Origin of the sequence: Acetobacter ghanensis (assembly GCF_001499675.1) — a bacterium.
In the GTDB taxonomy this organism is placed as follows: Bacteria; Pseudomonadota; Alphaproteobacteria; order Acetobacterales; family Acetobacteraceae; genus Acetobacter; species Acetobacter ghanensis.
Window position 1 is genome coordinate 1,427,121 of the sequence record NZ_LN609302.1, and the last position, 56,066, is coordinate 1,483,186.

The 56,066-nt window shown below is 58.3% G+C and carries 53 protein-coding genes and 2 pseudogenes (2 of these 55 cut by a window edge); 27 read left to right on the top strand and 28 right to left on the bottom strand.

Features of this window, described 5'->3' with window-relative positions; genetic code table 11:
* Positions 1 to 378, top strand: the final stretch of a protein-coding gene (fghA, locus tag AGA_RS06840; RefSeq protein WP_059023598.1) for an S-formylglutathione hydrolase. 486 nt of this gene lie to the left of the window's left edge; only the last 378 of its 864 coding nucleotides appear in the window; its start codon lies off the left edge, out of view; it ends in the stop codon at positions 376 to 378.
* 8 nt (positions 379 to 386) lie between these two features.
* On the opposite strand, the gene AGA_RS06845 is transcribed toward fghA, so the two are convergent.
* Genes AGA_RS06845 through AGA_RS06855 form a run of 3 tightly spaced genes read right to left on the bottom strand, consistent with a single transcriptional unit; the run spans position 387 to position 2,622 of the window.
* Positions 387 to 986 (bottom strand): YdcF family protein, encoded by a 600-nt coding sequence (locus tag AGA_RS06845; RefSeq protein WP_059024711.1) that lies wholly within the window; start codon positions 984 to 986, stop codon positions 387 to 389.
* A gap of 11 nt (positions 987 to 997) precedes the next feature.
* Positions 998 to 1,945, bottom strand: a complete 948-nt coding sequence (locus tag AGA_RS06850; protein ID WP_059023599.1) for a cell division protein FtsX — start codon at positions 1,943 to 1,945, stop codon at positions 998 to 1,000.
* The gene (locus tag AGA_RS06855; protein ID WP_059023600.1) at positions 1,942 to 2,622 is read right to left on the bottom strand and encodes a cell division ATP-binding protein FtsE; all 681 of its coding nucleotides are present in this window, start codon (positions 2,620 to 2,622) and stop codon (positions 1,942 to 1,944) included. Before AGA_RS06855 ends, AGA_RS06850 begins: the two co-directional genes overlap by 4 nt.
* A gap of 269 nt (positions 2,623 to 2,891) precedes the next feature.
* Here AGA_RS06855 and AGA_RS14455 point away from each other — a divergent pair.
* Positions 2,892 to 2,948: pseudogene (locus AGA_RS14455) on the top strand (MJ0042-type zinc finger domain-containing protein); the annotation flags it as partial.
* Positions 2,949 to 3,373: 425 nt separating this feature from the next.
* Here AGA_RS14455 and AGA_RS14080 read toward each other — a convergent pair.
* On the bottom strand, positions 3,374 to 3,577 hold the full coding sequence (locus AGA_RS14080; protein WP_231945732.1) for a hypothetical protein: 204 nt from the start codon (positions 3,575 to 3,577) through the stop codon (positions 3,374 to 3,376).
* Between the two features lie 2 nt (positions 3,578 to 3,579).
* Here AGA_RS14080 and AGA_RS06865 point away from each other — a divergent pair, with 2 nt between their 5' ends.
* Entirely contained in the window at positions 3,580 to 4,023 is a 444-nt protein-coding gene (locus tag AGA_RS06865) for a hypothetical protein (protein WP_172793704.1), read from the top strand.
* Positions 4,024 to 4,070: 47 nt separating this feature from the next.
* On the opposite strand, the gene AGA_RS06870 is transcribed toward AGA_RS06865, so the two are convergent.
* Positions 4,071 to 4,484, bottom strand: coding sequence for a hypothetical protein (locus tag AGA_RS06870; protein ID WP_059024715.1), 414 nt, complete (start codon positions 4,482 to 4,484; stop codon positions 4,071 to 4,073).
* 254 nt (positions 4,485 to 4,738) lie between these two features.
* Here AGA_RS06870 and AGA_RS06875 point away from each other — a divergent pair, with 254 nt between their 5' ends.
* From AGA_RS06875 to AGA_RS06895, 5 genes are read left to right on the top strand one after another with little or no spacing between them, the layout of a single operon-like run.
* Positions 4,739 to 6,535, top strand: coding sequence for an ATP-binding protein (locus tag AGA_RS06875; RefSeq protein ID WP_059023602.1), 1,797 nt, complete (start codon positions 4,739 to 4,741; stop codon positions 6,533 to 6,535).
* Positions 6,519 to 8,513 (top strand): response regulator, encoded by a 1,995-nt coding sequence (locus tag AGA_RS06880; protein WP_059023603.1) that lies wholly within the window; start codon positions 6,519 to 6,521, stop codon positions 8,511 to 8,513. Before AGA_RS06875 ends, AGA_RS06880 begins: the two co-directional genes overlap by 17 nt.
* Before the next feature lie 45 nt (positions 8,514 to 8,558).
* Positions 8,559 to 9,158: an ATP-dependent protease subunit HslV gene (gene hslV / locus AGA_RS06885; RefSeq protein ID WP_059023604.1), complete on the top strand. Its 600-nt coding sequence runs from the start codon at positions 8,559 to 8,561 to the stop codon at positions 9,156 to 9,158.
* Positions 9,158 to 10,471, top strand: a complete 1,314-nt coding sequence (gene hslU, locus AGA_RS06890; RefSeq protein WP_059023605.1) for an ATP-dependent protease ATPase subunit HslU — start codon at positions 9,158 to 9,160, stop codon at positions 10,469 to 10,471. Before hslV ends, hslU begins: the two co-directional genes overlap by 1 nt.
* Entirely contained in the window at positions 10,471 to 10,911 is a 441-nt protein-coding gene (locus AGA_RS06895) for a SufE family protein (protein ID WP_059023606.1), read from the top strand. The genes hslU and AGA_RS06895 overlap by 1 nt, the downstream gene beginning before the upstream one ends.
* A gap of 232 nt (positions 10,912 to 11,143) precedes the next feature.
* Here AGA_RS06895 and AGA_RS06900 read toward each other — a convergent pair whose 3' ends face one another.
* From AGA_RS06900 to AGA_RS06910, 3 genes are read right to left on the bottom strand one after another with little or no spacing between them, the layout of a single operon-like run.
* Positions 11,144 to 13,474 (bottom strand): xanthine dehydrogenase family protein molybdopterin-binding subunit, encoded by a 2,331-nt coding sequence (locus tag AGA_RS06900; RefSeq protein ID WP_059023607.1) that lies wholly within the window; start codon positions 13,472 to 13,474, stop codon positions 11,144 to 11,146.
* Positions 13,467 to 13,943, bottom strand: coding sequence for a (2Fe-2S)-binding protein (locus tag AGA_RS06905; protein ID WP_048853986.1), 477 nt, complete (start codon positions 13,941 to 13,943; stop codon positions 13,467 to 13,469). The genes AGA_RS06900 and AGA_RS06905 overlap by 8 nt, the downstream gene beginning before the upstream one ends.
* Before the next feature lie 20 nt (positions 13,944 to 13,963).
* The gene (locus AGA_RS06910) at positions 13,964 to 15,292 is read right to left on the bottom strand and encodes a c-type cytochrome (protein WP_059023608.1); all 1,329 of its coding nucleotides are present in this window, start codon (positions 15,290 to 15,292) and stop codon (positions 13,964 to 13,966) included.
* 550 nt (positions 15,293 to 15,842) lie between these two features.
* Between AGA_RS06910 and rpmI the strand changes: the two genes are divergently transcribed.
* The 5 genes from rpmI to pstS all read left to right on the top strand — a co-directional run bounded on the left by rpmI (position 15,843) and on the right by pstS (position 21,174).
* Positions 15,843 to 16,043, top strand: coding sequence for a 50S ribosomal protein L35 (gene rpmI, locus AGA_RS06915; protein ID WP_059023609.1), 201 nt, complete (start codon positions 15,843 to 15,845; stop codon positions 16,041 to 16,043).
* A 14-nt stretch (positions 16,044 to 16,057) separates the two neighbouring features.
* Entirely contained in the window at positions 16,058 to 16,417 is a 360-nt protein-coding gene (gene rplT / locus AGA_RS06920; protein ID WP_025824929.1) for a 50S ribosomal protein L20, read from the top strand.
* A 154-nt stretch (positions 16,418 to 16,571) separates the two neighbouring features.
* Positions 16,572 to 17,642: a phenylalanine--tRNA ligase subunit alpha gene (gene pheS, locus AGA_RS06925; protein WP_059023610.1), complete on the top strand. Its 1,071-nt coding sequence runs from the start codon at positions 16,572 to 16,574 to the stop codon at positions 17,640 to 17,642.
* Positions 17,643 to 17,646: 4 nt separating this feature from the next.
* The gene (gene pheT, locus AGA_RS06930) at positions 17,647 to 20,106 is read left to right on the top strand and encodes a phenylalanine--tRNA ligase subunit beta (protein WP_059023611.1); all 2,460 of its coding nucleotides are present in this window, start codon (positions 17,647 to 17,649) and stop codon (positions 20,104 to 20,106) included.
* A 27-nt stretch (positions 20,107 to 20,133) separates the two neighbouring features.
* Positions 20,134 to 21,174 (top strand): phosphate ABC transporter substrate-binding protein PstS, encoded by a 1,041-nt coding sequence (gene pstS / locus AGA_RS06935; protein WP_083503574.1) that lies wholly within the window; start codon positions 20,134 to 20,136, stop codon positions 21,172 to 21,174.
* 89 nt (positions 21,175 to 21,263) lie between these two features.
* Here the strand turns inward: pstS and AGA_RS06940 are convergent, their stop codons facing one another.
* The 3 genes from AGA_RS06940 to AGA_RS06945 are packed head-to-tail and all read right to left on the bottom strand — an operon-like array spanning position 21,264 to position 23,368.
* Positions 21,264 to 22,973 (bottom strand): ABC transporter substrate-binding protein, encoded by a 1,710-nt coding sequence (locus AGA_RS06940; RefSeq protein WP_059023612.1) that lies wholly within the window; start codon positions 22,971 to 22,973, stop codon positions 21,264 to 21,266.
* A complete protein-coding gene (locus AGA_RS13715) occupies positions 22,960 to 23,133 on the bottom strand; it encodes a hypothetical protein (protein WP_157065319.1) in 174 nt (57 codons plus the stop codon). Before AGA_RS13715 ends, AGA_RS06940 begins: the two co-directional genes overlap by 14 nt.
* Positions 23,123 to 23,368 carry a hypothetical protein gene (locus AGA_RS06945; protein ID WP_157065320.1) on the bottom strand — a complete coding sequence of 82 codons (246 nt, stop codon included), beginning with the start codon at positions 23,366 to 23,368 and terminating at the stop codon, positions 23,123 to 23,125. The genes AGA_RS13715 and AGA_RS06945 overlap by 11 nt, the downstream gene beginning before the upstream one ends.
* 263 nt (positions 23,369 to 23,631) lie before the next feature.
* On the opposite strand from AGA_RS06945, the gene AGA_RS06950 reads away from it, so the two are divergent.
* Positions 23,632 to 26,262: a cation:proton antiporter gene (locus AGA_RS06950; protein ID WP_059023614.1), complete on the top strand. Its 2,631-nt coding sequence runs from the start codon at positions 23,632 to 23,634 to the stop codon at positions 26,260 to 26,262.
* 48 nt (positions 26,263 to 26,310) lie between these two features.
* On the opposite strand, the gene AGA_RS06955 is transcribed toward AGA_RS06950, so the two are convergent.
* Positions 26,311 to 26,856 carry an HdeD family acid-resistance protein gene (locus AGA_RS06955; protein ID WP_059023615.1) on the bottom strand — a complete coding sequence of 182 codons (546 nt, stop codon included), beginning with the start codon at positions 26,854 to 26,856 and terminating at the stop codon, positions 26,311 to 26,313.
* 293 nt (positions 26,857 to 27,149) lie between these two features.
* On the opposite strand from AGA_RS06955, the gene rpsD reads away from it, so the two are divergent.
* The 4 genes from rpsD (at position 27,150) to AGA_RS06975 (ending at position 32,445) form a co-directional block, all read left to right on the top strand.
* Positions 27,150 to 27,767 carry a 30S ribosomal protein S4 gene (gene rpsD, locus AGA_RS06960; RefSeq protein WP_025824941.1) on the top strand — a complete coding sequence of 206 codons (618 nt, stop codon included), beginning with the start codon at positions 27,150 to 27,152 and terminating at the stop codon, positions 27,765 to 27,767.
* A 99-nt stretch (positions 27,768 to 27,866) separates the two neighbouring features.
* A complete protein-coding gene (locus AGA_RS06965; RefSeq protein WP_059023616.1) occupies positions 27,867 to 29,414 on the top strand; it encodes a peptide chain release factor 3 in 1,548 nt (515 codons plus the stop codon).
* A gap of 89 nt (positions 29,415 to 29,503) precedes the next feature.
* Entirely contained in the window at positions 29,504 to 30,409 is a 906-nt protein-coding gene (locus AGA_RS06970; protein ID WP_059023617.1) for a LysR family transcriptional regulator, read from the top strand.
* 116 nt (positions 30,410 to 30,525) lie between these two features.
* Positions 30,526 to 32,445 carry an FUSC family protein gene (locus AGA_RS06975; protein WP_059023618.1) on the top strand — a complete coding sequence of 640 codons (1,920 nt, stop codon included), beginning with the start codon at positions 30,526 to 30,528 and terminating at the stop codon, positions 32,443 to 32,445.
* Positions 32,446 to 32,523: 78 nt separating this feature from the next.
* On the opposite strand, the pseudogene AGA_RS06980 reads toward AGA_RS06975, so the two are convergent.
* From AGA_RS06980 to AGA_RS06995, 4 genes and pseudogenes are all read right to left on the bottom strand, one after another.
* Positions 32,524 to 33,554 (bottom strand): annotated as a pseudogene (locus AGA_RS06980) (isocitrate/isopropylmalate dehydrogenase family protein).
* Between the two features lie 97 nt (positions 33,555 to 33,651).
* Complete coding sequence (locus tag AGA_RS06985) at positions 33,652 to 35,433, bottom strand: aminopeptidase P family protein (protein WP_083503676.1); 1,782 nt, start codon at positions 35,431 to 35,433, stop codon at positions 33,652 to 33,654.
* Positions 35,434 to 35,521: 88 nt separating this feature from the next.
* On the bottom strand, positions 35,522 to 36,436 hold the full coding sequence (locus AGA_RS06990) for a 50S ribosomal protein L11 methyltransferase (protein WP_059023620.1): 915 nt from the start codon (positions 36,434 to 36,436) through the stop codon (positions 35,522 to 35,524).
* Positions 36,436 to 38,661 carry an ATP-dependent helicase gene (locus AGA_RS06995; RefSeq protein WP_059024719.1) on the bottom strand — a complete coding sequence of 742 codons (2,226 nt, stop codon included), beginning with the start codon at positions 38,659 to 38,661 and terminating at the stop codon, positions 36,436 to 36,438. Before AGA_RS06995 ends, AGA_RS06990 begins: the two co-directional genes overlap by 1 nt.
* 44 nt (positions 38,662 to 38,705) lie before the next feature.
* On the opposite strand from AGA_RS06995, the gene AGA_RS07000 reads away from it, so the two are divergent.
* Together AGA_RS07000 and AGA_RS07005 are read left to right on the top strand one after the other, a co-directional pair.
* The gene (locus tag AGA_RS07000) at positions 38,706 to 39,473 is read left to right on the top strand and encodes a JAB domain-containing protein (RefSeq protein ID WP_157065321.1); all 768 of its coding nucleotides are present in this window, start codon (positions 38,706 to 38,708) and stop codon (positions 39,471 to 39,473) included.
* Complete coding sequence (locus AGA_RS07005; protein WP_059023622.1) at positions 39,470 to 40,198, top strand: JAB domain-containing protein; 729 nt, start codon at positions 39,470 to 39,472, stop codon at positions 40,196 to 40,198. The genes AGA_RS07000 and AGA_RS07005 overlap by 4 nt, the downstream gene beginning before the upstream one ends.
* Before the next feature lie 31 nt (positions 40,199 to 40,229).
* Here AGA_RS07005 and AGA_RS07010 read toward each other — a convergent pair whose 3' ends face one another.
* The 3 genes from AGA_RS07010 to AGA_RS07020 all read right to left on the bottom strand — a co-directional run bounded on the left by AGA_RS07010 (position 40,230) and on the right by AGA_RS07020 (position 42,198).
* On the bottom strand, positions 40,230 to 41,402 hold the full coding sequence (locus tag AGA_RS07010) for a 5-(carboxyamino)imidazole ribonucleotide synthase (protein ID WP_059023623.1): 1,173 nt from the start codon (positions 41,400 to 41,402) through the stop codon (positions 40,230 to 40,232).
* Positions 41,399 to 41,872 (bottom strand): 5-(carboxyamino)imidazole ribonucleotide mutase, encoded by a 474-nt coding sequence (purE, locus tag AGA_RS07015; protein WP_264811703.1) that lies wholly within the window; start codon positions 41,870 to 41,872, stop codon positions 41,399 to 41,401. The genes AGA_RS07010 and purE overlap by 4 nt, the downstream gene beginning before the upstream one ends.
* Before the next feature lie 119 nt (positions 41,873 to 41,991).
* On the bottom strand, positions 41,992 to 42,198 hold the full coding sequence (locus tag AGA_RS07020) for a YdcH family protein (protein ID WP_059024723.1): 207 nt from the start codon (positions 42,196 to 42,198) through the stop codon (positions 41,992 to 41,994).
* Between the two features lie 229 nt (positions 42,199 to 42,427).
* Between AGA_RS07020 and AGA_RS13450 the strand changes: the two genes are divergently transcribed.
* On the top strand, positions 42,428 to 42,592 hold the full coding sequence (locus AGA_RS13450; RefSeq protein WP_083503677.1) for a YdcH family protein: 165 nt from the start codon (positions 42,428 to 42,430) through the stop codon (positions 42,590 to 42,592).
* A gap of 60 nt (positions 42,593 to 42,652) precedes the next feature.
* On the opposite strand, the gene AGA_RS07025 is transcribed toward AGA_RS13450, so the two are convergent.
* The 3 genes from AGA_RS07025 to rpmE all read right to left on the bottom strand — a co-directional run bounded on the left by AGA_RS07025 (position 42,653) and on the right by rpmE (position 44,378).
* On the bottom strand, positions 42,653 to 43,243 hold the full coding sequence (locus AGA_RS07025) for a DUF1013 domain-containing protein (protein ID WP_059023624.1): 591 nt from the start codon (positions 43,241 to 43,243) through the stop codon (positions 42,653 to 42,655).
* A gap of 205 nt (positions 43,244 to 43,448) precedes the next feature.
* A complete protein-coding gene (locus AGA_RS07030) occupies positions 43,449 to 43,973 on the bottom strand; it encodes an Hsp20 family protein (RefSeq protein ID WP_083503576.1) in 525 nt (174 codons plus the stop codon).
* Positions 43,974 to 44,147: 174 nt separating this feature from the next.
* A complete protein-coding gene (rpmE, locus tag AGA_RS07035) occupies positions 44,148 to 44,378 on the bottom strand; it encodes a 50S ribosomal protein L31 (protein ID WP_059023625.1) in 231 nt (76 codons plus the stop codon).
* Positions 44,379 to 44,677: 299 nt separating this feature from the next.
* Here rpmE and mscL point away from each other — a divergent pair, with 299 nt between their 5' ends.
* Positions 44,678 to 45,169: a large conductance mechanosensitive channel protein MscL gene (gene mscL / locus AGA_RS07040; protein WP_059023626.1), complete on the top strand. Its 492-nt coding sequence runs from the start codon at positions 44,678 to 44,680 to the stop codon at positions 45,167 to 45,169.
* 90 nt (positions 45,170 to 45,259) lie between these two features.
* On the top strand, positions 45,260 to 45,658 hold the full coding sequence (locus AGA_RS07045; RefSeq protein WP_059023627.1) for a hypothetical protein: 399 nt from the start codon (positions 45,260 to 45,262) through the stop codon (positions 45,656 to 45,658).
* Positions 45,659 to 45,725: 67 nt separating this feature from the next.
* Here AGA_RS07045 and secF read toward each other — a convergent pair whose 3' ends face one another.
* Genes secF through AGA_RS14085 form a run of 3 tightly spaced genes read right to left on the bottom strand, consistent with a single transcriptional unit; the run spans position 45,726 to position 48,426 of the window.
* A complete protein-coding gene (gene secF / locus AGA_RS07050) occupies positions 45,726 to 46,667 on the bottom strand; it encodes a protein translocase subunit SecF (protein ID WP_059023628.1) in 942 nt (313 codons plus the stop codon).
* 17 nt (positions 46,668 to 46,684) lie between these two features.
* Positions 46,685 to 48,250 (bottom strand): protein translocase subunit SecD, encoded by a 1,566-nt coding sequence (gene secD / locus AGA_RS07055; RefSeq protein ID WP_172793725.1) that lies wholly within the window; start codon positions 48,248 to 48,250, stop codon positions 46,685 to 46,687.
* Positions 48,247 to 48,426 carry a hypothetical protein gene (locus AGA_RS14085; RefSeq protein ID WP_059023630.1) on the bottom strand — a complete coding sequence of 60 codons (180 nt, stop codon included), beginning with the start codon at positions 48,424 to 48,426 and terminating at the stop codon, positions 48,247 to 48,249. The genes secD and AGA_RS14085 overlap by 4 nt, the downstream gene beginning before the upstream one ends.
* Before the next feature lie 66 nt (positions 48,427 to 48,492).
* Between AGA_RS14085 and AGA_RS07065 the strand changes: the two genes are divergently transcribed.
* The 3 genes from AGA_RS07065 (at position 48,493) to AGA_RS07075 (ending at position 52,718) form a co-directional block, all read left to right on the top strand.
* Complete coding sequence (locus AGA_RS07065; RefSeq protein ID WP_059023631.1) at positions 48,493 to 49,473, top strand: Gfo/Idh/MocA family protein; 981 nt, start codon at positions 48,493 to 48,495, stop codon at positions 49,471 to 49,473.
* A 207-nt stretch (positions 49,474 to 49,680) separates the two neighbouring features.
* Positions 49,681 to 51,624, top strand: coding sequence for a ribonucleoside-diphosphate reductase subunit alpha (locus tag AGA_RS07070; protein WP_059023632.1), 1,944 nt, complete (start codon positions 49,681 to 49,683; stop codon positions 51,622 to 51,624).
* A gap of 77 nt (positions 51,625 to 51,701) precedes the next feature.
* Positions 51,702 to 52,718, top strand: a complete 1,017-nt coding sequence (locus AGA_RS07075; protein WP_059023633.1) for a ribonucleotide-diphosphate reductase subunit beta — start codon at positions 51,702 to 51,704, stop codon at positions 52,716 to 52,718.
* 28 nt (positions 52,719 to 52,746) lie between these two features.
* Here AGA_RS07075 and AGA_RS07080 read toward each other — a convergent pair whose 3' ends face one another.
* On the bottom strand, positions 52,747 to 53,505 hold the full coding sequence (locus AGA_RS07080; protein ID WP_231945733.1) for a tRNA1(Val) (adenine(37)-N6)-methyltransferase: 759 nt from the start codon (positions 53,503 to 53,505) through the stop codon (positions 52,747 to 52,749).
* A gap of 98 nt (positions 53,506 to 53,603) precedes the next feature.
* On the opposite strand from AGA_RS07080, the gene AGA_RS07085 reads away from it, so the two are divergent.
* Entirely contained in the window at positions 53,604 to 54,674 is a 1,071-nt protein-coding gene (locus tag AGA_RS07085; protein WP_059023634.1) for a polyprenyl synthetase family protein, read from the top strand.
* A 55-nt stretch (positions 54,675 to 54,729) separates the two neighbouring features.
* Here the strand turns inward: AGA_RS07085 and AGA_RS07090 are convergent, their stop codons facing one another.
* Together AGA_RS07090 and AGA_RS07095 are read right to left on the bottom strand one after the other, a co-directional pair.
* Positions 54,730 to 55,587: a glutamate racemase gene (locus AGA_RS07090; protein WP_059023635.1), complete on the bottom strand. Its 858-nt coding sequence runs from the start codon at positions 55,585 to 55,587 to the stop codon at positions 54,730 to 54,732.
* Positions 55,588 to 55,591: 4 nt separating this feature from the next.
* Positions 55,592 to 56,066 carry the 3' portion of an orotate phosphoribosyltransferase gene (locus tag AGA_RS07095; protein ID WP_059023636.1) on the bottom strand. Its footprint extends 278 nt past the window's final position, so the window shows 475 of its 753 coding nt (coding positions 279–753); the start codon falls outside the window, past its right edge; it ends in the stop codon at positions 55,592 to 55,594.

The window sequence follows — 56,066 nt, forward strand, 5'->3', positions numbered from 1 at the left end:
CATGGCTTGCAGGCTCCCCTGTTCTGGAAATCGGTTTCTGCTTTTGCGCCAGTTGTGCATCCCTCCGTTGTGCCTTGGGGTAAAAAAGCTCTGTCCACCTATCTGGGGCAGGACCACGCAGCATGGCGCGAGCATGATGCTGTATGCCTGCTTGAGGATGGCCACAGGCACTCCGCTCCCATTCTGGTGGATACCGGATCGGCAGATCAGTTTTTGCGGCGAGAACTCCAACCGTGGCTTCTTGTGGAGGCAGCGGAAAAAACGGGGCAGTCCCTTATCTGCCGCGAGCAGGAGGGGTACGACCACTCCTACTGGTTTGTGCAGAGCTTTGTAACGGACCACCTGCGCCACCATGCCTCTGTGTTTGGGGTGGCCTAATGTTCCTCTTAGTGTGAGGGGTTACGCTTCATACCGGCCAGTGCGCCAAGCCACTTTATGTACTCCACCCCCATCAGCCGTATGGTGGATGGCCGCCAGAGGTGTTCCATGGCCGGAGGCGTAACGGGGTAGGGGTTAAGGGCAACGCCGGGCAGCGTGCGGCTTAACTCCAGCATGGCGCGGCGCATGTGGTAGCCTGCGGTGACAATAATCAGGCTGTTGATGTGGTGGTCAGCCACCCATGCTGCGGTTTCGTTCGCGTTGCCAATGGTGGAGCGGGCTTGATAACCCAGCGTGATGCGTGCTGCTACATCGGGAGAAATGGATGGGGGCAGCAGTGCCCGCACGGATGTCTGAAGGTCCACGCCAGAAATAAGAAGTTGCGTGTTCGGGTTATTGGCGAGCAGGCGGATGGATGTTTCTACCCGGCCAGTGCCCCCGGTCAGGGCGACAATGCCATCTGCATGGATTGTGCGGGGCGGGGGCTGCTGTGCGTCGTGAATAAACCACGCAAACCCTGCCAGCCAGCACCCGGCAACCAGCAGGCTGGCGCGCAGTGTTTTTTGCAGCAAAGAGCGGAACCGCTGGTTCAGATGTGGTGCGGGCATGGCATGTGGCATTATGGCAGGCGAAGGAGCCACAGGCGGACCATGATCTGGGTTGTCAGCCAGCAGATAAAAGCAGCACCAACGGGTAGAAGCAGAAGTGCTACCAGCATATCAGACGGTATGGAGCCTGCCAGCGCGTGCCAGTCCTGAGGCAGAAGCCGGTCAGGCGTGGTGCGTGGCGCGCTGGCAAACGGGGCCGCCATTTGCAGGAGCAACAGCAAGGGCAGGCACGCGCCAAGAGTGCCTGTTAGGCCGCCCCCAAAACCCAGCGTTGCGGTACGCCATGCAAAACGCCCCGCAATATAACTGTCAGATGCACCAAGCCCATGCAGGGTTTTGATAATTTCCTTGCGGGAGGCAAGGCCGGTACGGGTGGCCAGGCCCGTTATCATGGTTGCAATGCCTCCAACAGTCAGCAGGGCCAGTCCTGCGCAGGCCAGCAGGCTGTTGGCCAGTGCACGCAGGCGTTCGCCCCAGCGGGCATTGTGTTCCATTATGGTGCCGGGCACATGGGTGTTCAGCGTCTGCTCCAGCGATGTGGGGATAGCTGCATCTGGCGGTAGTTTGACGCGGATAATGGCGGGAAGGGGCAGGGCGGAATTATCTGTTTCACCCAGCCACGGTTCCAGCAGGCGCGCGAGTTCGGGTTGGGTTAACTGATGCACTTCTGCACCGGCCGGCAGGTTGGTCAGGTCTGCTAGAACCGCCTGTACGCGGGTTGTGGTTGGGGTGCTGCCATCCGGCGTGGCCACAGGGTTATCGGCATCCGGCACCTGAATGGTCAGCAACTGGGCGGCCCCACCAGCCCATCGGGCGGAAAGCGCACGTGCGCCACTGGCCCCCGCAACGGTCAGCGCTGCCAGAAACCCCATCATGGCGACCAGCGCGAACAGGCTGCGGTCGGGCAGGGCTTCGGAGAGGGAGAGGCCGTCCCTACGGCGGGAGAACGGGCGGGTCATGGTTCGACGCCTCCATCTTCCACCAGTCGCCCGCGTTCCAGAAACAGAAATGGGCGCTCAAGGCGGCGGATCAGGGATTCGTTATGGGTCGCAACCACAACTGTCGTGCCCATGGCGCTCAGTTCGGCAAACATGTCCAGCAGACGGCAAGCCTGACTTTCTTCCAGCGCATTTGTGGGTTCATCCGCCAGTATCAGGCCCGGCCGATGGATAATGGCGCGGGCAATGGCGGTGCGCTGCTGCTCCCCGCCTGAAAGGCGAGATGCTGGCACGTCTATGCGCTCGCCCAGCCCTACCCATTTGAGAATGGCGTGAACCTCGTCCTGAATTTCATCTTCCGGCCGGTTTTGCAGCCGCAGGGGCAGGGCCACATTATCGGCGACCGAGAGATCGGGCATGAGCTGATAGTCCTGATGCACCATGCCGATTCTTTGCCGTAGCCGGACAAGGGATGAGCGCTTTTCTTCCTGTGCAACGGTTTTGCCCAGAATGGTCATTTCCCCGTCGGAGGGCAGACTCTCAATATGCAGCAGGCTGAGCAGGCTGCTTTTGCCCGCGCCCGAAGGCCCAAGCAGCCAGCGGAAGCCACCCTGAGGCACCGTAAAGGACAGGTGCGCCAGCACGGGTGCGCTTTCCTTTTTTCCTCGACGCCAGGAGACATTGTCCAGACGAATCATTTACCGGTTTCCAGGCGCAAGAGCATGAAAATAAGACTGTTGCCACATGGGCCGACTGTAGCGGAGAGTGTTGGGGACTGTCGATTGAGAAGCGCCATTAAGTGCTGAATTGAAAAAGGTGGCCCGTGCCTTTAGGATTAAGTGCTGGCACCGTTCGTCCCGGCCCTGTGTTAGGGAAGGGGAGTTACGTTCGTCTTCTGCCATGATGCCTTGCCTGCCGTTCCAACCAGACCGGGGCAACCGGGAGAGGCCCTGCTAAGAGAGTGTTCATGAAGATTGTCTGTCCTTCCTGCGGTGCGGCATATCAGGTTCCCGAAGCTCTTCTGGCTAAAAGGCACGCGCTCAAATGCTCTGCCTGCGGTGTAAAGTGGCGGCTTGCGCCCCCCGGTACGCAGGAGCATGACCACACGGCTCCCCCACCTCCTGCGGCACAGGCTCCCGTCCAGCCAGCGCCGGACGTGCAGGATAAGGAACATCTTGGGGCGGTCGCAGGTACGCTTCCACAGGCGCACGAGCATGCGGCTGCATCACCTCCCGCCGAAGAACCTCCGCCGTCAAAACCTGATCCTCTCGTGCAGGAAGAACCTGCGGCACCACAGGCCGTGGCTACACATCCGGAAGAGCTGGTGGCGGAGAACGCACAACCCGCCCCGGATCATCATGACGGGATTTCCCCCTCAGTTACACCTGAGCCGATTGCCACGCCCGCTGTGGAGGATGTGGCGGTAAAAACCGTTGAAGCCCCCGCCACTCAGGAAGAAAAACCTCTTGTAGGGGGAAGAACCCCAGCCGGTAAGTGCGCCAGAGCCAGAGCCAGAGCCAGAGCCAGAGCCAGAGCCAGAGCCAGAGCCAGAGCCAGAGCCAGAGCCAGAGCCAGAGCCAGAGCCAGAGCCAGAGCCAGAGCCAGAGCCAGAGCCAGAGCCAGAGCCAGAGCCAGAGCCAGAGGTTCCGGCAAAGGTGGAGGCACCAGCCCCGCACGCTACGGCAGCCGAGGAGCCTTCTGTATCAGAGCCGACGTCTTCCGTGGCAAAGGTAACGGAAGACGCTCCAGAGGTTGTTGCCGTTGATGCCAGTGTGCAGCCGCCACCAGCGGTTGAGAGCAAGGGCAAAGATGCACCAGCCAAAGCTGATGTGGCTCCGCTGGGTGCGCATATTCCCCGTCCGGCTTACAGGCCAGAAGGTGGCGCGCTTTTGCAGAGTGCGCGGTACGCTCTGGCAAACTGGTCAAAAGGGCTGGCAGATGTAGATGGGCGCGCCCTGCTGCTAAGCGAGCAGTTCTGGCGCCGGGCATGGATTGCCAGCTTTGTGCTGGCTGTTCTGGTTCTGCTTGGGGTCTGGCACTGGTGGGCTGCCATTGTGCAGGCGTGGCCCGCAGCCGCCCGGATTCATCGTCCGGGCTAGGCGCTGCGTCATGGCGGCGTAAATGGGCGGGCGGAGCCGCAGGTATTTTACAGCTTGCGACCAACCAGCATGGCTAGGGTTGCACCTGCCGCAGCAACAGCCATAAGGCCCAGACCATCACAGATTAGCCCGCTTGCTGTTAGCTCATGCCCTGCAAGGGTAATCTGTTCGGGAATGGCGTTGGCAACGCTGGCAATGGCGTCATGCGCCTGTGGGTCGGCAGAGGCGGTTGTGCGGGTCAGGGTTTTAACCAGAGCGGGCAGGGCGGCCCACGCCGCGCCAGCAATGAGCAGAAGCGGGGCGAACAGTTCGGCCATCTGCTGCACAAAGTAGAAAACAAAATAACAGGCAGCCCCTACAACCGTGCGCAGTAGCCGCAACCCGGCGGAGGCCGAAGTGTTCTGGCGGGAGGACATGGCAATGGGTTGCTGGGAAGCGGGTATGGGTGTGCGCGTGTCCATGAACCTGTGTTCCTTCAGGCAATCAGAGGCGGAAATGTGCATCCATCTGCCTTTAAGGCAGGCAGGCTACGTAAAGTTGGGCCTTTATACAGTTCTTGCGTGTGTCTTGCCACCTTGCTTGCAGGGTGGCTGGTACCGGTGCAAAGGCTGGTAACGCATTCGCGAGCAGACGGCGGCCGTTTTTGTTTGGTAAGAGGTTAAAATCAGATTTAAGTGAGAAGGGTGGGCCTAGGCGTCCAGCTATAGGCGAATTTATGGATTTTCTTTCCTGCACCATCCTGTTTGCGGGTGTGGATACGGCGTGCGAACAACGCCTTGTGGCTGAACTGGACAAGCATGGTCTGGGGGTGCGCATAGCAGCCGATGGCCGCGCGGTTTTTGCCGGGTTTGATACGGAATTACCCAACCTTTTGGTTGTGCAGGACCATCTGCCGGATATGTCTGCCGCCCAGTTATGCCAACGTCTCCGGCTGACATCGGCCACACGCGGTATTCCGGTGGTTGTTCTGGTTGGTGAGCATAACGCCGCGCAGGAGCAGGAAATTCTGGAACGCGGGGCGGATGCCTGCTTTTGCATAACGGATGACCCGGTTTTTCTGATCTTTCGGATATGCGCCCTGCTGCGAGAGTTTGGGGATGAAACGGTCGAGCGCGAAGGAGCCGTGTTCCGGCAGCCGCGTGTTTCGGTGGTTACCGCGCCCGGTGGAGTTTTGTGGGCATGGCCAAACGGGCGCCATGTCAGCAGAACGCCCAAAATTGTCCATATGCTGCGCGATAACGGTGAGGACGCAACACTGGTGGATGACCCGGACAGGCTTGAACTGTCTAATGTTAGCGCCGGGCGTATTCAGCCAGACTGCATTGTGGTGGACCTGAGCTGCCCGGCCTTTAACGGGCTGGCGCTGGCGCAGACTGTATCCGCTTTTCGGCGTAGAAGCCGCCAGTGTACCCGTGTGCTAGGGGTTGTTGAGCATGGCCAGCTCTCGGCGGAAAAAATACGACTGGCCTTCAGCGCCGGGGTGGATGACCTGACAGATTCGGACATCGCGCCGGAACTGCTGGTGGCGCGGATAAGCAGCCTTGTACGCCGTAAAACCTTACAGGACGAAGCCCGGCGTGAGGAAGCGCATATAGAAAGTGCCCGTGCCCGTATGGCGCTGGCCGATGCGCTACGCCGCGTCAATGCGGATCTGGCGGCTGCTAACCGTAAATTGATCGATGCCCAGGTCAAGCTTGTGCAGTCAGCCAAAATGGCATCTCTCGGGGAGTTGGCCGCAGGTATTGCGCATGAATTCAACAACCCGCTGGCCTTTGTTCTGGCGCACGAAAATACGGTCAAACGGAGTATGGCCCAAGCGTTGCAGGCTGTACGGAGTGGTGACAGGGAGGTGGCGGAAGTGGCCCTGACCAAAGGGTCGGAACGGCTGGTGTCTTCCCTTGTCGGGTTATCCCGGCTGCGCGAACTGGTGGCCAGCCTGCGGCGTTTTTCCCGGCTGGAGGAAGGGGAGTTCCGTCGGCTGGACGTACCGGACGCCATTGCCATGGTGCTGACACTTCTGGCCCCCAAACTTGGGCAGGAAATAGCTGTTGAATGCCGCTTGGAGGCACCGCCGGAACTGGTCTGTCAGGCGGCGCTGGTTAATCAGGTGGTTATGAACATTGTGAGCAATGCGGCTGATGCCATTTTGGAAAAACGCGAGCTGGCCCGCAAACAGGCGGGCGCGGTGAGTGTGGGAGACAAAGACCGGATTCTGCTGATGTCTTTTTTGGAGCCAGCAGAAGGCGGCCAGCCGGAAAATTACGTGTTGCAGATATCGGATACAGGACCAGGTGTGCCGCAAGAGTTACAGGAACGCGTTTTTGAACCGTTTTTTACAACAAAACCTGTAGGCTCGGGGACCGGGCTTGGTCTGGCAACGGCTTACGGAGTTGTGCAGGCGCATGGCGGGAGTATTGTTATAACACGATCGGAGAGGCTGGGTGGTGCCTGTTTTACCATTCGGGTGCCCTATAAGGCAGGAGAGGAGAGGCGCGGTGAGCACGTTATATGAACCAACGCAGCGCCCTTTTGTGCTCGTCGTAGATGATGAGCCGGAAATTCTGGTCGCGCTGTCTGATCTGCTGGAAAGTGCCTACACGGTTCTGACCGCTTCCTCGGGGGAGGAAGGGTTGCAACGGCTCCGCCAGAATCCTTCCGTTGCGGTGATTATTTCCGACCAGCGTATGCCGGGCATGACGGGTGATGTCTTTTTGGCCCATGCGCGTGAGATTTCTGCCGCTGGGGCCATACTGCTGACCGGTTATGCCGATATATCGGCTGTGGAAGCAGCTCTGAACCGGGGGCAGATTTCCTTTTTTGCGTACAAGCCGTGGGATGATGAAACCCTGCTCTCCATGGTTGGGCAGGCGTCTGCGCGGTATTTTCTGGAAAAGGAACTGGAGTGCGAGCGGCTGCTGCTGCGTGGCTTGCTGGATAACCTGCCTTTTGGGCTGGCGGTCAAGGATCAGGACGGCTGCTTTGTGCGCCTTAACCAGCAGATGGCCAGCCAGTTGGGCCATACAGTTGCACAGTGCGTTGGACGACGGGAAGAAGAACTGGTGGACGGCCCCCGGCTGGAAAGCCTGAAGGAAGCCCAGAGCCAACTGGCCCAGACCGGCCGCGACCAGCAGGTGCTCCAGCTTCCTGCCGAGGATGGTCCGGCCCGCTGGCATGACCTAACGCGGGTGCGGCTGGATAGTATGCGCAATACACCCGTGCAGTCCTCCATGTTGGCTGATTATTCCATTCTGATCGACCGCGATGTGAGCGAACTGTTAAGTCTGGAGCAGCGGTTGCGGCAGGCGCAAAAAATGCAGGCCATTGGGACATTGGCCGGTGGCATTGCGCATGACTTCAACAATCTGCTGACAGCCATTCAGGGGTCGCTGGAACTTGTGCAGGACCTGGAACCCCCGCGTGAGGAGTCTGTTGCCCGGCTGTACGAAAACGCCATGGAAGCTGCCCGTCGTGGGGCGGTGCTGACCCGCAAGCTGCTGGACTTCAGCCGCCCCCGGCATCTGGTCTGCCAGAGGGTGGATATGCACGAGGTGCTGGAAAACCTTCAGAGCTTCATGAAGCAGGGTAAGGTTCCGGAGGAAATTCGCGGGGCGCTGGATGCAGCCCGGCTGGAGGGTATGAGCCGCTTTAGTAGTGTGCGCTTCAGCATTCCCGAAGAGCCTCTGCCTCCTGTGTGGACGGATGCCGTACAGTTGGAACTTGCCGTGTTCAGCCTGTGCATTAACGCGCTGGATGCCCAGCCGGAAGGGGGCGAAACCTGCGTGTCGGTGCGCAAGGTGGCGCGTCTGCTTGGTCGGCACGTTGGGCGCGAACATGCAGGTGCGTGGGTCGTTGTGCAGGTCACTGACCGTGGCGTTGGCATGACGGATGACATCCGTGCGCGTATTTTTGACCCCTTCTTTACCACCAAAGGCACCGGGCAGGGCGTAGGGCTTGGCTTGTCTATGATCTACGGCTTCATCAGTCATTGCGGTGGTGAGGTGCGGGTGGATAGTGCTCCCGGTGGCGGCACGTCTGTTGAGTTGTGGTTCCCTGCCATGGATCAGGAAATGGCCGCAGCCATCCCCGCTGTGCCTGCCAATACGGTGCAGACCATAGCCCGTGTTCTGCCAGAAAACAGGGGCGGCAGCACTATTCTGGTTGTGGATGATGAGCCGGGTGTGCGGGCCGTAACCAGTGGCTTCCTGCGCCGTGCCGGGTACGAGGTTGTAGAGGCGTCCAGCGGTGCGGAGGCTGTAGAAAAAGTGCAGTCCATAGCCAGCATAGCCCTTGTGGTGATGGACGTTATGATGCCCGGCATGAACGGGGGTGAGGCCGCCCGGCGTATCCATGCCGTCCGTCAGGAACTGCCCGTTCTGTTTGTGACCGGCTATGCAGATTTTGGCGTGTTGCCAGAAGGCGTTGCCGTTTTGCACAAGCCTTACACGCGTGATGCGTTGCTGGGAGATGTAAGGGCTATGCTGGCAGCATAGCCCTCCCTCTTGTGTCCTGCGTCAGAACGCCTATTTCTTGGTGTTATGGATAGTTTTCATTCTGCTTTGTCTTCGCATGATCCCGTCGGCTGGCACGGGACCACCATTCTTTGTGTGCGCCGCGGCGCACAGGTTGCCATGGCGGGTGATGGTCAGGTCACGCTGGGCAGCACCGTCATCAAAGGGAACGCCCGCAAGGTCAGGCGGATTGGGCCATCTGGCACCATTCTGGCTGGGTTTGCCGGGGCTACGGCAGATGCCTTTACCCTGCTGGAGCGGCTGGAAGCCAAACTGGAGCGCTACCCTAACCAGTTGGAGCGCGCTTGTGTGGAACTGGCCAAGGACTGGCGTACGGACCGCTACCTGCGCAGGCTGGAAGCCATGATGGCCGTGGCCGATGCCGAGCACTCCTATACCCTGACAGGCAATGGTGATGTGCTTGAACCCGAGGATGGTATTATTGCCATTGGATCGGGCGGTAACTATGCCCTTTCCGCCGCCCGTGCGCTTTTGACGGTAGATGGTCTGGGGGCGGAGGAAATTGTAACCCGCGCCATGAAGATTGCAGGCGACATCTGTGTTTATACCAACCACTCCGTGCGGATTGAAACGCTGGACGCCAAAACTGCGGGAGACCAAGCCTGATGCAAGCCCCTCATCTTTCCCCGCGTGACATTGTTGCCGAGCTTGACCGTTATATTGTGGGGCAGGGGGACGCCAAGCGGGCGGTCGCCATTGCCATGCGTAACCGCTGGCGCCGGGCGCAGTTGCCCGAAGCCATGCGTGAGGAAGTGGTTCCCAAGAACATCCTCATGATCGGCCCGACCGGTTGCGGCAAGACTGAGATCGCTCGCAGGCTGGCCAGACTGGCGCAGGCTCCCTTCCTTAAAGTGGAAGCCACCAAGTTTACCGAGGTCGGCTACGTCGGCCGCGATGTGGACAGCATTGTGCGCGACCTGGTGGACGCTGCCATTGTTATGCTCAAGGATCTGCGCCGCAAGGATGTGGAGGAGCAGGCTGCTCAGGCAGCGGAAGAGCGGATTATTACCGTTCTGGCAGGCGAGGGTTCCTCAGCCGATACCAAAAGCAAGTTCCGGACCATGCTGCGCAGCGGCCAGCTTGAAGACAAGGAAATTGATATTGCCGTAACAGACCCGGCACCAGCAGGGCCTACGGATATGCCGGGCATGATGCCGGGAAGTGTCATCAATATTGGTGACATGATGAAAGGCTTTATGAACCGCGCCCCCAAGCAGAAAAAACTCAAGATTTCCGCAGCGCGTGAGCATTTGCGGCGGGAGGAAACCGAACGTCTGCTGGATAGCGAAAGCCTGACGCGTGAGGCCGTGGCCCATGTGCAGAATAACGGCATTGTCTTTTTGGATGAGATCGACAAGGTGTGCGCCCGTTCATCCGAAACCGGGATGAAGGGGGGCGATGTCTCGCGCGAGGGGGTGCAGCGCGACCTGCTGCCTCTTATCGAAGGGACAACCGTTTCCACCAAACATGGTCCGGTCAAAACCGACCATATTCTGTTTATTGCCTCAGGCGCGTTCCATCTGGCCAAGCCGTCCGACCTGCTGCCCGAGTTGCAGGGCCGCTTGCCCATCCGTGTGGAACTGCAACCTCTCTCGCGCGATGATTTGCGGCGTATCCTGACAGATCCCGAACACTCGCTGCTTAAGCAGTACACAGCTCTGATGAAAACCGAAGGTGTAAACCTGACATTTGCGGATGATGCGGTGGACGCTCTGGCAGAGCTGGCAGCCGATATTAACGACAGGGTCGAAAATATTGGCGCGCGCAGGCTGGCTACAGTGCTAGAAAAACTGCTGGAGGATATTTCCTTCACCGCTTCCGACCGGCAGGGAGAAAGCGTGGTAGTGGATGCCGCCATGGTACGCGACAAAGTAGCCCCACTGGCCCGTAAGGGTGATCTGAGCAGGTTTATTTTATAATGGAAGCACCGTTTGTTAGCCCGCAGGAAGACACTGCGGCAGAAGCGATTGAAGCGATTGGCGATGAACTGGACGTGTTTGATGACTGGATGGAACGCTACCAGTACATCATAGAAATGGGCCGCAAACTGCCGCCATTCCCACCAGAGTGGTGCAATGATGCGCACCGCGTACCTGGCTGCCAGAGTCAGGTCTGGCTGGAGGAAAAGGAGGAGGGCGGCAAGCTCTACTTTGCTGGCTTGTCCGACGCTGCCATTGTGTGTGGTTTGGTGGCACTTCTGCTGCGTGTGTATTCTGGCCGCACACGGGAGGAAATTCAGGCGACGGACCCCGGCTTCCTGCGTGATCTGGGGTTGGTTCAGGCTCTTTCCACCAACCGCGGTAACGGGGTGGAAGCCATGGCGCGCGCTATTCGCTCAGCTGCCGCCGTATCGGCCTGACTAGCCGCTCTTGGTCTGTAGTCCCCTGAATCTGTCGGTATAAGCAGGTTTGGGGGAAAGCCGGGGGAGTGGCAGCATCCACCATTCCCGGATAAAAACAGTGAGCAGAATGTTCAATAATCGGCTTGTAACGGGCTTTTTCTGTTCATGCTGGCCGTGTGTTCAAGCACAAAAAAAGCCGGTCCACCACATGGGGGGACCGGCTTTTTTGATAGGAAAAAAACTGAAAGGATCAGGCGTTCCCTTTTTCCTTCAGTGCTTTCAGCACATCCTCTGGGCGGATGGGCAGATGGCGCAGGCGAATGCCAACAGCATTAAAGATGGCGTTGCCCACAGCCGGAGCAATGGTTGTGACACCGGGTTCACCCAGCCCCATCGGTTTTTCCGTGCTTGGCAGGAATTCAACGTCCATGTCTGGCACGTCCGAAATACGCAGTGGGGTGTATGTGTCCAAATTCCGGTCACGTACATTACCATCTACAATTTCAGTGCCTTCAAACAGCGCCATGCTCAGCCCCCACAATGCGCCGCCTTCCGTCTGTGCAGCAGCGCCATCGGGGTCAATAATTGTGCCAGCATCCAGCACCAGCCAGATTTTCTGGCAGGTAACAACGCCTGTTTTCCGGTCAACATGCACCTGCACGGCACCCGCCGTCCATGTTGGCATGTTGCGTTCCTGCCCAAAGGTTGTGGCAATGCCAATGGCTGTATCCGCAGGCAGGGATACTTTGCCGTAACCGCATTTCTCCACCAGATGTTTGAGCACATTGGCCTGACGGCTGGCCCCACCAACGGAGTTGGGGGCACTGCCAGCATTGCGGCCTTTGCTGTCCAGCAGGCTCAGGCGGTAGTCCACTGGGTCCAGCTTACGGGCATGGGCGATTTCATCCAGAAAGCTCTCATGCGCCCATGGCGTCCAGCCGGAGCTGACCGAGCGCAGCCAACCGGGGCGGAAGGTTTCGCTTGCCAGATCATTGTCCAGAGCACGTACCAGCATGGGGCCGACATCGTACCAGTGGTCAGCACCGGCAATGGCGAACTGGTCATAGGGCTTGCCATCATCGCCCTTTTCCATGAATGCGCTGGCCATAACGCGGGTTGGCCAGCCAGCGGAGGCATGGTGCTGCCATGCTGTAATGTTGCCATCCTGCCCCAATGCAGCACGGACCGTCTGCACGGAGGGGGAGCGGATGGAGTCAAACAGCACGTCATCCGAGCGGGTGAAAACCAGCTTGACCGGCTTGCCACCAATGGCCTTGGAAATAAGGGCCGCAGGCACTGCGTAGTCCCCGTTCAGGCGGCGGCCAAAGCCCCCACCCAGCAGATAGCTGCGCATGACCACTTCGGATTCAGGCACCTGTAGCGCCTTGGCAATAACGGGCAGGAACAGGGTCTGCCACTGGTTGCCGCAATGCACTTCCCACTTGCCTTCGTGCTGGCGGGCCAGCGCGTTCATGGGTTCAAGCTGGTAATGTAGCACGGAGGAGCAGGTGTAGGTTTGCTCCACCACCTTGGCCGCTTTGGCAAAGGTTTCGTCCACACCGGGGTCATTGAACACGCGGGAGCCACCGGCCTTGTTCGCAATCTGCTTGCGGCCGTAGTCCAGAATGTCCTGCTCGGTGATGTTGGCCGTTTTGCCCGGTTTCCACACAACCTTGAGCGCATCGGTTGCACGGATGGCAGCGGGGTAAGACGATGCCAGAACCGCAACCCAGCCCGGAACGGTGTCCGAGGGGTCTTCCAGCACAATGTAGCGGATATACCCTTTGACCTTTTTGGCCTCGCTATCGTCCACCGAGATGACTTTGGAGCCATAACGCGTAGGCGGCAGCTTGGGGCGGGCATACACCATGCCATCCAGCTTGGCATCAATGCCGTAAATGGCGGAGCCGTCGGTTTTGGCTGGAATATCCAGCGCCTTGACGTCCTTGCCAATCAGCCGGTGTTCGGAGGAGGGTTTGAGTGGCAGCTTGGCCATTTCCTCCGGTGTGAATGTTTTGGTCGGGTGTGCGCGGCTGACAATATCGCCGTAGCTTACGGAACGGTTGCCAGCAATGACCTGCCCGTTGCGGGCAATACAGGCGGAGGGGGCAACACCAAGCAGTTTGGCGCCCTGTTCCACCATAACCGTGCGTGCAGCAGCCCCGGCCTGTCGGAACTGGTCCCACGTCATCCATACGGACCAAGACCCACCGGTAACCATAAGGCCCCATTTGGGGTCTGTATCCACATAGGTAATGCGGACCTTGTTCCAGTCGGCTTCCATTTCATCCGCAATAATACGGGCGAGGGCCGTGCCAATATGCTGGCCCATTTCCGCGCGGATAATGTTCACGTTCACCCAGCCATCCGGCGCAATGGAGCACCAGATTGTGGGTTCAAAGGCGGCGGCTTCCTTAAGGGCGGCAGGCGCACCCTGCGGGTAAACCTGCGCCGCCTTACCCTGGCGGGCAAACCCGAACAAAAAGGCAGAGCCGGCAGCGGTAAGCAGAAAACTACGGCGTGAGGGGCCACGGCCAGCAGCGCGGTCCTGCTGTGCCGCAATACGTTCGAGCTTACCCATTGGACGCCTCCTCCTTGCGCAGGGCGGCAGCTGCTTTTTTAATGGCTTTGCGAATGCGGACATAGGTCATGCAGCGGCACAGGCTGCCGCCCATAACACCGTCAATTTCCTCATCCGTCGGGTCGGGATAATCCTTCAGAAGGCTCACAGCCTGCATGATCTGGCCGGACTGGCAGTAGCCGCACTGCGGAACCTGAATGTCCTTCCATGCTTCCTGCACGGCGTGTTTGCCATTGGGGTCCAGCCCTTCAATGGTGGTTACATCGGCCCCTTCCAGCGAGCTGAGCGGGGTGATGCAGGACCGGGTTGCCCGGCCGCCAACCAGAACGGTGCAGGCGCCACATTGGCCAACACCGCAGCCAAATTTTGTGCCCGTCAGGTCCAGATCATCGCGCAGCGCCCACAGCAGGGGGGTGTCGTCTGGCACATCGACAGAAACGTCACGGCCATTGAGTTTGAATTTTACCATCTCTTACTCCGTGGTCCGTCTTAGTGCGATGAATTGACAGGAATGGTGGTAACGGTCTTGCGCACTGCGGCTGCTTTCTTTTCCAGATCAGTCCATGGTGGCAGGGTGGTGCGTGTACGGCGCAGATAGGCCGCAATGCGCGCCATATCCTGGTCGGACAGGGCATTGTAGAAGCTGGGCATGGCAACGCCGGACTGGCCTTCTTCCGCCGTCAGGCCATGCAGGATGACCTGATAGAGGTTTGTCGGTTCATCCAGCCATAGAGCGTTGTTCAGAGCCAGATCGGGGCGGCCCAGAACGGGCGAAGGGGCCGCATTGTAATGGCAGGCGGCGCACGCACCTTGGTAGAGCTTGGCGTCCGGGTCCACATTCGGGCCGATTAGATCGGTCTTGGACTGTTCCATGGCGCGGGCAAGGGCGGCCTTGTCATGCTTTTCGCGCTCGGCAGCGTGGTCCACATCAGCAAAGTAATGGGCAATGGCGTGCACGTCTTCCTCAGGCACCGTGGAGAGGAAGCGGTGCGGAACGGGGGACATGGGGCCACCAGCGGGGCCATGCAGCGGAGCTACCCCAAACCGCAGGTACTGGAAGAGTTCGTCCTCCGTCCATGTGGTGGGGGTAGGGTTATGTTCGTTCAGTGGCGGGGCAATCCAGTTGTCCACCACGGCGCCATCGTAAGCAGCGCTCTTCTTTTCTGCCCCCATGAAGTCACGCGGCGTATGGCAGGCACCACAATGCGCATTGCCTTCGGACAGGTAAGCACCGCGGTTCCACAGCGCATCATGCCGTGGGTCGGGCTTGTACGTGCCGGGCGTGAAGTACAGGAGCTTCCAGCCAGCCTGCAGAATGCGCAGGCTAAGAGGGAAGGGCAGTTCGTTGGGGCGGCGCGTCATGTGCACGGCAGGGCGTGTCATCAGATAGGCGTACAGGTCGGACACATCCTGTTCGGTCATTTTGGTAAAATGATCAAACGGGAAGGCCGGAATCAGATGCACACCCTTGCGCGAGACACCCAGATGCATGGCGCGCTGGAAGGCTTCTTCCGACCAGTTGCCAATTCCGGTTTCCGGGTCTGGCGTAATGTTGGAAGAGAAAATGGCCCCAAAAGGGGTATCCATTTTGTAGTCACCAGCCAGTTCCGGCCCGCCGCCCATATCTGTACGGGTATGGCACTCTGCGCAGTATCCCTCGGCTGCCACAATGCGGCCGCGCTCAATCTGCTCGGCAGAAAAACTGCTGGGGTCCGGGCGTTCTACCGGTTCAATAGGCGGGTACCAGGCGTAATAAAGAAAACCCAGCCCACCAACAGCACCAATGGCTGCTGCTCCTGCTAATAGACGTTTGATCACTCTATCCCCACCTTATGTGTAAACGTCCCGTCTGGCAGGCAGATGGATCAAGTCTGCCCAACACAGCCAGAGGAACAGCGTCTGCGGTCTGTCGTTGATTGAGGACTAGTCTTATCTGGATTTGCATCACAGATAAACGCATAGAAGGCGCGTTATTACACGACAAAGTGTATATGATTTATATATATCGCAAGAATATTACAAAAAACGGCTCTTTTTGGTTATTATCTATATTCACAAAGATATAGACAAGTAAAGATTTGCATGTGCGTCATGCATTTTCTTCGGGGGAGCGGTCCGCACTGGTGGGGCTGATACTGTATATATGCAGGCATCAAGGGGTGGAGAATCCGACCGGTCGAAGAATCGGGGCGGTCGGTCTGTTGCCGAATTGTTGCAACGAAGGCTTGAAAGCCCGCCGCCTTTCTTTTAAGGAAGCGCATTCGCGCACGCGTTCCGGGCCTGTGGGGCATGCCCGGCCGTGCAGATGCCGCTTTGCTTCCCCGTTGAGGTAAGGCGGTTATGTCCAGCGTATTTCAGGAGTAATGAAATGCCCAAAATGAAGACCAAGTCGTCGGTCAAAAAGCGGTTCAAAATCACCGCTACCGGCAAGGTGCTCTCCGGTCCGTGCGGTAAGCGTCACGGCATGATCAAGCGTTCCCAGAAGATGAAGCGTTCCGCTCGCGGCACGCAGGTTCTTCAGCCGCAGGACGGCCGTACGGTTAAGCAGTGGGCCCCCTACGGGCTGTAAGGAGCATCTAAGATATGGCACGTGTTAAACGCGGTGTAACCACACTCGCACGCCACAAAAAAGTTCTGGAACTGTCCAAGGGTTACCGCGGCCGGTCTTCCACCAACTACCGTATTGCTCTGGAACGCGTTGAAAAGGCGCTTCAGTACGCATATCGTGACCGCCGTAACAAAAAGCGCGAATTCCGTGCCCTGTGGATTCAGCGTATCAACGCTGCGGTGCGTGAACATGGCCTGACGTACAGCCGCTTCATTAACGGTCTGGCCAAGGCAGGGATCGAGATTGACCGCAAGGTTCTGGCCGCCATCGCATTTGATGACGCAGCAACCTTTGCCGAAATCGTCAAGAAAGCACAGGCCGCTCTGGCAGCCTGATTGCTGGTCCTGACAGACCCGGTATGCAGGAAGGCCGTCCATTACCGGGCGGCCTTTTTGTTATCTGGCGAATGGTTTTTGGGCCAAAGGGCTTTTCTCCCACGGCGGGAGATTGTATCCGCCCGGTAGCATTTTCTCCTCAGCGCGGGGTTCCATGAGCGACGATCTAGAAACTCTTCGGCAGGATGTCCTGTCGGAACTGGCTGGTGCCACAGACCTGCGGGCATGGGATGCCGTGCGCGTTGGCACTCTTGGTAAATCTGGTCGCCTGACCGGCCTGCTCAAAGCGTTGGGAAAAATGCAACCCGATGAGCGCAAGGCGCGGGGTGTGGCCCTGAACCGCCTGCGTGATGAGCTGACACAGGCAGTGGAAGCCCGTGGGCGTGAGCTGGAAGCCGCCGCCCTTCAGGCCCGCCTGATTGCAGAAAAGCTGGATGTAACCGTGCCGCCACCGGCGGAGGCCGCAGGCTACATTCACCCGATCAGCCGCACGATTGAGGAAATGACGGCCATTTTTGGCGTCATGGGTTTTCAGGTTGCCGAAGGGCCGGATATTGAGACCGACTGGCACAATTTTTCGGCGCTGAACACGCCGGATCATCACCCCGCCAGAACTGACCACGATACGTTTTACCTGCCGCCTTCTCCGGGGCTGGACGTAACCCGCGTGCTGCGGACCCAGACCTCCGGCGTGCAGATCCGCACCATGCTGGGGCAAAAGCCGCCCATCCGTATTATTGCGCCGGGCCGCACCTACCGTGCGGACCATGATGCCACGCATTCCCCCATGTTCCATCAGTGCGAAGGTCTGGTTGTGGGCAAGGGGATTACTCTTGGGCATCTCAAAGGCTGCCTGATCGAGTTCCTGCGCGCATTCTTTGGCAAGCCCTCCCTGCCGGTCCGCTTCCGCTCATCCTACTTCCCGTTTACCGAACCGTCTTTGGAAGTGGATATTGGCTGGTCACGCAAAACGGGTGAAATCGGGGCAGGGGAAGACTGGCTGGAAGTGCTTGGCGCAGGCATGGTTCATGCCCGTGTGCTGGCCAACTGTGGGCTGGACCCGCGCGAATGGCAGGGCTTTGCCTTTGGTATGGGGGTTGAACGTCTGGCAATGCTGAAAAACGGCATTCCCGACCTGCGTTCGTTCTACGAAAGCGATATTCGCTGGCTGCGACACTACGGGGCAGACCCGCTCGCACCTGCACTGCTGCACGAAGGGGTGTGAGACAATGAAATTCACGCTGTCATGGCTGTATGACCATCTGGAAACGCAGGCAACGCTGGCCGAAATCTGCGCAGCGCTCAACCAGATCGGGCTGGAAGTGGAAAGTGTGGAGAACAAGGGGGCAGCCCTTGAGCCTTTCCTGACTGCACGTATTCTGGACGCCCAGCCCCACCCCAATGCGGACCGCCTGCAGGTTTGCCGGGTGGATGCCGGCCCCGGTTTTTCGGACGTACAGGTGGTGTGTGGCGCCCCTAACGCTCGTAAGGATCTGGCTGTTATTTTTGCACCTCCGGGCGCTTACGTTCCGGGGCTGGACATTACCATTAAGGCAGGCAAGGTCCGTGGCGAACTGAGCGGCGGTATGCTCTGCTCCCTGCGTGAGCTTGGACTGGGAGCGGAAACCAGCGGTATTGCTGAACTACCAGCCGATACGCTGCCCGGCCAGTCCTATGCTGATTATGCCGGGCTGGATGATGTGGTCATTGATATTGCCATAACGCCCAACCGGGGGGATGCGCTGGGGGTGCGTGGCATTGCGCGTGATCTGGCTGCAGCTGGTCTGGGTACGCTGCGTCCGTGGCTGGCCGAGACGGTGGAAGGCACATTTCCGTCCCCCGTGGAGTGGGCCATTACGTACCCGGAAGCGTGCCCGTGGGTGCTGGGGCGGACCATCCGTGGGGTCAAAAATGGCCCTAGCCCGGAATGGCTGCGTAACCGGCTGGAGAGCATTGGCCTGCGTTCCATTTCCACGCTGGTCGATATTACCAACTATTTCTGTTTTGACCTCGGTCGCCCACTGCATGTGTTTGATGCCGGTAAGATTGCTGGTTCCAAACTGACCATCTGCCGCGGTGAGGGCGAAACTTTCCGCACGCTGGATGGGCAGGATTGCACCGTTACATCGGATGATTGCGTTATTGCGGACCAGAACGGTGTGCAGTCACTCGCCGGGATTATGGGGGGAGAGGCCACGGGGGCAACCGAGGCCACGACCGACGTGTTCGTGGAATGCGCCCTGTTTGACCCCGTGTGCATTGCGCTGAGCAGCCGTAGGCTCGGCCTGTCGTCTGATTCCAGCTACCGGTTTGAGCGCGGCGTGGATCAGGCCCTGCCTGTGGCGGCACTTGAGGCTGCAACCCGTATGATTGTTGAACTGTGCGGTGGGGAGGCCAGCGAGGTTGTCTCGGCTGGGCAGCAGCCTGCATGGCAGCGCACGGCAACGTTGCGTTTTGACCGGGTGCGGGATCTGGGCGGCCTGGATGTGCCAGCGGATGAGAGTGTGGCTCTGCTTGAAAAGCTGGGTTTTGAGGTGCAGGAACGCACCAGCACACAGGTGGATGTGGGTGTGCCGTCATGGCGTAACGATGTGGCGCAGGCTCCCGTTCTGTCTCAGGGTCAGGATCTACCCGCCAATGTGGCTGCTCAGGCGGCCGAAGGCGTGGCAAAAATTGAGGCAGAAAGTGACTTGGTGGAAGAAGTGCTCCGCCTGAAGGGGCTGGACGCGGTTCCCGCTGTGCCCCTGCCTGCGCTCAGCGTGGTGCCCGGTGCGTCTCTGACACCAGTTCAGACCCGTTTTGCACTGGCGCGCCGGGTGCTGGCGGCACGTGGGCTGACGGAGACTGTCGGCTTCTCCTTTGTTTCGCACGATGAGGCCATGAATTTTGGCAGTGCGCCGGAAAGCCTGCGTCTGCTCAACCCCATTGCCTCCGATCTGGATCAGATGCGGCCAACGCCGCTGGTCAATCTGGTTGCAGCCGTGCGGCACAATAGTGCGCGCGGGTGGGGGGATATCGGGCTGTTTGAAATTGGTCCGGCCTTTGCGGAAAATGCGCAGCAGACTCTCGCGGCTGGTGTGCGCTCTGGTTACACCCCACGTTACCCCGGCGCAGCCAGTAACCCGGTTTCGTTGTGGGCGGCTAAGGCCGATGCGCAGGAACTCCTGCGGCAGTTTGGGGTCAACCCGGATGCCATAACAACAACGGCTGATGCGCCTGCATGGTATCACCCCGGTCGTTCCGGCGTGCTGCGGCAGGGGCCCAAGAACGTTCTGGCGTATTTTGGCGAGTTGCACCCCTCTGTGCTTCAGGCAACGGGTATTGATGTGCCTGTTGTGGCGTTTGAAGTGTTTGTGGAAGCCGTGCCGCAGCCCAAAAAGAAAAAGCGGAACGCGCCAACCCTCTCCGCCTTCCAGCCTGTGCGGCGTGACTTTGCGTTTGTCATTGCGCAGGATATTCCGGTGGAAAGCGTACTGCGTGCCGTGCGTGGGGCAGACCGCCAGCTTGTGGTCGATGTGAGCCTGTTTGATATCTATACAGGCCAGCATGTGGCGGAAGGCACGCGGTCGGTTGGGGTGGAAGTAACCCTGCAACCTACGGATAAGAGCCTGACGGATGCCGAACTTGAGGCGGTGTCCGAGCGTATTGTTGCGGCTGTCAGCAAGGCAACCGGAGCCGTTCTGCGATAAAGGCAGCGGCAGCAGAAGGAGCAGATCATGGCACATTACACCCCCGTCCGCGTGAGCCGTTGGGTCAAAGCCGGTTTTGCCGTTCTGCTGCTGTGCGGCAGCTTGGCGCTGCCGCGTGCAGGGCAGGCGGAGGAGGAAATTACAGGGGCAGGTTCCAGCTTTGCGGCTCCTCTGTATCAGGCATGGTCTGCTGCGGCCTCATCCACCATTGGAGTGCAGGTTAATTACCAGACCATTGGCTCTGGAGCGGGGCAGAACCAGATTCTGGCGGGCACGGTGGATTTTGGGGCATCTGACGCTCCCATGCCTCATGCAAAGCTGGAAGCTGGCAAGCTTGTGCAGGTGCCAACTGCTATTGGTGGCATTGTTGTTACGGCCAATGTGCCCGGTGTTGCGGATGGTGCCCTGCGCCTGAGCGGCCCGGTGCTGGCGGATATTTACGCCGGTTCCATTACGCAGTGGAACGACCCGCGGATTGCGGCGCCGAACCCCGGCCTGTCCCTGCCAGATCAGGCGATTGCGCCTCTGCACCGGGCAGATGGGTCGGGCACAACGTATGTTTTTACAGACTACCTTGCTCATGTCTCGCCCGAGTGGAAGCAGAATGTGGGTAAAGGCACATCTGTTGCGTGGCCAGCAGGGGCTGGTGCGCGGGGGAATGATGGCATTGCCGCCTATGTGCAAAATACCGCAGGCAGCATTGGTTATCTGGAATATGCCTATGCAGCGCGTAACCACCTTGCACTTGTGCAGATGCAAAACCACGATGGAGCGTTTGTAACAGCGTCCGCCAGCAGTTTTGCCCATGCCGCAGAGGCCGCACAGTGGGATGATGCAGACTTGACCGCATCTCTAAGTGATGTGGGAGGGGCGGAGAGCTGGCCTATTATCACCACAACCTATGTGTTGTTCCCAGCAACCGCCACGCCCGATAATCAGGGCGACCAAGTGCGGCGTTTTTTCCGCTGGGGGCTGGTAGAAGGCAACGTGGTTACCCAGCAACTGGATTATGTCCCGCTGCCTGACCTTATCAAGGCGCGGGTGCTCAAGCGGTTTGGAGCGGAATAGGCTGCCATTCAGGCGTTATCCCGCGCTCATTCCAGACTTGTCCTATATTTCATCCACAGATTCTGTGGATAAACCGCCTGCCGCGGCTGTTAGTGTAACCAGACCTGAGAAAACAGAAGCTGGTTGACCTCGGTATAAAAAAAATTCTGCACGCGGGAAGATGTCAGGACCACGTTGTTTTTTTCAATGGCGGGGGCAACTGCGGCCTGTTCCATAATCAGCCTGTTGGCTTCCAGCCAGAGCTGGTTGCGCTGTTGTGTGGTCAGGCTGACATCCGTTTTGGCACGGTCCATGACCGACTGGGTGTGCGCATCGCAGAACCCGGGGATGTTGATGGAACTGTCTGAATGAGGATGAAAATTTTCACACCCGAACAGAGCATCCAGAAAGTTGGATGGAGACGGGTAATCAGCCGACCAGCTTGTTAGGGCAATCTGCACGTGGTTGTCCGTATTCTGGATGTAGGCCAGATGCAGGCTGCTGCTAAGCGGGCGTAACACGGCCTGATAACCGAGGGATTGCAGCATGTCCCGCACCCATGCACCCATGGCCATTTCCGCACTGGTGCTGGCAACAACCAGTGTGATCTTTTGCCCTGCGGTTCCACTTTCGCGCACCAGTTGGCGGGCGGCCTGCATGTCTGGCCCGGCCCATTGTTGTGCGGGGTCCGCAGGTGTGGCGCCCCGTGTGTAGGCACATTTCTGCCCCTCAACATCCAGAGCGGAAGGGATAAGCCCGCATAACGGGCGGGCAATGCCCGGTCCACCGTACAGAATAACCAGCGCCTTGCGGTTGAGCGCATAATTAACGGCTTGCCGTACCCTTATGTCTGTAAAGGGGGCTTCATGCATGTTCATGGGAAGAAAATAGAGGGAAGGGTGACGCATGACGTGCGTCTGCCCGGCAAAGCGGCTCCCCAGTTCGCCTAGCCGGTCAAGGGGAATGGCATCTGCCATCCAGTCATACTGCCCGTTTTCCACGGCCGTTACGGCGGCCTCTTCGGGGACACCAAATGTGTACTCTATCCGGTCCGGGTAACCTGCTGGCTGGGCATCTGCACTCCAGACGCGGAAAGCAGGATTGCGGGTAAGAGTAAGAAAATTGTTAGGATCATAGGCTTCCAGCCGGTAGGGGCCGGTGCCGGGCAAGGGGGTATTGCCCGTGTCGTGGTCGGGGGCGCTGGCAGGCAAGATAACGGCGTGGGTAAAAGCCAGCTTTTGCAGGAACTCCGCATCAGGCCGAGCAAGGTGAAAGGTGATGCGCCTGCTGGCGGGGTCAGCCTCAATGCCCTTTTCAAGCGTGCAGTGTGCGGGGGTGCGCAGGCAGGCATCCGCACCGGCAATGGCGCCATAAAAGGACCCTGCTGTGGGTGCGCCAATACGAAAAAGCCGCTGGAAGGAGGCCACAACATCCGCTGTGGTAACGGGCTGGCCGTTTGAGAAGTAAATGTTGGGCCGCAGGGTGAATGTATAGGTCAACCCGCCGTCCTGTGGCGTGGGCAGGGCTTCGGCCAGATCGGGAACAACATCCTTGCCTGCCGGGCCTGTGGTTTTACGGAACGTGGTCAGCCCGTCATACACATTGGCAAAGAGGTTAATATACTGTCCCGTGTAGTTGATCTGGGGGTCCAGAGTGCCGCCAGAGGCTGCGGCAACCAGCCGCAGCGTGCCGCCGCCATGTTCGGGGTAGGGTAGGGCGGGTAACGTTTCCGTGTGCGGCGCGCACCATGCGGGCGGCACGGTGCAGGCCAGAAACCCCATGGCCAGAAAAAGGAAGGAACGTTCTTTAATGGCTCTCATTCTGGCCCAGCGTCTGGGCTGGCTGGTCTGGCAGGGGTTGCCCAGTCATAAGGGCGGCAAAGCCGGAATACATGGAGCACAGGACAATAATGCCAACCATGATGGCCCCGGCAATAACGGCAATACGGACAACTTTTTCCGTTTTGTCTTTATCGGTCATACTGAACAGCCCCGCCGTTGCTGTTAGCGGGTTTCTGATAAGTGTTCAGTGACTTCTGGTAATGGAAGGAATCCTGTGGTGTTGCAGGTGGCCTGTACCAGTCGGGCGCTCCCTGCCCAAGGTGGCGATGCGGGTGGTAATAATGCGCATGCGGGTCTTCCGCACAGGCTGACAGTCCTGTGGCCAGCAACACAAGCATGGCAAGCTGAAATCGGGAGCACATGGTTTTCTTCATGGCATCGACCATACTCCTAATTTTTTGACGCGAAAAGTGTTGTCCGCAGGAGTTCGCAGTCACGCTTTGCGGTTACCGCCGGGTGTGCAAAAACCGCCACTTATGCGTTATGTGCATCTGTCCGCCCCGCGCGTGCGGGTGTGGCATGGTTGCGTATGGCCTGTTAAAAGCGGAGCCAGAGAGATGAGTCTGCCCTTTCCTTGCCTTATCATTATGTTAGCAAGGACAGAATCAGACAGGTTTTGGAATAAAGGGGCATAGGTATGGCGGTAACAGGGCTGGCTGCGATACTGCTTGTTATTGCGCTCCTTCTGGTGGTGGTGAGCGCGGTGCAGCCAATTGCCCGCAAGCTTGAGCTGTCGGAAACAGTTCTGCTGGCTATTGTGGGCATTATTATTGGTTCGCTGGCGGACTTTGCCTTACGCACGTCCTATGCCTCGGCCCTGAGTGGCATAGCCGAAACCCTGCTTGATTTTCCTATCAGTAGTGAGTCGTTCCTGCTGATCTTTCTGCCTGTTCTGGTTTTTCAGGGCGCTCTGGCCATAGATGTGCGTCGGCTGGCGCATGAGGCGGCAACGGTGCTGCTTCTGGCTGTGGTTGCGGTGGCGCTGTCCACCGCCCTTATCGGTTTTGCCCTTATGCCCTTTGCCGGCATGCCGCTGGTAGTCTGCCTGTTGCTGGGGTCCATTGTGGCTACCACGGACCCGTCCGCCGTGGCCGGGATCTTCCGCGATATTGGAGCCTCCACCCGGCTGACCCGGCTGGTGGAAGGCGAGGCGCTGCTTAATGACGCGGCGGCCATTTCCATTTTTTCCATTCTGCTGCCTTCCGTAACGTTGCACCGTGCCATTCATCCGGGGGAGGCGGTGGTCTCGTTTGTTGTCTCCTTCGCAGGTGCGCTTGTGGTGGGGGTGCTGTTCGGGCGGCTTACGCTGGCTATGATGTCGGCCATTGGCAGTTCCGCGGCTGAAATTACGCTCAGCGTGGCGCTGCCCTATGTGGTGTATATTATTTCCGACGAGTTTCTGGGGGTGTCTGGCGTGGTGGCAACCGCTGCTGCGGGGCTGACGCTCTCTGTTTACGGGCCGTCCACCGTGCGACCACAGACATGGCTGTTTCTTAACCAGTTATGGCAGCAGTTGGTGTTCTGGGCCGGGTCTTTGGTGTTTGTGCTGGCCTCCATGCTTGTGCCGCATCTGCTGGTCGGCATGACCCGCTGGGACTGGGTTCTTATTCTGATTGCAAGCGTTGCGGGCCTTACCGCACGCGCCGCTGTGGTGTTTGGGATGTTGCCATTGCTGGCGTGGTCTCGTCTTTCCCCTCCCGTGCCAACGCCGTTCAAGGTGACCATGGTGTGGGGTGGGCTGCGTGGGGCCATTACACTGGCGTTGGCGCTGGCTGTGACCGAAAACGAACATGTGGCAACGCCGATAGCCCATTTTATCGGTATTATCGCCACCGGCTTTGTTCTGATTACCCTGCTGGTCAATGGCACGACCCTGCGCTCTCTTGTCCTGTTTCTAAAGCTCGACCAGCTTTCATCCATCGATGAGGCCATGCGGCACCAGGTGCTGGGCATTGGTTTGGGTAATGTGCGCGAGCGGGCGGAGGAACTGGGCGGAGAACTGGGGTTCAGCGCGGATGCCACGCGCCCGGTACTGGAGCAGATCGAGCGCCGGTCGGAGGAGGAGCAGGCCGCCAATGTGTTCGATCAGGCACTGTCCGACACCCAGCGCGTCAACCTTGCGCTGATCACCATAGCCAGTCAGGAGCGGTCTTTGCTGCTGGACCTGTTCCGTATGCAAGGGTTGTCCCGCCGGGTGATGGAAACGCTGCTTCGTTCTTCGGAAGCGGCCATTGATGGTGCACGTCTGGAAGGGCGGCTGGGTTATGTGCGGGCGCTCCGGCGCAGGCTTAGCCCGTCATTCCGTTTTAATCTGGCGCAATGGGTGCACAACCATATGCGGTGGGACCGGCCGTTGATGCTGTGCATGGCCGAACGGTTTGAAATGCTGATGGTGGCGCATTTCATTTCCATTTCGTTGACCCGGTTTATGCGTGAACGGCTTGAACCCACCTTGGGGAGCCGTATTGGCGAGATCGTGGCCGAGGTGCTCTCCCGCCAGCGCAAATTGCTGGATGAGGCGCTGGAAACCCTGCGTCTGCATTATCATGGCTACGCTGAGGCTCTGGAAAACCGCATCTTCCGCCAGATTGCCCTGCGGTTGGAAGGGGAGGAGTATGACACCCTCCTTTCCGAATCTCTGATCAGTGATGAGCTGAACCGTGAGCTGCTCAAGGAGCTTGAGCGCCGTAGGCATCGCCTGAACAAACGGTTGAGTTTTGACCTGCGGAGCGGGATTGAAGACCGGATTAAAAATGCAGCCGTGTTTAAGGGGTTGCCGGGTGCGGAACTGCATGACCTTGCGACCACAACTTCCCTAAGGTTTGTGGCCCCGCAGGAAATGCTCTGCCGCAAAGGGCAAAAGATGCGTTACGTCTATTTCATCAGCGCGGGTCTGGTGGAGGCGCACGTAGCTGGCGTGGATGAGCTGTACGGTGCTGGGGACCTGCTGGGGGCGCAGGAAGCGCTGCATCGCTGGCGGTGCGTGGGCAATGTAAGGGCTGTGCAGTTTGGGCACTTCATGGCTATTAAGGCATCACGCTTCCGGCGTCTGGTGGATGACTACCCGGTGGTGATGCAGAATATCGAAACTATTTTGCGTAAGCGTGAAGCTGGTGAACGCCCAACCTCGCTCCTGCCTAAGCAGAAGATAGCCGCTATGGATGAGGATGGTCTGGCCGCAAGAGCGTTGCTTGCGCCGGGGACTGATGTGCTGGCCCTGATGCCGCCAGATGAGCGGGACGAGGGTACTACGCCATCGGATAAATAAAGGCGGCAGGCGCGGACTAAACGCTGCGCCTGCGCCACGGTGGTCTTGTTACAGGCTGCCGGGTGGTGTGTTGTTGCTCTGGCGCAGGGCCAAACCGAACTGTACCCAACCAATGCCGCTTGCAATCAGCTCAACCGCAATGAATGTGCCAATCAGCCACAGGCCGGACCACGGCAGGCTGAGGTACAGGCAGGCGCCAACAACAAGGCTGATCAGCCCGCTGCCCAGAATAATGCCCCAACCCGGCATACCACGGTACTGAAGCGCCATGACCGAGCGTAAAACACCAACCACAATAAAACAGACCGAAGCAAAGACCGTAATGGCCACCGAGCCAGAGACAGGTTCCTTGATCAGCAGCGCGCCAGCAATAATATAAAGCCCGGCACAGAGCAGGGAGAACAAGAAGCCTCCCCAGTCCTTGACCGCAAGGGCGTGCACGCCCTGCATGATTCCGGCAAAAATAAGCAGGCCACCAATAAACATGGTGCTGGCGAGTGTGACGGACACGGCATCAATACAGGCGATAAAGCCGAGTATGACCAGTGCAATGCCCAGTCCGACGAAAAGGGCCCATTTGTGTGCAAATGGCATGGAAGGCATCCTTGCATGTCAGAGGATAGATAGGGTGTTGTGATAGTATGTTGTTCTGAGTTGATAAAAGCAAAAACAGCCTGACGCACAGGGAATAATGCGTGGCTTTTGTTGACAGGTCGGTGACGTTCTCGTAAATCCTGCGACCATTGCCGGGAATGTGGACAGACCGGCCAGCGCCTTTTTGCTGGTAATGCGGTATGCGCCCGCTCCGATCCGTGGTGGACGGAGACTACCGGTGTAATGACGGGCTGTTTCTCCCAGCCCGCCTGTTGAGAGATGAAGAGCGCACTATGAGCAAGCGCCTTGAGAGCAAGTACAAAATTAACCGCCGCCTTGGCGTAAACCTGTGGGGCCGTGCAAAGTCCCCCGTTAACCGTCGTGAATACGGTCCGGGTCAGCATGGTCAGCGCCGCAAGGGCAAGCCTTCCGACTTCTCCGTCCAGCTGATGGCCAAGCAGAAGCTCAAAGGCTACTACGGCAACATCACGGAAAAGCAGTTCCGCCGCTACTATCAGGAAGCCGTGCGTCGTAAGGGCGATACGTCTGAAAACCTGATCAACCTGCTGGAACGTCGTCTGGATGCGGTCATCTACCGCATGAAATTCGCGATCACGCCGTTTGCTGCACGTCAGTTCATCAGCCATGGCCACATTCTGGTCAACGGCCGCAAGCTGAACATCCCGTCCTACATCGTTAAAGATGGTGACGTGATCGAAGTGCGCGAAAAGTCCAAGCAGCTCGCCATCGTTCTGGATGCAACTCAGTCCGCTGAGCGTGACGTGCCGGAATACATGGAAGTTGATCACCGCCAGATGAAGGGCACGTTCCTGCGTGGCCCGCAGCTTTCCGATGTGCCGTATCCGGTGCAGATGGAACCGAACCTGGTGGTCGAATTCTACTCCCGTTAATCGGGAACTCCGGTTCGACCTGTGGACGCCGGGTGGAGGGTTTTCTCTCCATCCGGCGTTTGCCGTTTTTATTCATGCCAGAAGCCCCGGAACTGATTTATGTCTGATACCGCCAATCCTGAACTGGGTAAGGAAATTGTCCGCCGTCGTACGTTTGCGATCATCTCGCACCCCGACGCCGGTAAAACCACACTGACCGAGCGTATTCTGCGCGCTGGTGGTGCCATTCAGCTGGCGGGGAACGTGCGGGCCAAGGGCGAACGCCGCCGCACACGTTCGGACTGGATGGCCATTGAGCGTGACCGCGGTATTTCCGTTGTCAGTTCGGTCATGACGTTCGAATATGGTGGGTGCGTATTCAACCTGCTGGACACGCCGGGCCATGAAGACTTCTCGGAAGATACGTACCGCACCCTGACAGCAGTTGACTCGGCCGTTATGGTGATTGACGCCGCCAAGGGGATAGAAGACCGGACACGCAAGCTGTTCGAAATCTGCCGCCTGCGCGATATTCCCATTGTAACCTTCATCAACAAGATGGACCGCGAGGCGCAGGACCCCTTTGCTCTGCTGGACGAAATTGCATCCTCCCTTGCGCTGGATACATGCCCGGCTACGTGGCCGGTTGGTCGTGCGGCAACTTTTGTGGGCACGTATGACCTGCTGAACGGTAAGCTCAATACCCTGACCCCACTGGCCGAGGATGATGCACGCCTGACGCAGATGCGTGAGGAGCTTGAGTTGGCCGAGGCCGCCTTGCCGGAATTTGACCGCGAGGCTTTTGACGCCGGGCATCTAACCCCCGTGTTTTTCGGGAGTGCGATCAAGGAAATTGGCGTGACCGACCTGTTGGACGCGCTTGTGGCCTTTGGCCCGTCCCCCCGTGCGCAGGCGGCAGAAAATCGTACGGTCACGGCGGATGAGCCGGGTATGACGGCTCTGGTGTTCAAAATTCAGGCCAACATGGACCCCAACCACCGAGACCGCATTGCTTTTGCGCGCATATGCTCCGGTCGTTTAACGCGGGGCATGCGGCTCAAACACACCCGCACAGGCAAAAGCTTTGCCGTGCACACGCCCCAGTTCTTTTTTGCGCAGGACCGCCATCTGGCGGAAGAAGCTTTTGCAGGTGATGTGGTCGGTATTCCCAACCACGGCACCTTGCGTATTGGGGATACACTGACAGAGGGCGAGGATATTCGCTTTACCGGCGTGCCCCACTTTGCACCGGAAATTCTGCGTCGTGTGCGCTTGGATGACGCCATGAAGGCCAAAAAGCTCAAGCAGGCTCTGGTGCAGCTGGCGGAGGAGGGCGTTGTGCAGCTCTTTCGTCCGCAGGATGGCGCGCCACCCATTGTGGGCGTGGTGGGCACACTCCAGCTGGACGTTTTGCAGGCACGCCTGCGCGTGGAATACAGCGTTGGCATCGGCTTTGATTCCACACCGTTCTCGCTTGCGCGGTGGATAACCGGTCCGCGGGATAAAATTGAGGCATTTGCCGCCTCCAACCGCTCCGCCATGGCGGATGATCTGGATGATGACCCGGTTTTTCTGGCAACATCCAACTTTATGATGCGGCGAACGGAAGAACAGAATCCAGACATCAAGTTCCACGACATCAAACAGATCGGGATTGAAATCGGCTAGGAGGCTGTTTCAGTAACCGACCGCACGTGGTTTTGAGGTGCAGCGGAGCGCCATCCGCTTTGGTTTTTTGGTAAGGAGCAGACGCACGGGTGTTTTTGCGGCAACTCAGTTATCTGATCGCATTGGACCAGCACCGGCACTTCTCACGCGCGGCGCAGGCATGTGGTGTGTCTCAGCCTGCTCTTTCTTCTGCTATCCGGCAGTTGGAAAACGAGCTGGGTATTACCATCATCAACCGGAACCGGCGGTTTTTTGGGCTGACGGAGGAAGGGCAGCGCGTTCTTATATGGGCGCGGAAGACTCTGGCAGATCTGGATAGTCTGCGGCAGGAAGCTGCGTTTGCGCAGGATATTGCCGGTGGTTCCATCTCCATAGGCGTCATGCCGCAGGGGGTGCCGGTTGTGCCAGTGCTGCTGGAGCATTTTCGGAACGCCGTGCCCGCCTTGCAGGTGGATGTTACTGTTTACCCTAATGCAGAAATTCTGCATCAACTCAGGGAACATCGCATTCAGCTTGGGCTTATGTATCTGGATCAGGTTCCCAAGGGAGGGCCGTTTCAGGTCCAGCGTCTTTATGCCGAACGTTATGTGCTGATCGCGTCCGCATCCATTCCTCTGCCAGCCAAACTGGTTTGTGGGTGGGAGGATGCGGCAGACCTGCCTCTGGGGCTGCTTAGCCGGAATATGCACAGCAGGCAGGTTGTGGATGCCTGTTTTGCACAGGCCGGTGTAACGCCACGGGTCATGCTGGAAACCAATGTGCTCGAATTGCTGCACGCGGAAATTCTGAGCGGCAAGGTTGCCGGGATCATGCCTGTTTCCGCCTTGCCGGAGCGTGTGGGGTTTATGGCGGCTTTACAGGTACGCAGGCTGGACCCGTCTCCCACGCCAGAAGTGGGGTTGCTCCGCCTGAACCAAGCCAATTCCACGGCGTTGCAGGCAAGGCTGTGGCATGTTTCTACTAGTCTGCAACTGGATGATATTTATACCGTTTAGCGTATTGGGCCTCTGATATAAGTTTTGTTTATGATCTGATCAGAACAAACGCTTGGACTTATGGTGCCTATCTGAACATCGTGCCGTTTTTTCCGGTTGGCAGAGCAAGACGCACCATGAGCAAAATGGACCCCAACCCCGGTATGCCAGAAGTTCATCGGTGGGGGAGTGTGCCGCTGTCGGCTCTGTGGCGTGCGTTTACGGCCCATCAGGCTGGTAAGCTCAAATGGCTTATCGCTCCCTCTTGGGGGGATGTGGCGTTTGCTGTGCGTTCGGCGCTAGCAGCGGGGCTTTCCCTCGTTATCGCCATGGCCATGGAGTTGGACAGCCCCCAGTGGGCGCCGCTTACGGTGTGGGTGGTTGCGCAGTCCTCCCGCGGGGAGAGCCTGTCCAAGGCGCGCTGGCGTATTGCTGGCACAGTTTTGGGCTGTTGTGTGGCCGTGGCGCTTATTGCCGCTTTACCGCAAAGCCCTGCTCTGTTTTTTGGTGTTCTCGCTGGCTGGATTGGCCTGTGTTGCGGCATGGCTACGTTTTTGGAGGGGTACAAGGCCTACGGGCTGGTGCTAACCGGGTTTACCTCCGCCATTGTAGCAACCGGCGCCATTATGCAGCCGGATCAGGTGTTTGATATCGCCATGGCGCGCGGCACCTATATTGTGCTGGGTGTGGTGTGCGAAGCCCTGCTGGCTTTGCTGTTTATGCCCGGTTTGCAGGCCCGCGCCCGAGCACGGCTTAAGGCTCGGCTGGATGATGCGCAGATGCTGGTGCGTAAACGGGTGGCTTGTCTGGTGGAAGGGCACCCAACAACCGATCTGGATCAAAGCCCGTTACTGACAGAGCTGACAAACGCAGGCAGCCGGATAGAATACGATGCGCTGGAAGCCGGTGGTTATGGCCACATGGCTGACCACGCCCGTGCCGCTTTGGCCGGGTTGCTGGTTATGCTTGCGCGGGCAGAGGGGCTGGCAACCCTCAATTTGCTCCCGGCCAGTAAGGTACCCCCATCCATCCGCAAGGATGAACGGGCCATCAACCTGCATATTGATGCGTGTCTGACGCATAGACGAGGGGACCATTTCCGTTTTCGTATCCGTTCACGCAGGCATACGCTGGAAGCGGTTGAAAACGGGGTGCGGGCCTGTGCGGGTATTCTGGTCGGCTGGTTGCTGTGGGAGGTCACGGCATGGCCTGCCGGGCCAACCTTTATGTCACTTCTGGCGCTTGTTTATGGCCTGCTGGCAACGCGGGAAAACCCTGTTGTGGCTTCGGCTCCGTTTTTTCGGGGGGCGGTGTGGTGTGTTCTGGTGGCCGGGGTGTATGTGGCCTTGGTGCTGCCAGCCCTTAACACGCCCGAACTGCTAGTGCTGCTGCTGATGGTGCCTATGGTCATAGGCGGGCTTGCGGCCAGAAACCCGGCAACGGCGGGTTATGCTTTTTCCTTCAACATGTTTCTACCTGTGTTGATGGGGCCAGATAATCAGGGACGATATGATGAGGTTTCGTTCCTGAACACGGCGATGGCATTTTTGGGCGCTGTGCTGGTGGCTGGTTGGACATACCGGACTGTTCTGCCCTTTCGGCTGGATTCCCATATGCTGCGCACGGCACGCTGGACCAGCAGGCAGTTGCAGGAGCTGGCCTCCCTTAACAGCCGCGTATCCGTTTATCAGTGGTTGTCGGGAAATGCGGATAGTCTGGTGCGTATTGTGCGTAACGCACAGGGTATTCCTGCCGAGCAGCGTAACGCGTTTGCCCGCCAGCAGTTTTCCGGCATGGTGAGCGGTATGCACGTCATTCTGCTGCGGGAGCTGGCGGATGCGCCCACAACACCACATGCCGTGCAACAGGCGCTCCGTGCTTTTTTGCGGCATTGGGAGCATGATGATGGTGCGGTGGTGACCCAGCAGGCGGCGGTTACAGCACGCTGGCTGAGCAGGCAGATTGAGCGTATGCCGCCGGAACAGCAGGAAATATTTGACCACGCACTGGTCAGCCTCAGGCTTCTGGCCTGCGCACAGCCTGTGGACCTGCCATAAAAAAGGGGATGCCGGAAGCATCCCCTAACAGACCCATTCCGCCGCCGGGCAAGCCAGAAGCGGAATGAGAGCCGGTGTTTAGCCCAGCCCCTGCTTGAGGGCGGCCGTCAGCTCCTTGGACGTGGCGTTGCCGCCCAGATCCTTGGTGCGGACACCGCCTTCGGTGATCACTTTCTTGATCGCGGCATCAATGCGGTCGGCCTGCTTGTTGTGGCCAACATGGCGCAGCATCATAACCGCAGCCAGCAGCAGAGCCAGCGGGTTGGCAATGCCTTTGCCTGCAATGTCGGGGGCAGAGCCATGAACGGCTTCAAACACAGCGGCTTTTTCGCCAATGTTCGCACCCGGGGCCATGCCCAGCCCGCCAACCAGGCCAGCGGTCAGATCGGACAGAATGTCCCCAAACAGGTTGGTGGTCACCACAACATCAAACTGCCACGGGTTGATGACGAGCTGCATGGCGCAGGCATCCACAATCCGTTCGTTAAAGGCGATGCGGCCTTTGTATTCCTCGGCAACCTTGCGGCCTTCTTCAAGGAACAGCCCGGTCAGCAGCTTGAGAATGTTGGCCTTATGCACGATCGTAACCGTCTTGCGGTTGTTCTTGACGGCATATTCAAAGGCGTATTTGACAATCCGGCGGCATTCGGCGCGGGAGGTAAAGCCAGAGCTCAGAGCAATGCCCTTGGGGTCTTCACCCACAGGGATGTAGTGCTCCATGGCGGCGTAGTAGCCTTCCAGGTTCTCACGGAAGAGAACGAGGTCAATGTCTTCAAACCGGCCACCGGGCACAATGGTCTTGGTGGGGCGCAGGTTGGCGAACAAACCAAATTCCTGCCGGAGCGTTACATTGATGGACTTGAAGCCACCCCAACCGGTGTGGTCAGCGGGCCTTTCAGGGCAAGGCCCGTACGGCGGATGCTCTCAATGGTCTGCTTTGGCAGCGGGTCGTTAACCGCATCTACACCAGCCATGCCGGCCAGCTGACGGTCCCATACAAACGGGGCCTCAACTGCGTCCAGAATTTCTATAACCGATTCAACAATTTCAGGGCCAATGCCATCACCGGGAATAAGTGTGGCGGGAATGGTCTTGCTATGTGCTGTCATACTGAGAAGCTCCCTTCAACTTCGCTGCCTGTTCTGCGCTTCTTTGGTCAGTCAGGCGATTCCCAATTACGTGACCATTGGACGTAAAGGTTTGGTATCACGCCTTATTGAGGGGTGCACAGGCCGTTTGCAGCCATTTTTGTGCATCTGAGGGCAGGTGGGGGCCAATCCGTTGCAAGATTTCTGCATGGTAGCCATCCAGCAGGGCGGTATCTGCCGCGCCTAGAATGGCCGGGTCTATTAGCCGCCGGTCAAAGGGGGCGAGGGTCAGGGTCTCAAATTCCAAAAATGGTCGTGTGGAGTCCGCTGTGCTGGCCGCGCGGACCATCATGAGCGTTTCCAGTCGGATACCGTAAGCTCCGGGCAGGTAAAAACCCGGCTCGTTGGAGAGCACCATGCCTTCCTGCAATGCAATGGCCGAAGGCGCTTTGGAAATGCGGGCCGGACCTTCATGCACGGATAAAAAGCTGCCAACGCCGTGCCCCGTTCCGTGGTCAAAGTCCAACCCGGCCTGCCACAGGTCATACCGGGCCAGAGCATCCAGCGCGTGGCCCTTGGTACCGATGGGAAAACGCGCATGACCAAGGCGCAGGTTGCCTTTAAGCACACGGGTAAAAGCGTCTTTTAACTCGGGCGGAGGGGTGTTAGGGCCGGTCCAGAGTGTGCGGGTGACGTCGGTTGTGCCATCGGGGTACTGGCCGCCGCTATCAATCAGGTACACTTCGTCGGGCTGGAGGGGGCGGTTGCTCTGCTCCGTAACACGGTAATGAATAACAGCCCCATTTGGCCCCGTACCAGAAATGGCGGGAAATGAATCCTCCACATAGCCTTGTGCTTCTCGGCGGAAGGCCGTTAACCGCTCGGCGGCATCCAGTTCGGTTGTTGAGGTGGCGTGGGTGTCCATCCAGTGTAAAAAGCGGCACAGAGCAACGCCATCCCGCAGATGAGCGGCGCGCATACCCTGCTGCTCAACCGTGTTTTTGCAGGCTTTAGGGAGCAGGCATGGGTCCGGGGTAGGAACAACGGTTGCGTTGTGGTGGCCCAGAATTTGCGTAAACCACACAGCATTGCTTGCCGGGTCCACGCCAACGGTACGCCCCGCCAGTGAGGCCAGCACTTTTTCCATGTCATCAGGGGCATTGAGGCGCACATCCGCCCCTAGCCATGCTTCAACATCGGCAGGAATTTTGCTCCGCTGGATAATCAGGTCCACGGTTGTATCCGCATGGAGAATGGCAAAGGCCAACACCACGGGTGTGCAGGGAATATCCGCCCCCCGAATATTCAACAGCCATGCAATGGAGGCGGAATCGCTTAATACAGCGGCATCTTGCCCAAGGGTGCGCAGGGTGTGAGCAAGGCGTTCGCGCTTGCTGGCCGAACTTTCGCCCGCGTATTGCAATGGGTGGATAAAGGCCGGGCCTGCGGGCAGGGGTGGACGGTCGGACCAAATGGCATCGACCAGATTATGCGGGGTGGGAGAAAGTGAAAGCTGGACCTGTTGCAGATAAGGCGTCAGTTCGGCCTGACTCATAATGCGTGGGTCATAACCAATAACCGCGCCGGGGTGCGCATGGGTGCCCAGCCATGTAGCGGGTGGAAGCTGGCCACTATGCACGCGCTCCCAACAGGAGGCATCCACCTGCTGGTCCATTTGCGTAATGTAGCGGCCATCAGAAAAAACAGCAGCTTTGTCGGCCAGAACAATGGCGGTCCCTGCGCTGCCGGTAAAGCCGCTTATCCACGCCAGTCTTTCAGCGCAGGCGGGCGTATATTCGCCCAGAAATTCATCACCATGCGGAATAATAAGGCCATCCAGGCCATTCTGGCTCATAAGTGCGCGCAGAGAGGTCAGTCTGGTCATGGATAAAGAGGCCAAGGTGCTACTCCGCATAGATGATGAAAAAAGGGGGAGAACAGGTCAGACGTTACGGACTGACCTGCATGGTAAGAAAGTCAGAACAACGTCAAACGGCAGGCTTTCCGGCCGGACGACGGAGGATAAGCGTTGCCCAGTCCCCTTCGGTCAGGACCTGTTCAAGCACAAGTCCCTGCCTGCGGTGGGCGGCCAGCACCATGCGGACCTGCGTTTGCAGCAGGCCTGCCAGAATAACCGTACCACCGGGAGCCAGAGCCTGTGCCAGATCCTTGGCCATAAGGCACAAAGGGCGTGCCAGAATATTGGCAAAAACCAGATCATAAGGTGCATTGCGGCGGATGGCGGGGGTTTGCCAGCCATTGCCAAGGCGGCATGTCAGAGCGCGGTTCAGCCGGTTGCGGCGCGCATTCTGGGCGGAAACACGGACAGACCACGGTTCAATATCTACAGCCAGTACCTTCTGGTGCAGCAGGGCCGCAGCAGCCATGGCCAGAATACCGGTACCACAACCAAGGTCCAGAATACGGCGGGGGTGGCGGTGCGCTATACGTTCCAACGCACGCAGGCAGCCGCGGGTGGAACCATGTTCGCCCGAGCCAAAAGCAACACCAGCATCCAGTGTTAGCACAATGCGGGTGGCCTCGGGCGCATCGGGCAAGTGGGTGCCGCGGATAACAAACCGTTTGCCAACCTGCTGTTCGGGGAATGCCTCGTACGTACGGGCAAGCCAGCCCTCGGCTTCGGTTGCTGTGCGTTCCAGCGTAGCGGAAACGCCGCTTGTCAGTTCGGCCAGCATTAGTGCCAGCGCCAGATCATCTTCCTGATGCCCGGTGTCTTTTACGCCTTCAACCCGCCACAGGGTACCTTCCGGGTTGGCTTCAAAAATCCCAACCGTGGTGCATACGCTGCCAATGGCGTTTTCGTACGATTCCACGGCGGCTTCGGGCACGGTAACAGAAATGGTTTCCAGGCTGGTTGCGTGGCGGCGGGGAGGAGGGGCCATTATAATTTCTCGATAAAGGAGGAAAGAAGTCGTTTTGTTCCCGCGTTTTCAAACGCGATTTCCAGGTGGTTGCGGTCTGCCGCAATGACAATACCCACGCCAAAACGCGGATGGCGGACATGCTCGCCAAGCTGAAAAGCAGGTTCGGCCTCGGCCTGCCGTTTGCGTCTGGCAACAAGGGGGCCGTTGTCAAACACACTGTCCTCGGCAAATAGGCCGCGGCGGTTGCTGCCGCCTTCATTTTTGCGGGTAATATGCGCGTCTGGCAGTTCGTCCAGAAAACGGCTGGGCATGGATGGCTGCCAGTTGGCATAGATACGGCGGCTTCCGGCATGGAAGATCATGGCCTGCTTGCGTGCGCGGGTAATGCCCACATAGGCAAGGCGGCGTTCCTCCTCCAGCCCCTTAAGGCCCCCTTCATCCAGTGTGCGCTGGGAGGGAAAAACGCCTTCCTCCCAGCCGGGCAGGAAGACGGTGTCAAATTCCAGCCCCTTGGCGCCGTGGAGCGTCATAATGGACAGTTTGGCGTCCTGCGCTTTTTCGTCCGTCTCCATAACAAGGGAGACATGCTCCAAAAATTCGCCCAGCGTGCCAAAGTCGGCCAGTGCGCGCACCAGTTCCTTCAGGTTTTCAAGGCGTCCGGGTGCTTCGGGCGAGCGGTCAAGACGCCACATTTCCAGATAGCCGCTTTCTTCCAGCAGGTGCTCAACCGCCAGAACATGCCCCTCACGCGCCAGAATCTCACGCGTGCTGTTCAGGGCGTCAACAAGAACGCGGAGCTGGTTGGCCGATTTGCCTTTGAGCTGCCCGTTGTCCAGCATGGTTTCGGTTGCCATACTGACCGACGTATTGGCAAAGCGGGCCGCCTCGCGCAGTTTTTGCAGGCTGGCAGGGCCAACGCCGCGTTTTGGCACGTTGATGATGCGCTCAAACGCCAGATCATCCGCAGGTTGATGGACAACACGCATATAGGCCAGTGCATCACGTATTTCCGCCCGTTCGTAAAAACGGAGCCCGCCAACAATGCGGTAGGGCAGGCCGGTCTGCACAAGCCGTTCCTCAAATGCACGGGTCTGAAAACCCGCGCGGACCAGAATGGCCATTTCGGCCAGAGACTGCCCTTTGTGGTGGAGCCGCTCGGCTATGTCACACACGTTGCGGGCCTCGGCATCCGAATCCCATACGCTGGTGACCAGTACTTTCTCGCCATCGGAAGGGTCATCTCGCCCGGAGCGGAGGGTTTTGCCCAGCCTTTCTCCATTATGGGCGATCAGTCCGGCGGCGGCTCCCAGAATGTGGCGGGTTGAGCGGTAGTTCCGTTCCAGCCGCACAATTTTTGCGCCGGGAAAATCTTTTTCAAACCGTAGGATATTTTCGACTTCCGCACCGCGCCAGGAGTAAATGGACTGGTCGTCATCGCCCACGCAGCAGATATTGGCGGGGCCATGTTCGTGCTTGGCCAGCAGGCGCAGCCACAGATACTGCACCGTGTTGGTGTCCTGATATTCGTCCACCAGAATGTAGCGGAACATGCGGTGGTACTGTGCCAGCACATCGGGCCGGGTACGCAGGATTTCGGTCACATGGAGCATCAGGTCGCCAAAATCGCAGGCGTTCAGTTGCAGCAGCCGGGCTTGATAGGCCTCGTAAATGGCGCGGGCGTGGCCGTTGGCAAAGTCCGTATCTTCCGACGGTGTTACGCGTGCGGGAGTAAGCCCCCGGTCCTTCCAGCGCTGGATAACACCAAGCAGTCCGGGCGCAGGCCAGCGCTTGGTGTCGATCTGCCACGGTTCCATAACCTGTTTGAGCAGGCGTAGCTGGTCGTCGGTATCCAGAATGGTAAAGTTCTGTGTTAGCCCCGCATATTCAGCGTGGCGGCGTAGCATACGGGCGCACAGGGCATGGAAGGTGCCTAGCCACAACCCTTCTGCCGGAGCCCCCAGAAGCAGGGCAACACGTTCGCGCATTTCGCGCGCGGCCTTGTTGGTAAAGGTGACTGCCAGAATCTGCCACGGCTTGGCGCGTTCGGTCAGCAGGATATGGGCAAAGCGCGTGGTAAGCACGCGCGTTTTGCCAGTACCAGCACCGGCTAGAACCAGAAGGGGGCCATCCGTTGTTTCGATGGCGGCCCGTTGCTCCGGATTAAGGCGCGCAAGGTAGGAGGTACCGCTTTGTGGGGCGGCAGGAGAATGCGGGTGAGAAGGGGGCTCGAATGTCGTCACTATTCTCTTATATAGTGATGTCCGCCTCAGGCCAATCGGAGCAATAGATGGCGAAAGCAAAGATGCCGCCAGACCACACACCTACCGCACCGGGCGGAGGGGGAGCAGCTCCCGCGTTCGCATCCACAGGGCCTGCGGGGCACCGTAAACGGATGCGGCAAAGAGTGCTGGCGCATGGCGCGGGAGGACTGGCAGACTACGAACTGCTGGAAATGTTGCTGTTTTACGGTGTGCCTCGGCGGGATACCAAGCCGTTGGCCAAAAGCCTGATCAACCATTTTGGCTCTTTTTCCGCAGTGCTCGATTCTTCCGCAGAGGCGCTGCATGGGGCAGGTGCACCGCGTGGGAGTGCCGCCTTATGCAGCCATTTACCAGACGTGGCGGCCTGCCTTGTGCGTGATGGGAGCAGCCAGCGCCCTTATCTGGGCGATTGGGACAGCCTTCTACATTACTGCAATACCGCCCTGCTGGCCGCCAGTCGCCCGCAAATGCGTGTGCTGTATCTGGACAGCCGCAACGCCCTTCTGGTGGATGAGGCGCGGGCATGGGGGCATGGCACGCCAGATGCAGAAACCGTTCGTCTATCAGTTGGGCAGATTTTGCAACGCGCGCTGGAGGTGCAAGCCAGTGCGCTTGTGACCGTGCATCTGCCAGAGCCGGGGCAGGATGTGCACGCGGTGCTTAAGGGCGATGCGCCGTTTGTAACGGCTATTCGCAAGGCTGCGCCTTTATTGGCGGTCAGCGTGCATGATCATCTGGTGATCGGGCAAAAGGGGGCATGGTGCAGCGCACGCCAGCAGGAGACAGACTGGTGAGCGCCCCATCAAGCCTACCAACCCGGCAGGGTGTGGCCGATGCGTCCCTGTTTTTTGCCCGGTCTCACGCTGGGATGCCGGAAGTTCGCCCACTAATTCCACGCCAGCCGGAAGGGATGGATGACCGGCAATGTCTGGCCCAACTCCTTGCAGCGGCCAGGCTCAGCCATGACGCGGCGGATGCGCTGGCGACAGCTCTTCTGGCGGAATATGGCACGTTGGCCGCCGTGCTGCTGGCCGCTCAGCATCAGGAAGGCAGCATACGCCAGCAACCAGAAGCCGTGCGTGTTTTGTTGATACTGGCGCAGGAAAGTGCTTTCCGCCTGCACCGTGCCCGGTTGCAGCGGGGGAATGTGCTGGCCGAGCGCCCGGCGCTGAATGCTTATCTACAGGCCGTTATGGCGCGTGAGAAAACCGAGCAGATGCGGGTGTTATTTCTGGATGCCGCGTACAGGCTTCTTGCGGATGAGGTGCTTGGGCGCGGCACGGTGGACCATGCGCCCGTTTACCCGCGAGAGATTGTTCGGCGTGCGTTGGCGCTGGGGGCAGGGAGTTTTGTGCTGGTCCATAATCACCCAAGCGGGGATGCCATGCCCTCAGCGGAGGATGTGAGCATGACGCAGCAGATTATTGCCGCAGCCCGTATAGTGGGGCAGCAGGTGGCAGATCACCTTATTGTTGGAAAAGGGCAGGTCCTGAGCATGAAGGAGGCCGGGTTACTGTAGCCTCCTCCATGCTTCTCTCAGAACCAGCCAATCAGTCTTCGTCAGCTGCCGGAGGTGCGGCACATTTGGTAGCCAGCGGACCAAGCGCTGCCTGTATGCCCCATTCACCGGGAAGGCCACTATAGGGGAACAGAATGTTCACATGCCCCATTTTGCGGCCCGGACGGGCTTCCTTTTTGCCGTATAGATGCGGGATGTGCCCCGGATTGGCCAAAATGGCAGGCCACAGAGCCATATCTTCCGGCCCTACCAGATTTTTCATGACCGCATCCGAGTGACGGATGGCGGCGGGGAGGGGGAGGCCCGCAACGGCCCGGATGTGCATGTCAAACTGGTCCTGCGGGCAGGCGTCCATTGTCCAGTGCCCGGAGTTGTGGGGGCGGGGGGCAACCTCATTGATCATGAGCGAGCCGTCCCGCGTGAGGAACATCTCCACACCCATAATGCCGATCAGGTCAAACTTTTCCGCAATAATGGCCGCTAGTCTGCCTGCTTCCTGCGCCACGTTTTCCGCCACTGGGGCGGGGGCCAGAGTAAGGTCCAGAATGCCGTGCCAGTGATGGTTCAGAACCGTGTCAAAACAACGGGTTGTGCCATCCGTGCCCCGTACGACCATAACGCTGAGTTCGCAGGCAAAATCGACCATGCCTTCGGCAACCAGCGGATGGGGGGCCAGTGCTTCAAATGCTTCATCCAGCTCCGCTTCCGTGTAAACGCGGCGCTGGCCTTTGCCATCGTACCCGTTGCGGGTGGTTTTGAGAATGAGAGGGAAGCCCAGCTTCCGGGCGGCCTCATGGAGTGTTGCGCGGTCTGTTACGGCGTGCCACGGCGCCAGAGGCACACCGGCTGATGCCAGAAAGGTTTTTTCTGCCAGACGGTCCTGACTGATGCGTAAAATATGGCCAGATGGGCGAACTGGGCAATGCCTGCTCAACCGGTCCAGCGCATCGGCGTTGATGTTCTCAAATTCAAAAGTAACAACATCAACAGCCTTAGCAAAGGCATCCAGCGCATCGGGGTCATCATATGCGCCAAGGGTTACTGCGCTGCTGACTTGCGCGGCAGGGCCGTGGGCATCCTGCGTGAGAATATGCGTTTTAAAGCCCAGCCGGGAGGCTGCCACGGCGGACATGCGGCCAAGCTGCCCCCCGCCAACAATGCCAATAACAGCATTGGGGGCAAGGGCGGAATGTGTCTGGGTCATTCGTTTTCTGTCACGGGTGTATCGGCAACCGATGCGGTTTGTACGGCGCGCCAGGCTTCAAGCCGCGCAGCCAGTTCGGGGTTTTGCAGAGCCAGAATGGAGGCAGCCAGAAGGGCAGCGTTCTTGGCTCCGGCCGAACCAATGGCCAGAGTGCCAACCGGCACACCGCCGGGCATCTGCACAATGGACAGCAGGCTATCCATGCCTTTGAGCGCACGGGATTCAACTGGTACGCCCAGCACGGGCAGGCGGGTCCATGCTGCACACATACCGGGCAGATGGGCGGCTCCTCCCGCACCTGCAATAATGACTGACAAGCCCCTGTCCGCCGCTGTGCGGGCGTAGTCCGCCAGCCGGTCCGGTGTGCGATGTGCGGAAACTATGCGGATCTCATGCGGTATGCCCAGTTCTGCCAGAATAGCATCGGCATGGCGCATGGTCTCCCAGTCGGACTGGCTGCCCATGATAATGCCAACCTGAGGGGGCGCTGCCGCAGTCTGATCTTCTGCTGTGCGGGCGGAGGAGGTCTGAGGGGAAGTGTTCACAGGGGTAGGGTATCCGGTCTTGCTGATCTGGTCCTGTTACGAAGTCAGGCAATATTGTCGGGTATCAGCTGGCTTTCAAGCCGTGTTATGCGGTCTTTGAGCAGTAATTTCCGTTTTTTTAGCCGTTGCAGGTAGAGCTGGTCGATAAAGGCTGTCTCGCAGGTCATTCTGTTAATGACTGTATCCAGATCACGATGCTCGCTTCGCAGTTCAAGAAGTTGCCCCAGTAGTGACTCGCGGTCTTGAATCATGGTGCTGGTTCTCCCTGTGTGCATCTGACTCGTGCATTCAAACGGATACTCCGTTGTTGCACTTATGGCACGGTTTACCAACCATGCATTGCTGTTGGGGTCTCTGCAAACAGGAAAAAGTTCCATGTGCACAGCGCATATCGCCATGCGTTGGAATATGAAATTAGCATGAATTTTTTGGCCGTCTGTACGTTAGCGTAAACCTGTCACTAACCGAATGGAGGCAGCCATGGCGCGCCTAGCAAGGATAGAGAGTCTCAAACACCGCCATTCCTATATTGACCAGAAAATTGCTTCCGAAGGGGGACGCCCCAGACCGGATGAACGTGTCCTGATGTGCCTGAAGCTGCAAAAGCTCAGGATTAAGGAAGAAATTGAACGGCTGGCGAGCTAAAAACGCACCGTGGTTCTATCTGCTGTGAGCAGGCGCCCAGCAGATAGAACCGACAGGATTTTATTCAGCAGAAAAATCAAGATCACCCGCATCCAGTGCCGGTGTGGGAATTTCCGCCCCTTCGCGCTCAAGGCGTGCATTGGCGTCTGCCACAGCGGCGTTCAGGTCCGTCTGGCTGCACAGGCCAACAGTGACCGGGTCACGCGGTTTGATGTTGGGCGTGTTCCAGTGCTGCTTGTTCCGCACTTTGGCAATGGTGTCTTTGGTGGTGCCCAGCAGTTTGACAATCTGCTGTTCGCTTAGCTGTGGGTAGTTGCGCAGCAGGAAGGCAATACCATCGGGACGGTCATGGCGCTTGGCAACGGGGGTGTAGCGCGCGCCCTTGGACCGGCGACGTACGGGGTTGTTGGTCGCCAGAATTTTAAGCCGTGCGGTGGGTGTTGCTTCGCAACGGCGAATTTCTTCAAGTGCGAGCTGGTGGTTGGCAACCGGATCGTAGCCAACAATGCCCTGAGCCACCTCACCATCGGCAATGGCCTGTACTTCCAGCGGGTGCATCCCACAAAAAGCGGCAATCTGTTCAAAGCTGAGCGCGGTCTTTTCGATCAGCCACACAGCGGTTGCTTTTGGCATCAAGGGTAAGGTCGTCATTTGGCTTCTATCCTGTCGTCGGGCGGCGCTCACGCAGGCACCGGTAAAATTGACGGCCTGGAACCTCTTCCGAAGCCTGCGTGCCTGCCGACGCGCATCTATGCCCCCGATATGGAGGGAGCAGACCGTTCAGGTCAAGCCGCAAAAATACAACAAAAGGGGGCGGAACCAGAGTTCCGCCCCCTTTTGGGTCAGTTAAGTGTGGTCAGGCCGCAGTTGGCACGGGTTCATTCTGCTGTGCATCTGGCTCAACCACCGTGGTGTGGTTGGGAACAGCAGGGACCGTGTCGTGCTGGACCCGTTGCGTGGGTTGCCCAACATTGACCGGAATACGCCGGGGTTTGAGCGCCTCGGGCACAATCTGGCGTACGCTAATGCGCAGCAGGCCATTGGTCATATCCGCGCCGGTGACTTCAACATGGTCGGCCAGTGCAAAGCGGCGTTCAAAGGCACGGCGGGCAATGCCGCGGTGCAACACCTCTCCCTCATCCTGCGGGGTGTTTACACGGCCAGAAACAATAAGTGTTCCGTCCTGTACGACCAGTTCAATATCATCTGGTCCAAACCCCGCTACGGCCATGGTCAGGGCGTAGCTGTCACTCCCTGTTTTGGCGATGTCATAAGGGGGGTAGCTTGATGTGCCGGTGTTGCGGGCGGCCGTATCCATAACCTGAGCCAGCCGGTCAAAACCGATGGCGGTACGGAACAGTGGTGCAAAATCATAAGTCATGTGGAACCTCCTCGTTCAGCAAGGTTCTGCCGTGCAGTTAGGCCCCATAAGGCGGCCCCTGTGGCAGTTTGTCCGACCGACCCCGTTGGGGCGTCAGTCATGCACCAAACGTGGAAAGCCCCGCCTCCTTTTTCAAGAGGGCGGGGCTTAAAGCGCGCAGCAATGCTGAAAAAATCAGCCTTTCTTGCGGGAGCCAATTCCAGCAAAACGCTTGTTGAACTTGGCGACCTGGCCCCCCGTGTCCATAATGCGCTGAACGCCGGTCCACGCCGGATGGGACTTGGTGTCAATGTCCAGACGGATGGTGTCACCAGCTTTGCCGTAGCAGGAGCGCGTGGTGTATTCCGTGCCGTCGGTCATGATGACGGTGATTTCGTGGTATTCGGGATGAATGCCGGACTTCATGGGGCAGGTCTTTCTTTACAGCATACGAAGGCCCGATACCGACCGGGCCGAATTGCCGTGCATATAACGGTATGCGCGAGCAGGATCAACTGTTGATTCCGCCTTCATTCTCCGGCGCTCGTGCAATTCGGGTATCTTTTTTGGGTGGGGGGGAGTGCGTGTGCGAAGAGGAGCAGGCAGAAAAGATAAATAGGGGAAAGTTTTTCAAGAATTTCAATAAATAAGACTTGAGAAACAGCAAGCGTGGCGGATACAGATTGGTATCTTTGCTTAAAACCCTATAAACAGGATATTAATTTATGGTCGATCTTAAAGCTGATCTTAAGGCCCATGTTCGCGCGCCAGGCTGGGTAAGCGAGTTTCGCTCCTTTATCATGCGGGGCAACGTGGTGGATCTGGCCGTTGGTGTTATCATCGGTGCTGCGTTTACAGGGATTGTAAACAGTCTGGTCAAAGACGTTTTTAACCCCTTGATCGGCCTGTTGGTTGGCGGGATTGACTTCTCCAACCTGTTCGTCACCCTCAAAGGCCCGCACGAAGCAACGCTGGAAGCCGCACAAAAAGCGGGTGCGGTGACCCTGAATCTGGGCCTGTTCCTGAATGCGGTTATCCAGTTCCTGATTGTGGCCATGGCTATTTTCTGGATGGTTAAAGCTCTGACGCGCCTGCATGTGCGCGAAGATGCAAAACCGGCAGCCCCCGTGCCCCCCACCAAAACCGAAGTTCTGCTGACTGAAATTCGTGACGAACTGGCAGCACGTAACAAGGAACAGGCTGCACCGCAGGGCTAAGGGCGGGACAGTCTATAATAAAAACAGACTTTGCCCTTAGGGGCAGAGGCTGTGTTTTCGGCAGGCGGAATATGGGGTAGGCTCTTGCAAATGAAGCGTCCCGTATTCCGCTTTTTTTATAAAGCACCGGCTTTTGCCGTTACTGTTGCCATTGCCGCTGTGGCGGGGTGTCAGGCTGTGCCCTATGAGCTCAAGGTAGAGCAAACCCCCAGCACGTTGCTCTACAGCTACGCCATAGCCAATGGTATGGCACGCGGGCAGTTGATGAGCGGCTCCATGACGCTCCCCCAGATTGTGCACATTATTACCGCAGACCGCGCAGCACTTAACGCCATTCTGGTTTTCCGGGACCATCCGGGGCACGACACGCTTCAGTTAGCCGGCCAGAAAGTGGAAGATTTTCTGGCTGTTATCGACCAGCCAGCCAATCCGGCTGATAGTGTTATGGTTATGCCAAACGGGCAGGTGGTTCCTCTCTCCCATCACTAGGCCCAAAAAAACGGAGCAGTTTGACTGCTCCGTTTTTTTATAAGTTCCAAGCTGGCTTCCCTTAGGGTCAGGAGGCTGTTGCTTTGGGGTTTTTGGCACCACGCTTCAGGCGTCCTTCTCCCATAAACAGGAGAAGAGGGGCAGCGATGAAGATGGAGGAGGAGGTGCCAACAACAATACCAAACAGCATGGTCCATGCAAAGCCGGACAGTGTGGCGCCCCCCCACAGGGCCAGCGGTAGAGATGCCAGGAAAACAGTGGAGGAGGTGCCCAGTGTCCGGTTCAGCGTCTCGTTAATCGAGAGGTTGATCAGGTCAATGAGCGGCATGGTGCGGTATTTGCGCAGGTTTTCACGCACACGGTCATACACCACCACCTTGTCGTTGGTGGAGTAGCCCAGAATGGTGAGAATGGCGGCCACCATGACCAGATCGAATTCAAAACCGGTCAGAACCAGAAAGCCCATGGTTTTGGTCAGATCAAGCACAAGCGTAATGACCGCGCTGAGCGCAAATTCCCACTCAAACCGGAACCAGATGTAGGCCAGAATCATGGCAAGGCTCAGGCCAAGCGCCAACATGCCGTTGCGGAACAGTTCGGCCGAAACCGAGGCCCCTACAGCATCCGCCCGCAGAATGGTGGTGCCGGGTAGGGCCTCGGATATTGTGTGGCGCACATTGTCCACAATGGCCTGCGTATCCTTCTCCGAGCCAGCATCCAGCCGGATCAGCACATCATCAGCTGCGCCAAAGGACTGGAAGGAGGCGTGGGATACGCCATGTTCGGCCAGAATTGTACGGAGTTTGGCAAAGTCTGCCGGACCGTTGGTCTTGGCTTCCACCACAATCCCACCCCGAAAATCCAACCCAAGGGTCAGGCCGGGGTGAAAGAACAGAATAATGGAGGCAAGCGAGAGCACGGCAGAGACGATCAGCCCCATATAGCGGCCGCGCATGAAGTTGATATGCGTATCCTTACGGACAAAACGCAGAAGAGGACGTCCGAACATAGTAGCGCCTCGTTGGTTCAAACAGGCAGGCTGGTTGGGCGCGTACGCGCGTACCAGCGGGCCATGAGCATGCGGGAGAGCAGCAGGGTGGTGAACAGGGTGGTCACAATGCCAATGGTGATGGTGAGTGCGAACCCACGAACCGGACCTGTGCCAAAAACAAACAGCATGACATGGGCCAGCAGGGCCGTGGCGTTACTGTCGATAATGGTGGAGGTGGCTTTTTCAAACCCTGTCTGCATGGCTGCCAGTGGGGTACGCCCACGGGCAACTTCCTCACGGATGCGCTCGTTGATCAGAATGTTGGCGTCTACCGCCATCCCCAATGTGAGCAACATGCCCGCCATACCGGGCAGGGTCAGCGTTGCTTCAAAAAGGGAGAGGATCGCCACCATCAGTACCAGGTTGGCCAGCAGGGCCATATCCGCGTACCAGCCGAAGCGGCCATAAAACAGCACCATAAAGGCCACAACCATAACAAAGCCGACGGCAAGGCTGATGATACCGGCACGGATGGAGTCAGCCCCAAGTGATGGGCCAATGGAGCGTTGTTCAATAACGCTCAGCGGGGCAGGCAGCGCACCGGCCCGCAGCATAAGGGCCAGATCGGTGGCCTTCTGGGCATCAAACCCGCCGGTAATCTGGCCATTACCGCCGGTTATGGGGCTCATGATCACGGGTGCTTCGATAATCTTGTTATCCAGCACAATGGCGAATCGTTTGCCCACGTTGGCCTGCGTTACTGCGGCAAAGGCGTGTGTGCCTGTCGAATCGAAAGAGAAGCTGACAGCCCATTTGCCGCTCTGCTGGTCAATAACCGCGCCAGCGTTGGTCAGGTCGGAGCCATCCACATCCACATGGTCAAAAACGGGCAGTGGGCCACCTTCTGCCGGGTCGGCCATGGGCAGGAGGCTGACACCCTGCGGCGGATAGGTGGCGTGCAGCGGGTTGGCATCCACCAGATGGAAGCTCATTTTGGCTGTGGTGCCCAAAAGTGCCTTAATCCGGTCCGGGTCGCTAATGCCGGGTAGCTCCACCACAATGCGGTCATCACCTTGGCGGGTAATTTCGGGATCTACTGCGCCAGTGCCGTCAATACGGCGGCGCACGATCTCGATCGACTGGGTTACAGCCTCACGCGCACGGGTGCGGATGGATTCGGGTGTGAGCGTCAGCGCAATGCTGCCATCCTCACGCTTGCTGACGCTGAATTCATTGGGTACGGCGCGGGGCAGGGCGTTGAGCGCCGTAATGTCGGCTTCAGTCTCGGAGGCGGAGCGGGGCGTGAAAGAGATAACGCCTTTGTCGGCATCCACCGCAATGTTCTGGTAGCCCAGTCGCGCGTTAAGCAGCGCGTCACGCGTGTTTTCAGACAGGGTTTGCAACCTGTCATGGGTCAGGCTTTGCAGGTCAACCTGCATGAGCAGGTAGGAGCCGCCCCGCAGATCCAGCCCAAGATGGATCTGTCGCCAGGGTATGGAAGGGAGCGGCTTGCGCATGCCGTTAGGCAGGCACAGCAGCAGGCCTAACAGGCATATGCCCAGTACCGAGGCCAGTTTGGTGCGGCTGTAATACATTCTCACCTGATCGCTTGCAGTTTTGCTGCCGGGAACATGCCGTTCAACCCCAACAGATGCAACCCGTCCACGTGCTTCTGGGTGGAATGCTTTGTGTTTTCGTTCATTTTGCGTGGCGCATACGCATCACCTTGCACAACGTATGGCAGGTGGTCAGTGGTTGGGGCGGGGCTTGTTTGCATTCGGGGGTTGGCCTGCTACCCCTTGAGCAGGCAAAAAACAGGCCAGACGGGCAAGGGCAAAAACGAATGAGCACAACGCTGCGTGTAGGGGTTATTGGGGCTGGGCACTTTGGGCGTTACCATGCCCTGAAAATACGTGACGTGCCGGGCGAGACCCTGTCCGGCCTGTTTGACCCCGATGTCGCCCGCGCCCGGCAGGTGGCGCAGGAAGCCGGTTGCCCCGCTGTGGAGGACGTGGAGACTCTACTGGCGCAGTCCGATGCGGTTGTGGTGGCAGCACCAGCGGAGTTCCATTTTGATCTGGCTGTGCAGGCGTTGCGAGCAGGACGGCATGTACTGGTGGAAAAACCGGTAGCCGCCACGCTGGAGCAGGCTGATATGCTGGTGACACTGGCACAGCAGGCGGGGCTGGTCTGCCAAGTGGGGCATCTGCTGCGTTATTCCGCCGAGCATGACGCCATTACCCAACGCATTACCCGCCCGCTCTATATAGAAGCAACGCGCATTGCGCCCTACAAGCCGCGTGGAACGGATGTGTCCGTTATTCTGGACCTTATGATCCACGATCTCGATCTGGTTCTGGCCATTGTGGACAGCCCCATTGCGCAGGTGGATGCGCTGGGGGCCGCGGTTAGTTCAGCGCATGAAGACATAGCCAATGCCCGTGTGCGGTTTGAAAATGGGTGTGTGGCGACCATTACCGCTAGCCGGATTTCCCTCAAGACCGAGCGCCGGATGCGCCTTTTTTCCGAGGAGGGCTACCTGTCCGCAGATTTTGTAAAGCGGGAGTTGAGCATGATCGGGCGGGAGCGGGGGCTGCCTCTGCCGGGTACGGGGGGATTCCGGCGGGAGAGCATAAGCTGGAAGGAGCATGATTCGCTGTTTGCCGAGCATCAAGCATTTGTGGCGTCCTGCGTGCATGGCGCGCCTGTGGTGGTGGATGCAGCAGCTGGGCGGCGCGCTCTGGCCGCCGCTCTGGCTGTGGCGGATGGAATCAGAGCCTCCCGCAACCTGATGGAGCAGTCGGGGTTGATTAAGGAAAGCTAAAAAAAAGCGACATGTGAGGAAGCGGGAAGAATCAGCCATTTTTCTTGAGAGCAAGTTGAAATTGGCCCCGGAGCGGAAAAAATTCTCTAGATAACCCTCCCATATCTAGATATGGGGGACGGAGTTGGATGTGGGCCCGATATGTGGTGTGCGGCAGCGCCAGCACATAACCCCATCATCGTTTGCAAAAACCGGAGAGTTAGAGCCATGAGTCTGATCGACGTGCATGAGAATGACGTTCGTCGTTCCCATTCAGGAGCATCGGGCTCGGCTGAGGAACCGGATCTGTTCGGTGCAGAGCAGATGCAGGATATGGTGCAGCTTCCGGGGCACCATCAGATTCGTGTCGATCGTTCGCGCGATGCGCTGCTGACCCCATTCGGCAAAGCGACGCTGGATAACCGCTACCTGCTGCCGGATGAGAGCTATCAGGACCTGTTTGGTCGTGTGGCGTCCTATTACGGAGCGGATGCGGACCATGCGCAGCGTATTTATGACTACATCAGCCGCCACTGGTTCATGCCTGCAACGCCTGTGCTGTCCAACGGCGGGACAACGCGCGGTCTGCCTATTTCCTGCTTTTTGAATGAAGCAAGCGATAGCCTTCAGGGCATTGTCGACCTGTGGAACGAGAATGTGTGGTTGGCCAGCAAGGGTGGGGGCATTGGCTCCTACTGGGGCAACCTGCGTTCCATTGGTGAGAATGTGGGCCGTAATGGCAAAACGTCCGGTGTTATCCCCTTTATCCGGGTGATGGATAGCCTGACGCTTGCTATCTCTCAGGGGTCTCTGCGCCGGGGGTCTGCGGCTGTTTATCTGCCAGTCTGGCACCCTGAAATTGAAGAATTCATAGAAATTCGCCGTCCGACGGGGGGAGACCCCAACCGTAAGGCGCTAAACCTCCACCATGGTATTCTGGTGTCCGACGCGTTTATGCGGGCGGTAGAGGCGGATGATGAATGGGCGCTGCTCTCCCCCAAGGATAATTCGGTTATCCGCAAGATTTCGGCACGGAGTTTGTGGATTCGTATCCTGACCGCCCGCATGGAGCAGGGCGAGCCCTACATTGTTTACTCCGACCATGTGAACAATGCGCGCCCCGAGCACCACAAGCTGGCCGGGTTGGAAGTCAAAACGTCTAACCTGTGTTCGGAAATTACGCTCCCAACAGGGATAGACCACCACGGCAAGGCGCGTACGGCAGTCTGCTGCCTGTCCTCCCTCAATCTGGAAACGTGGGATGAGTGGTCGGACAATCCTCAGTTCATCGAGGATGTCATGCTCTTCCTCGACAATGTTTTGCAGGACTTCATTGATCGCGCTCCGGCAGACATGGAGCGGGCCAAATATGCCGCTATGCGGGAGCGGTCCGTGGGGCTGGGCGTCATGGGGTTCCACTCCTTCCTGCAAGCCAAGAATGTTCCGTTTGAAAGCGTGATTGCCAAGGTCTGGAACCGCAAGATTTTCAAGCATATTCGCGAGCAGGCCGATGCCGCCTCCCGCAAGCTGGCTGATCTGCGCGGGGCGTGCCCGGATGCCGAGGAATATGGCATTAAGGAACGGTTTTCCAACAAGATGGCCATTGCGCCCACCGCGTCCATCTCCATTATTGCAGGTAATGCCAGCCCAGGCATTGAGCCGATTGCGGCCAACGTCTTCTTGCAGAAAACCCTCTCAGGTTCCTTTACGGTGCGTAACCGGCATTTGCAGAAGCTGCTGGCCGAAAAAGGGCAGGATACGCCAGAAGTGTGGTCCTCCATTACCACCAGTAAGGGGAGTGTTCAGCATCTGGACTTCCTGACCCAGCAGGAAAAGGACGTGTTCAAAACCGCGTTCGAGCTGGACCAGCGTTGGGTGGTGGAACATGCGGCAGACCGGCAGCCCTTCATCTGTCAGGCGCAGTCGGTCAACCTGTTCCTGACGGCAGACGTGCATAAGCGTGACCTGCACCAGATTCATTTTCAGGCATGGAAAAAGGGCCTCAAGTCCCTTTATTATTGCCGTAGCCTGTCTATCCAGCGTGCGGATACGGTGAGCAATGTTCTCAGCAAGTCCGAGGTGCTGGGGGCCGGGGTTGCCGAACAGGCCGCAGCGGACCATGCCGCCAGCGGTAACGGCAACAATTATGACGAGTGTCTGGCCTGCCAGTAACGGCAGCCTGACCATCCGAGATATTTTCCAGAAGTAGTGCGGCGGTTTCCTCGGTGGTGCCGCCCGATGGAGGCACAATGAGCGAGCACAAAGCCGGACAGGAGCCGCAGGAACAACGTTTTGACCTGCTTACAGCCAACCCGGTGTACAAGCCGTTTCGGTACCCGTGGGCTTATGATGCGTGGCTGACCCAGCAGCGTGTGCACTGGCTCCCCGAGGAAGTGCCTCTGGCTGATGACGTTAAAGACTGGCACCGGGTGCTGAACGAGAGCGAACGGCACCTTGTGACCCAGATTTTCCGCTTCTTCACCCAGTCGGATGTTGAGGTCAACAACTGCTACATGAAGCATTACAGCCGGGTGTTCAAACCGACTGAAGTGCTGATGATGCTCTCGGCTTTTTCCAATATCGAGACCATCCATATTGCGGCTTACAGCTACCTGCTGGACACCTTGGGTATGCCCGAGGAAGAGTATTCCGCGTTCCTTAAATATAAGGAAATGAAGGATAAATACGATTACATGCAGTCCTTCACTGTGGACAGCAAGCATGAAATCGCCAAGACTCTTGCCGCATTTGGCGCCTTTACGGAGGGACTTCAGCTTTTTGCGTCCTTCGCTATTCTGCTGAACTTCCCGCGCTTCAACAAGCTCAAGGGCATGGGGCAGATTGTCTCATGGTCCGTGCGGGACGAAACCCTGCACTGCCTCTCCATTATCCGTCTGTTCCGTGTGTTCATTCAGGAAAACCCGCATATCTGGACCGAAAAGCTGCGGCAGGAACTGACAGACATCTGCAAGACCATTGTCGAGCATGAAGAGGCCTTTATTGATCTGGCGTTTGAAATGGGGCCGGTGGAAGGGTTGGATGCAGCACAGGTTAAAACCTACATCCACTTTATTGCAGACCGCCGTCTGACCCAGCTTGGGCTGGACCCGATTTACAATACGACCGCCAACCCACTGCCTTGGCTGGATGACATGCTGAATGCAGTCGAACACGCCAACTTCTTTGAAAACCGCTCGACCGAATACAGCCGTGCATCCACGCAGGGCACATGGGAAGAAGCGTTTGAAACCTCGGTTTTCTCGTAACCGCAGGATTTAAGCAAAGAGGAGGTGCTTACAGGCCGGGCAGGGGTGTGCCGTTTTCCAGCACATCCCGCGCCTGAGGTGTAAAGGCTCCGTCTGCTTCATGCAGCACAAGTCCGGATAACACACGGGCTGGGCTTTTAACCCCCAGTCTTGCCTGTACGAGCAGAATGCGCGCCTCGCGGTCCGCTTTGGGCCAGAAGGGGTAAAGGGTTACGCCACCAAAGCCTCGGGCGGCCAGTTCGGCAATGGCCCGGTCGGTCAGGGCTGTGGGAAGTGCTAGCGTCAGGCTGCCTTTGTGGCGGAGGATGGTAGCGGCCCCTTTAATCCAGAGCGGTAGCGTGTGCATTCCCATACGACGTGCCAAGTCGCGGCGGGGTTCGGGGGATGCGGTGCTACTTGGGGCGTGCCAGGGCGGGTTTGTCATACAATGGTCAAAACGCATGTCCTGCGGCACACCTTCGGGAAAAGATGCCGTGAGGACAGTGGCCTGTTCTTGTTTGTTGGCAAGTAGGTTGGCGCGGGCAAGGTCTGCTGTTTCGGAGTCTTTCTCAATTCCGGTTCCATGCAGGTCTGCTACGCGGTGCATCAGGCATAACAGCCCTGCACCGGCCCCGCAGCCAACTTCCAGCACATGCTGGTTGTGGCGGGCTGGGACCGCCGCAGCCATGAGAATAGGCTCAAGCCCCGTACGGTAGCCTTGCTGGAACTGGCTATAGGCTATACGTCCACGGAGAAGAGTCCCGTGTGACGTGATGGGAAGGTGGCTTGATGGCGCTTGTTGCATCATTGTATCTGGCTGGCTTGAATTTGTTGGTGCTTGACCGTTTTTCAGGTGCCTCGCATATAAGAGAACGTCAACTCATCCCGTGGCTGGGGGAATAGCATTTGGGTGTTGCAGTCAGTCTGTCGGAAAAAGGCAGCGCCGCGAGCCAGGATGGATCTGGAGTTTCTGTGAGTAAACCAGGGGAAGCTGGCCTTAAGGCGCTGGCTGATTATCTCGCTGCGGATATGCAGGCATGTAATCAGGTCATTGTGGACCGCATGCAGAGTTCCGTAGCGCTTATTCCGCAGTTAGCTGCGCATCTTGTGGCTGCGGGTGGCAAACGGCTGCGGCCGTTGCTTACGCTCGCTTCCGCACGGCTGTGTGGCTACAACAATCAAGACGGGCGTATGCGGCATGTTGAAATTGCCGCCTGTGTCGAGTTCATTCATACAGCAACGCTGCTGCATGATGATGTGGTGGATGACAGCCAGCTCCGCCGCGGGCTGGCGAGCGCAAATGCCATTTTCGGCAACAAGGCCTCGGTTCTGGTCGGGGACTTCCTGTTTGCGCGCTCGTTCCAGATTCTGACGGCTGATGCCTCGCTGGATGTCATGGCGATTCTCTCCGCTGCGTCCGCAACATTGGCGGAAGGCGAGGTCATGCAGATGACCACGCAGAATGATCTTTCCACCTCGGTTGAGCAGTATCTTCAGGTCATTTACGGCAAAACTGCGGCCTTGTTTGCAGCAGCCTGCGAATCCGGTGCGGTTATTGGTGATGTCACTCCCAAAGAGCGTGAAGCCCTGCGGGTTTATGGCGCCAATCTGGGTATGGCCTTCCAGCTTGTGGACGATGCGCTGGATTACTCTGCTGATCAGGCCGTTCTGGGTAAGGAAGTCGGGGACGACTTTAAGGAAGGCAAGGTTACTCTGCCGGTTCTGGCGGCGTATGAGGCCGGTAGCGAGGAAGACCGCATTTTCTGGCGGCGTGTGATTGAGGACTGCGAGCAGCAGCCTGAAGATCTGGATGCAGCACTTGCGCGTATTGCCCAGACCAACGCCATTGGCATTACGCTGGCTAAAGCGGAAGACTACGCAGCTCTGGCCCGTAAAGCGTTGCAGGATTTTCCCGAAAGTGACCTCAAAGCCCTGCTTTTGGAAACAGCCAGTTACTCTGCCAGCCGTGCTAGCTAGACTGCCTAAGGGCTGGTTCTAATAGAATTGGCCGAGGACGGTCTGCTTTCCCGGTTTAGGCCGGGCAAGGCAGGGTTGCCTGATCTTCCCACAGATTAATGCCATCAAAACCATAGGCGGGCAGATGTTCGGTCAGGGCATCTGCATCCTGTGGACAGGCTGTAAACCATGCGCGTGCAGGCGTGCGCCCGTCCTCCTTATTGGGGGGGAGGCTTTGCAGGACCGTGCAGCTATGGCGGGCTACGGCGCCCGCTGGGTCCAGCCACGTAATGGTGGGGGGCGCAAGCCTGCGTAGAAGGTCAAGCATAAAGGTGTAATGCGTACACCCGAGGCCGATTGCGTCCAGCCGGTTTGAATCCGGGTGGGTAAACAGACCTTCAATTTCCTCACGAATTGCATTGTCCGGTACGGAGCGCCCTCGAAAAACCTGTTCAGCGTAGCTTGCCAGACGCGGTGCAGCATGGGCGATGAGCGTACATTCTGGCGCATATAGCGCGTGTAGGCGTGTCAGATAGGGGCGGCGGATGGTCGCACGTGTCGCCAGCAGGCCAATAACGCCAGTTTGCGTCTGCCGGGCCGCCCAGCGGATGGGGGGAACACAGCCGATAAATGGCGTTGAGGGGCAGGCCGCGCGCAGGGCGTCCAGCGCCAGAGTGCTGGCCGTATTGCAGGCTATAATGACAGCCTGAGGGCGGAGGCGCGTAATTGCTTGAGAAATAAGGGTGATGATGCGCTCGATAAGGAGCGCATCATCCTGCTCGCCGTAAGGGAAGACGGCAGTATCCGCCAGATAATCCACGTGTATATGTGGAGAGAGCGACCGAATGGCCCGCACAATACCTAGCCCACCAATACCCGAGTCAAACGCCAGAACACGGTAGGGACCAGAAAGCGCGGGGCCAGTCGTCTGCACGGTGTTATTTGTCCTTGCGTGCCTTGAATTCGGCAGCTTCTTCCAGACTGCCAACACCGCCACGGCGTGCGGACCACCCACATGGATCTTCCAGAAAGCGGCGGACTTCAGAGGCTGCTTCTTCCGAGAAGTAGGGGCGGCTGGAGCAGGCTTCCAGCACATCCCACCATGTGCACAGGGAGTGCAGGGTGACGTCCATGTCTGTCAGCGTTTGCTGCGCACCGGGGAAGACGCCGTAGTAGAAGACCACAAAGGCGTGGTTCACAATAGCACCTGCATTGCGCAGGGCATTGGCGAACTGCACTTTGGATGCACCGTCGGTGGTCAGGTCTTCCACCAGCAAGGTGCGCATGTTTTCGGGCACATCGCCTTCGATCTGGGCGTTGCGGCCAAAGCCTTTGGGTTTTTTGCGCACGTAAGCCATGGGCAGCAACATGCGGTCTGCCATCCATGCAGCAAATGGAATCCCCGCTGTTTCG

Excerpts from the sequence above, each read along its gene's own strand:
- AGA_RS06845 (WP_059024711.1), bottom strand. The coding sequence starts at position 986 with ATGCCCGCACCACATCTGAACCAGCGGTTCCGCTCTTTGCTGCAAAAA.
- AGA_RS06850 (WP_059023599.1), bottom strand. The coding sequence starts at position 1,945 with ATGACCCGCCCGTTCTCCCGCCGTAGGGACGGCCTCTCCCTCTCCGAA.
- AGA_RS06855 (WP_059023600.1), bottom strand. The coding sequence starts at position 2,622 with ATGATTCGTCTGGACAATGTCTCCTGGCGTCGAGGAAAAAAGGAAAGC.
- AGA_RS06870 (WP_059024715.1), bottom strand. The coding sequence starts at position 4,484 with ATGGACACGCGCACACCCATACCCGCTTCCCAGCAACCCATTGCCATG.
- AGA_RS06875 (WP_059023602.1), top strand. The coding sequence starts at position 4,739 with ATGGATTTTCTTTCCTGCACCATCCTGTTTGCGGGTGTGGATACGGCG.
- hslV (WP_059023604.1), top strand. The coding sequence starts at position 8,559 with ATGGATAGTTTTCATTCTGCTTTGTCTTCGCATGATCCCGTCGGCTGG.
- hslU (WP_059023605.1), top strand. The coding sequence starts at position 9,158 with ATGCAAGCCCCTCATCTTTCCCCGCGTGACATTGTTGCCGAGCTTGAC.
- AGA_RS06895 (WP_059023606.1), top strand. The coding sequence starts at position 10,471 with ATGGAAGCACCGTTTGTTAGCCCGCAGGAAGACACTGCGGCAGAAGCG.
- AGA_RS06900 (WP_059023607.1), bottom strand. The coding sequence starts at position 13,474 with ATGGGTAAGCTCGAACGTATTGCGGCACAGCAGGACCGCGCTGCTGGC.
- AGA_RS06905 (WP_048853986.1), bottom strand. The coding sequence starts at position 13,943 with ATGGTAAAATTCAAACTCAATGGCCGTGACGTTTCTGTCGATGTGCCA.
- rpmI (WP_059023609.1), top strand. The coding sequence starts at position 15,843 with ATGCCCAAAATGAAGACCAAGTCGTCGGTCAAAAAGCGGTTCAAAATC.
- rplT (WP_025824929.1), top strand. The coding sequence starts at position 16,058 with ATGGCACGTGTTAAACGCGGTGTAACCACACTCGCACGCCACAAAAAA.
- pheS (WP_059023610.1), top strand. The coding sequence starts at position 16,572 with ATGAGCGACGATCTAGAAACTCTTCGGCAGGATGTCCTGTCGGAACTG.
- pheT (WP_059023611.1), top strand. The coding sequence starts at position 17,647 with ATGAAATTCACGCTGTCATGGCTGTATGACCATCTGGAAACGCAGGCA.
- pstS (WP_083503574.1), top strand. The coding sequence starts at position 20,134 with ATGGCACATTACACCCCCGTCCGCGTGAGCCGTTGGGTCAAAGCCGGT.
- AGA_RS06940 (WP_059023612.1), bottom strand. The coding sequence starts at position 22,973 with ATGAGAGCCATTAAAGAACGTTCCTTCCTTTTTCTGGCCATGGGGTTT.
- AGA_RS13715 (WP_157065319.1), bottom strand. The coding sequence starts at position 23,133 with ATGACCGATAAAGACAAAACGGAAAAAGTTGTCCGTATTGCCGTTATT.
- AGA_RS06945 (WP_157065320.1), bottom strand. The coding sequence starts at position 23,368 with ATGAAGAAAACCATGTGCTCCCGATTTCAGCTTGCCATGCTTGTGTTG.
- AGA_RS06950 (WP_059023614.1), top strand. The coding sequence starts at position 23,632 with ATGGCGGTAACAGGGCTGGCTGCGATACTGCTTGTTATTGCGCTCCTT.
- AGA_RS06955 (WP_059023615.1), bottom strand. The coding sequence starts at position 26,856 with ATGCCATTTGCACACAAATGGGCCCTTTTCGTCGGACTGGGCATTGCA.
- rpsD (WP_025824941.1), top strand. The coding sequence starts at position 27,150 with ATGAGCAAGCGCCTTGAGAGCAAGTACAAAATTAACCGCCGCCTTGGC.
- AGA_RS06965 (WP_059023616.1), top strand. The coding sequence starts at position 27,867 with ATGTCTGATACCGCCAATCCTGAACTGGGTAAGGAAATTGTCCGCCGT.
- AGA_RS06975 (WP_059023618.1), top strand. The coding sequence starts at position 30,526 with ATGAGCAAAATGGACCCCAACCCCGGTATGCCAGAAGTTCATCGGTGG.
- AGA_RS06990 (WP_059023620.1), bottom strand. The coding sequence starts at position 36,436 with ATGGCCCCTCCTCCCCGCCGCCACGCAACCAGCCTGGAAACCATTTCT.
- AGA_RS07000 (WP_157065321.1), top strand. The coding sequence starts at position 38,706 with ATGGCGAAAGCAAAGATGCCGCCAGACCACACACCTACCGCACCGGGC.
- AGA_RS07010 (WP_059023623.1), bottom strand. The coding sequence starts at position 41,402 with ATGACCCAGACACATTCCGCCCTTGCCCCCAATGCTGTTATTGGCATT.
- AGA_RS07020 (WP_059024723.1), bottom strand. The coding sequence starts at position 42,198 with ATGATTCAAGACCGCGAGTCACTACTGGGGCAACTTCTTGAACTGCGA.
- AGA_RS13450 (WP_083503677.1), top strand. The coding sequence starts at position 42,428 with ATGGCGCGCCTAGCAAGGATAGAGAGTCTCAAACACCGCCATTCCTAT.
- AGA_RS07025 (WP_059023624.1), bottom strand. The coding sequence starts at position 43,243 with ATGACGACCTTACCCTTGATGCCAAAAGCAACCGCTGTGTGGCTGATC.
- AGA_RS07030 (WP_083503576.1), bottom strand. The coding sequence starts at position 43,973 with ATGACTTATGATTTTGCACCACTGTTCCGTACCGCCATCGGTTTTGAC.
- rpmE (WP_059023625.1), bottom strand. The coding sequence starts at position 44,378 with ATGAAGTCCGGCATTCATCCCGAATACCACGAAATCACCGTCATCATG.
- mscL (WP_059023626.1), top strand. The coding sequence starts at position 44,678 with ATGGTCGATCTTAAAGCTGATCTTAAGGCCCATGTTCGCGCGCCAGGC.
- AGA_RS07045 (WP_059023627.1), top strand. The coding sequence starts at position 45,260 with ATGAAGCGTCCCGTATTCCGCTTTTTTTATAAAGCACCGGCTTTTGCC.
- secF (WP_059023628.1), bottom strand. The coding sequence starts at position 46,667 with ATGTTCGGACGTCCTCTTCTGCGTTTTGTCCGTAAGGATACGCATATC.
- AGA_RS14085 (WP_059023630.1), bottom strand. The coding sequence starts at position 48,426 with ATGCAAACAAGCCCCGCCCCAACCACTGACCACCTGCCATACGTTGTG.
- AGA_RS07065 (WP_059023631.1), top strand. The coding sequence starts at position 48,493 with ATGAGCACAACGCTGCGTGTAGGGGTTATTGGGGCTGGGCACTTTGGG.
- AGA_RS07070 (WP_059023632.1), top strand. The coding sequence starts at position 49,681 with ATGAGTCTGATCGACGTGCATGAGAATGACGTTCGTCGTTCCCATTCA.
- AGA_RS07075 (WP_059023633.1), top strand. The coding sequence starts at position 51,702 with ATGAGCGAGCACAAAGCCGGACAGGAGCCGCAGGAACAACGTTTTGAC.
- AGA_RS07080 (WP_231945733.1), bottom strand. The coding sequence starts at position 53,505 with ATGATGCAACAAGCGCCATCAAGCCACCTTCCCATCACGTCACACGGG.